Origin of the sequence: Maricaulis parjimensis (genome assembly GCF_016817355.1) — a bacterium.
GTDB classification, from domain to species: domain Bacteria; phylum Pseudomonadota; class Alphaproteobacteria; order Caulobacterales; family Maricaulaceae; genus Maricaulis; species Maricaulis parjimensis.
Genome location: NZ_JADOTT010000001.1, coordinates 57672 through 115342 on the forward strand (window position 1 = coordinate 57672; position 57671 = coordinate 115342).

General features: G+C 63.3%; 26 protein-coding genes (2 of these 26 cut by a window edge). 12 read left to right on the plus strand and 14 right to left on the minus strand.

The features are described 5' to 3' along the window. Positions 1-725 carry the 5' portion of an aminotransferase class V-fold PLP-dependent enzyme gene (locus I0K07_RS00240; protein WP_203290661.1) on the minus strand. 541 nt of this gene lie to the left of the window's left edge, so only the first 725 of its 1266 coding nucleotides appear in the window; the start codon lies at positions 723-725; its stop codon lies off the left edge, out of view. A gap of 320 nt (positions 726-1045) precedes the next feature. Here I0K07_RS00240 and I0K07_RS00245 point away from each other — a divergent pair, with 320 nt between their 5' ends. From I0K07_RS00245 to I0K07_RS00255, 3 genes are all read left to right on the plus strand, one after another. Continuing rightward, complete coding sequence (locus I0K07_RS00245; RefSeq protein ID WP_203290662.1) at positions 1046-2854, plus strand: M61 metallopeptidase family protein; 1809 nt, start codon at positions 1046-1048, stop codon at positions 2852-2854. Between the two features lie 268 nt (positions 2855-3122). Continuing rightward, the gene (locus tag I0K07_RS00250) at positions 3123-6119 is read left to right on the plus strand and encodes a TonB-dependent receptor domain-containing protein (protein ID WP_203290663.1); all 2997 of its coding nucleotides are present in this window, start codon (positions 3123-3125) and stop codon (positions 6117-6119) included. 127 nt (positions 6120-6246) lie between these two features. After that, positions 6247-7392, plus strand: a complete 1146-nt coding sequence (locus tag I0K07_RS00255) for a pyridoxal phosphate-dependent aminotransferase (RefSeq protein WP_203290664.1) — start codon at positions 6247-6249, stop codon at positions 7390-7392. Positions 7393-7404: 12 nt separating this feature from the next. Here I0K07_RS00255 and I0K07_RS00260 read toward each other — a convergent pair whose 3' ends face one another. The 4 genes from I0K07_RS00260 to I0K07_RS00275 all read right to left on the minus strand — a co-directional run bounded on the left by I0K07_RS00260 (position 7405) and on the right by I0K07_RS00275 (position 12148). Beyond that, positions 7405-9138, minus strand: a complete 1734-nt coding sequence (locus tag I0K07_RS00260) for a M61 metallopeptidase family protein (RefSeq protein ID WP_203290665.1) — start codon at positions 9136-9138, stop codon at positions 7405-7407. 110 nt (positions 9139-9248) lie between these two features. Beyond that, complete coding sequence (locus I0K07_RS00265) at positions 9249-9833, minus strand: thymidine kinase (protein ID WP_203290666.1); 585 nt, start codon at positions 9831-9833, stop codon at positions 9249-9251. A gap of 83 nt (positions 9834-9916) precedes the next feature. Next, positions 9917-11821 carry a sodium:solute symporter family protein gene (locus I0K07_RS00270; protein ID WP_203290667.1) on the minus strand — a complete coding sequence of 635 codons (1905 nt, stop codon included), beginning with the start codon at positions 11819-11821 and terminating at the stop codon, positions 9917-9919. Between the two features lie 12 nt (positions 11822-11833). Then, positions 11834-12148 carry a DUF4212 domain-containing protein gene (locus I0K07_RS00275; RefSeq protein WP_203290668.1) on the minus strand — a complete coding sequence of 105 codons (315 nt, stop codon included), beginning with the start codon at positions 12146-12148 and terminating at the stop codon, positions 11834-11836. A 693-nt stretch (positions 12149-12841) separates the two neighbouring features. On the opposite strand from I0K07_RS00275, the gene pepN reads away from it, so the two are divergent. Together pepN and I0K07_RS00285 are read left to right on the plus strand one after the other, a co-directional pair. After that, positions 12842-15436, plus strand: a complete 2595-nt coding sequence (gene pepN, locus I0K07_RS00280; RefSeq protein ID WP_203290669.1) for an aminopeptidase N — start codon at positions 12842-12844, stop codon at positions 15434-15436. 102 nt (positions 15437-15538) lie between these two features. Continuing rightward, entirely contained in the window at positions 15539-17548 is a 2010-nt protein-coding gene (locus tag I0K07_RS00285) for an alkyl/aryl-sulfatase (RefSeq protein WP_203290670.1), read from the plus strand. 64 nt (positions 17549-17612) lie between these two features. On the opposite strand, the gene I0K07_RS00290 is transcribed toward I0K07_RS00285, so the two are convergent. Next, positions 17613-24074 (minus strand): Ig-like domain-containing protein, encoded by a 6462-nt coding sequence (locus I0K07_RS00290; protein WP_203290671.1) that lies wholly within the window; start codon positions 24072-24074, stop codon positions 17613-17615. A 182-nt stretch (positions 24075-24256) separates the two neighbouring features. Here I0K07_RS00290 and I0K07_RS00295 point away from each other — a divergent pair, with 182 nt between their 5' ends. After that, complete coding sequence (locus tag I0K07_RS00295; RefSeq protein WP_203290672.1) at positions 24257-25642, plus strand: MFS transporter; 1386 nt, start codon at positions 24257-24259, stop codon at positions 25640-25642. Next, on the plus strand, positions 25639-27429 hold the full coding sequence (locus I0K07_RS00300; RefSeq protein ID WP_203290673.1) for a hybrid sensor histidine kinase/response regulator: 1791 nt from the start codon (positions 25639-25641) through the stop codon (positions 27427-27429). The genes I0K07_RS00295 and I0K07_RS00300 overlap by 4 nt, the downstream gene beginning before the upstream one ends. On the opposite strand, the gene I0K07_RS00305 is transcribed toward I0K07_RS00300, so the two are convergent. The 4 genes from I0K07_RS00305 to I0K07_RS00320 form a co-directional block, all read right to left on the minus strand. Continuing rightward, on the minus strand, positions 27412-28062 hold the full coding sequence (locus tag I0K07_RS00305) for a response regulator transcription factor (RefSeq protein WP_203290674.1): 651 nt from the start codon (positions 28060-28062) through the stop codon (positions 27412-27414). The two genes, I0K07_RS00300 and I0K07_RS00305, sit on opposite strands and share 18 nt — an antisense overlap. Positions 28063-28080: 18 nt before the next feature. Continuing rightward, positions 28081-30315 carry a PPC domain-containing protein gene (locus I0K07_RS00310; RefSeq protein WP_203290675.1) on the minus strand — a complete coding sequence of 745 codons (2235 nt, stop codon included), beginning with the start codon at positions 30313-30315 and terminating at the stop codon, positions 28081-28083. A gap of 112 nt (positions 30316-30427) precedes the next feature. Then, positions 30428-30727, minus strand: coding sequence for an antibiotic biosynthesis monooxygenase family protein (locus I0K07_RS00315; protein ID WP_203290676.1), 300 nt, complete (start codon positions 30725-30727; stop codon positions 30428-30430). A gap of 104 nt (positions 30728-30831) precedes the next feature. Then, positions 30832-43086 carry an autotransporter outer membrane beta-barrel domain-containing protein gene (locus I0K07_RS00320; protein WP_203290677.1) on the minus strand — a complete coding sequence of 4085 codons (12255 nt, stop codon included), beginning with the start codon at positions 43084-43086 and terminating at the stop codon, positions 30832-30834. 262 nt (positions 43087-43348) lie between these two features. Here I0K07_RS00320 and I0K07_RS00325 point away from each other — a divergent pair, with 262 nt between their 5' ends. Next, a complete protein-coding gene (locus I0K07_RS00325; RefSeq protein ID WP_203290678.1) occupies positions 43349-44305 on the plus strand; it encodes an aldo/keto reductase in 957 nt (318 codons plus the stop codon). A gap of 2 nt (positions 44306-44307) precedes the next feature. Here I0K07_RS00325 and I0K07_RS00330 read toward each other — a convergent pair whose 3' ends face one another. Together I0K07_RS00330 and I0K07_RS00335 are read right to left on the minus strand one after the other, a co-directional pair. Continuing rightward, positions 44308-45333, minus strand: a complete 1026-nt coding sequence (locus I0K07_RS00330; protein ID WP_203290679.1) for a cupin-like domain-containing protein — start codon at positions 45331-45333, stop codon at positions 44308-44310. 25 nt (positions 45334-45358) lie between these two features. Then, positions 45359-47377, minus strand: coding sequence for a glycoside hydrolase family 97 protein (locus I0K07_RS00335; protein ID WP_420828474.1), 2019 nt, complete (start codon positions 47375-47377; stop codon positions 45359-45361). Positions 47378-47569: 192 nt separating this feature from the next. Between I0K07_RS00335 and I0K07_RS00340 the strand changes: the two genes are divergently transcribed. Beyond that, entirely contained in the window at positions 47570-49429 is a 1860-nt protein-coding gene (locus tag I0K07_RS00340; protein ID WP_203290681.1) for an alpha-amylase family glycosyl hydrolase, read from the plus strand. A gap of 74 nt (positions 49430-49503) precedes the next feature. Here I0K07_RS00340 and I0K07_RS00345 read toward each other — a convergent pair whose 3' ends face one another. Further along, positions 49504-51027, minus strand: a complete 1524-nt coding sequence (locus I0K07_RS00345) for an MFS transporter (protein ID WP_203290682.1) — start codon at positions 51025-51027, stop codon at positions 49504-49506. Positions 51028-51336: 309 nt separating this feature from the next. On the opposite strand from I0K07_RS00345, the gene I0K07_RS00350 reads away from it, so the two are divergent. Continuing rightward, positions 51337-52350, plus strand: a complete 1014-nt coding sequence (locus I0K07_RS00350) for a substrate-binding domain-containing protein (RefSeq protein WP_203290683.1) — start codon at positions 51337-51339, stop codon at positions 52348-52350. Here the strand turns inward: I0K07_RS00350 and I0K07_RS00355 are convergent. Continuing rightward, on the minus strand, positions 52347-53978 hold the full coding sequence (locus tag I0K07_RS00355; protein ID WP_203290684.1) for an alpha-amylase family glycosyl hydrolase: 1632 nt from the start codon (positions 53976-53978) through the stop codon (positions 52347-52349). The genes I0K07_RS00350 and I0K07_RS00355 overlap by 4 nt on opposite strands. Positions 53979-54279: 301 nt before the next feature. Here I0K07_RS00355 and I0K07_RS00360 point away from each other — a divergent pair, with 301 nt between their 5' ends. Continuing rightward, entirely contained in the window at positions 54280-57084 is a 2805-nt protein-coding gene (locus tag I0K07_RS00360) for a TonB-dependent receptor (protein WP_203290685.1), read from the plus strand. A gap of 134 nt (positions 57085-57218) precedes the next feature. Beyond that, positions 57219-57671 carry the 5' end (the start) of a tryptophan halogenase family protein gene (locus I0K07_RS00365; RefSeq protein ID WP_203290686.1) on the plus strand. It continues 1062 nt past the right edge of the window, so 453 of the gene's 1515 nt are visible here — the first part of the coding sequence; it begins with the start codon at positions 57219-57221; its stop codon lies off the right edge, out of view.

Here is a 57671-nt window from a genome sequence, read left to right on the forward strand (position 1 = left end):
AAATCGATGCCGGACGCCTTCACATCGACGGGCACGGACCCGACCGCGTGGACCGCGTCGACATAGACATGGGCCCCATGGGCGTGCGCCATTTCGGCGACGGCCGCCAGATCGTGCTGGAAACCGTTGATGGTGGAAATCGCGGAGATCGAGACCAGGCGCGTATCCGGCGTCATCGCCGCGGCCATGTCTTCCAGATAGATCCGGTTGTCGCGCATCGGGATGATGACGACCTCCATCCCGGCCGCTTCCAGCTCGTTGTACAGATGGAAGGAGCCGAAGAAGTGGAGCACATCGGTGACGATCCGCCCGCCCCGGCGCGGCAGGCCGAGACAATTCACGGCCATCTGCTCGCCCGCCGAAGTGGAGGTGATATAGGCCACCTCTGACGCTTCGGCATTGATGAGATCGGCATAGCGCTGCAGGACCGAACCGCGCAGCCGGCCGATGGAATAATCCCCGCCTTCGCCATTCATGCCGCGCGAGGCCAGATAGGTCTCGACCGCACGCCGCGCGCCCTGGCTGACCGGGTGGACAGAGCCGGAATTGAGATAGCTGCCCTCAATTCCGGGAAACTCGGTGAGGTCGGGAAAGGCCGACGGCAGGCCTGGTGCCGGGTCGGACGGCTGGGCAGAGGCCCGGGCGGCACCGCTGGCGAGCGGCAATGCGGCGGCTCCCGCGAGATAGGCCCGGCGCGTCAGTCCGTCTTTCGCTCTCTGCGTCATCACTGTCTCCTGCAAACGCCTGCTAGCCGGTCTACAGAATAAAAGCCCGGCCAGCCCGGTTTCATTCCTTATCACGCCCGCAAACCGGCCATGGCGCATTCGTTATGCGCCAGGCCACCCCCTGGAGAACTGTCTTGCCGCCAAATCGGCCTTGCACGACGTTACGTATCGGTAATATCGCGCCAGACAGCTAAGTGATGCGACAAGACCGGAACCAGAGCCGATCCGCGAATAAACTTGCCGCGCCCCTGCGGAGAATTGGCAAAACCTTTCCGGCCCGGCTCGGCTAATCTGACACCCAGGCTTCAGGGAGAGTGTCCATGCTGATCGGTCAAAACAAGCCAGCACGACAGGGCGGGCTGCAACTGGGCGCGATGATCGCCAGCCTGGTCCTGGCGACCGCCTGCACGCCGGAAACGGCCAGCACCGAGACAGCGGCTCCGGCCGCCCCGGCGGCACCGGGTCTGCCGCAATTGCACGTCACCCTGGCCCCGGGCGGGCTGGATACGGCCGGCGAGACCGATCAGGCCTGGATCGATGTCACCCTGCAAATCTCCGGTCTGGACATCACGGCCCATACGCCCTTCCTGACCTCACCGGCCATTTTCGCCGGGGTCGAGGCTGTCGCCTATGGCGAGGACGGGATCGGCGATGTCATTGTGACCGACGAGGCGGGGCCGGTCGGACTGGTCCGCGCCGATGATGATCCCGACCCGACCAATTTCCTCTACTGGCGCCACTGGCAGGCCGAGCGTGACCTGGAAGGTCTTGTCACCGTCACCTATCGTGCGCCCATTGACCTGGTCATCCCGCAATTGGGCGCCGGCCCGCCCTTCGATCTGCGTCTGAATGGCGAGATTGTCTCCGGTGCGGGCAATACCTTCCTCGTCGTGCCCGCCACACCCCGCCCCTTCATGGTCAATCTGGACTGGGATTTGTCCGCCATGCCGGACGGATCGATCGGCGCCTCCAGCTTTGGCGAGGGTCAGGTCCTGACGCCGGGACCGGCCAGCCGCCTGGTGACGGCCTATTACATGGCCGGGCCGATGGGGCATTATCCGGCCGAGGCTGGCGACCACGCCTATCGCGCCTATTGGACCGACAATCCGCCTTTCGACCCGGACACGGTCATGCCCTGGGCAGAAGAGGTCTATGACGCCCAGCTCGACTTCTTCGGGATCGAAAACCCCGAGCCCTACACCTTCTTTGCCCGTGCCAATCCCTATCCGGGCGGTGGCGGGGCCGGCCTGATCAATTCCTTCATGCTGTCCTATCGGCACGACACCGAAGAGCTGGACGGGATCAACATCACCATCATCCACGAGATGAGCCATAAATGGGTGGGCGGCGTGTCCGGCCAGCCGGGGGGCAATGCCTGGTTCACCGAAGGCGCGAATGTCTTTTTCACCCGCCGCGTGCCGCTGTCAGCCGGTTTGATGACCGAAGAACAATATTTGGCCGATGTGAACCAACACGCCGCCCGCTACTACACCAATGCCGTCAATGATCTGCCGAATGACCAGATCCCCGGCCTGTTCTGGTCCGATACGCGGGTCCGCACCCTGCCCTATGACCGCGGCTCGCTCTACTTCGCGACCGTTGATGCGCAGGTGCGTGCCGCCAGTGCCGGCGAGCGCAGCATGAATGACCTGTTCTTCCAGCTCGACGCCCTGCGCCAGGCCGGCGAAACCGTCACGGCTGAGACCTGGGCGGATATCGTGGCCGGCGAACTGGGCGAACCGGCGCGGGCGGATTTCTGGGCGATGATGGACGGCGCGCTGCAAATCCCGCCCGCTGACGCCTACGGCCCCTGTTTCGACCGCGTCTCGACCGACAGCCGTGTCTTTGAACTCGGCTTCGATGCGGCATCCCTGGTGTCGGAACCTCGCCTGGTTTCCGGCCTGATCGCGGGGTCCAATGCCGAACAGGCCGGCCTGCGAGACGGCGATGAAATCCTGCAATCCGTGGCGCTGGAAGGCGTCCAGTCCGACGACACCCGCACGCTGTCCCTCCGCGTGCGCCGGGACGGTCGCGACTTCACCGTGGACTATCTGCCGCGGGGCGAAGCCGTGACCGTCTACACCTGGGAGCTTGTCCCGGGCCCGGATGACCGCAGCTGCGCCCTGTAGCGCGCAGGATTGCCCACCCGATCTGACAGGAAAGCCCCGGGCCGACGCCCGGGGCTTTTCTAATTCACGCTTCTTCGGGTAGCGAGAATAATTATGCGCGCCATCGTCGCAATTGTGGACAATGGCAGGCATGACAATCCCCCATTACCCGCCAAAACGCCTAAATTTTCCCCACAGCCTGCCTAAAATCTGGAATGCGGGCGGGACAGGCATACCCGACAGAGGACAACAGCCAGCGCGCCTTACTTGCTTGGAAGGGATTAGTAGTATGCAAAACTTCAAATCAAAGCGGCTGTACACGACGACGGCGATTGCCTCCCTCGTGCTGTTTGCCGCCACCCCGGCCGTGATGGCCCAGACCGACGATGCCAGCGCTCAGGGCAGCGATGACGCCGAAACCATTGTGGTGACCGGCTCGCGCATCCGCCGCTCGGCCTCCTCCACGGCCGCCCCCGTCGCCTATGTCGGCGAAGAGGTCATCGAGGATCGTGGCTTCATTTCCGCCGCGGACATCATCAACAATACGCCGTCCATGGCGCCGCAGCTCAACCAGGCTGATGGCAGCGGCAATTCCAGTGGCGACGGCCAGCAATATCCGGCCCTGTTCGGCCTTGGCGCCGGCCGCACGCTGACCCTGGTCAATGGCCGCCGCTATGTCACGACATCGTCGGGCATGGGCGAAGCCCGGGTCGACAGCAATATCATTCCGACCGGCCTGATCGAACGCGTCGAAATCGTCCAGGGCGGCGGTGCCTCCGTCTATGGTTCCGATGCGATTGCCGGCGTCGTGAACTACATCCTGAAGGATGATTTCGAGGGCATGGAACTGGACGTCCAGTTCGGCGACTCCTGGGAATACAATGATTATGACCAGCCGTCCGTGCGCCTGACCGGCGGCCATAATTTCGATAGCGGTCGCGGCAATATCGCGTTCAATGCCGAGTATTCCTCCTCGCCGATGCTGCAATTCTCGGATCGCCCGCGTTCCAACCTGTCCCGCATCACGCAGGGCAATGCGCTGGATACCGGCCCGAATGACGGCATCCCGGCCGTCGCCGAGGTGATCCCGGCCTATTTCTGGAATTTCAACACGTCCGGCATCGTCTATTCGATCCCGGCACCACTGCCGATGTTCCTCACCTCCGTCAATGGTGCCCCGGCGCAATTTGCCGAAGACGGCTCCGTCATCGCCTATGATCCGGGCAATATTCTCGGCATCCCGTTTGCCGAAGGCGGCCAGGGCTTCCGCTATAGCGAGCTGGCCGGTCTGCGCACCGGTGTGGAACGCCAATCCTTCAACCTGATCGGCCATTATGATCTCACGCCTGAGGTCCGCCTGAATGCCGAGCTTCTCTACGCCGCCACCGATTCAGAAGAGCGGGCCCAGGGCCATTCCCGCACGGTGCTGAACGGCAATGGCGCCCCCTTTGGGGCGATCATGTTCAACGCCTTCAACCCGTTCCTGACGCCGGAAGCGATTGCCTCGCTCAGCTCGGCCAATCCGGGTTTTGCGTTTGGCGCGCCGATGTGGCTGTCCAAGCATTTCGACGGCCAGCTGGCCCCGACGGACACGACCACGCACGAGACCGACACGCTGCGGGCCATGGTGGGCCTGGAAGGTGAATTCTCCGCCGGCGACAGCGATTTCTACTGGACGGTATCCGGCAGTTTCGGCCGCGTGGAAGGCGAGAGCTTCTCTTGGGGCGTGCTGCTGAACGAGTTCGAAAATGCGCTTGCCGCCGTCAGCGATGGCGCCGGCGGGGCGGTCTGCTCGATCAATGTCGATGCCGACCCGACCAATGACGATCCGAATTGTGCACCGCTCAACCCGTTCGGCTTCGGCAATATCTCCGACGCGGCCCGCGCCTATGTGACGACGCCGAGCGGCGAGTATTTCGTCAATGAACAGGTCGACTTCCTGGCCACGCTAGGCAGCTCGCTGTTCGATCTTCCGGCGGGCCCGGTCGACTATGTCCTGGCCTATGAGCACCGCTCCGAAACGGCTGACTTCACGCCGTTCCAAGCCAACCAGCTGGGTCTGGTGGGCACGGGTGCGACCACGCTCGCCACGTCCGGCGACTACAATACGAATGAAGTCTCGGCCGAAGTTCTCGTCCCGATCGTGGGCGGTGATTTCACCCTGCCCTTCATGCAGGAACTGGAATTCTCCGGCTCCTATCGTCTGGTCGATAATTCGATCGCCGGCGAGGAAAGCGTCTGGGGTGCCGGTCTGCGCTGGCGTGTCACGGACAGCCTGATGCTCCGCGCCTCCCAAAGCCGGAACTTCCGCGCACCGACCCTGACGCAGCTGTTCGCGCCGACCAATACGGCCATCTCGAATGCCGGCATCGACCCGTGTGACGCCGACCGCATCGATACGGGCCCGAACCCGGCTGTCCGCCGTGCCAATTGTGAAGCGGAATGGGCGGCCAACCCGGCCTATGGCGATCTCGCCACCTTCCAGGACCCGGCCGAGAACTTCTCCGTCACCACGGTGACCACGGGCGGCAATCGCGATCTGGAAAACGAGATCTCCGACACGACGACTTTCGGCTTCGTCTTCGAACCGAGCTTCGTGCCGGGCCTGACCCTGTCGGTCGACCGGATGGAGATTGAACTGACCGATGGCCTGGTCGCCTTCACGACGGCCGATTTCATGGCAGCCTGCTATGACAATGTCGTCCAGCCGGTCGACATGTGCTCCGCCTTCACCCGCCTGGCAGCCTCCGACGGCACGAGCCCGGCTGGCACGGTGGTCCAAGGCCGCACGACGACGGTCAATGCCGGTCTCATCACCTTCAAGGGTGAAGTGATCTCGGCGCAATATGCCGTGCCGCTGGATGCCGTCTTCTCCAGCTTCGACCCGGGTCAGCTGACCCTGGGCCTGGAAGCCACGCACACCGCGTCCCTGACGACCGCAGTGGTCGGTTCCACCGAAGACCGCACGGACAATACAGCCGCCAATCCGGACTGGACTGCCCGTTTCGACGCGATCTGGACCCGTGGCCCGGTCCGCCTGACCTACCAGCTCTCCTATCTGGATGAGGTTCTGGCTTCGGCGAATGCCACGATCGAAAGCACGCCGAACCCGGTGCTCGATGCCAACTACACGCACTCGATCTCCGGCTCCTACGAGATCACTGACGATCTCACCCTGCGGGCGGGCATCACCAACCTGACCAATGAAGAGCCGTCCTACCCGTCGCTGAGCTATGGCGACATCTTGGGCCGCCGTTACTTCGTCGGCGCGAATTTCAGGTTCTAGGGGACCTGAATTGGGGGCGGGCCGTTCCCAGGCCCGGACCGGTCCGCCCCCGCTTTTCCGCGTCGCCCGATAGCGTGACGCCGCACCCTCCCCTTCGCCCCCGGCACCAGGAAAGACTGCCCGCCTCATGAGCTATGCGCACTGGATCCGCCAAATCATCGGCCGGCTTCGCGACGAACCCCGCGAAGCCTGGTCGCTGTTCGACAGCTCGGTTCCCGAACCGGAAGCCCTGCTGCGCGAACTGATTGCCGATGCTTTCGCCGAACCCGTGACAAGCCGCTATACGAGCGCCTTTGTGAGCGGCAATCCGTACACAGTCTCCGCCCTGGCACGACGCTATGGCATGCCGCGCGCCGCGTTCATCTGCACGACGGGCGCGACGGAGGGGCTGCACACCATCTACCGGGCCCTGCTGGAACCGGGCGATCACATCCTGATCGAAACACCGAATTTCGAGCTGTTCGACAGTCTCGCCCGTTCGCACCGCTGCGAGATCGGCCATGTTGCCCGGCGCGCCCCGCGTTTCGAGCTCGACATGGACGCGCTCAAGGCCGCCCTGCGACCGACAACGCGCATGGTCGTCGTGTCCAATCTGCACAATCCGTCCAGCGAACCCCTGCCGCGCGAACAACTGGACGAGTTGGTGGCGCTGGCCGAGACCCATGATTTCTGGCTGGTCGTGGACGAGGTCTATAGCGATTACGTCCCCGAAGCACAGCGTGCGCCCGTCGCGGCGGCCCTGTCGGACAAGGCGATCACCGTCTCCAGCCTGACCAAGATCTACGGACTGAGCACGGTGCGCTGCGGCTGGATCATCGCGTCAGGCGACACGTTGGAAACGCTGCGCGACTTCAATGACCGGCATGCCTTCGGTGTCTCCAAGCTGGGCCATGCCGTCGCCGCCCTCGTGCTGGAAAACCCGGCACCCTTCGACGCCTATGTGACCAATCTGGTCAGCGTGTCCCGGCCCGTCTTCGCGCGTTTCCACAAAACCTGGGAAGAGGAAGGCCTGATCGAGGGTCATGTGCCAGACCATGGCTGTATCGCCTTTCCGCGCCTGGTCGGGATCGCGGACACGCGCGCCTTCTCGGACTGGCTGATGACGCACTACGGCGTGATCGTTGCCCCGGGCGAACTCTTCTCCCTGCCGGGTCATGTCCGCATCGGCTATGCCTTGCCGGCTGACCAGCTGGAACAGGGGCTCTCACTTTTCACTGAGGGACTGCGGGCCTATCACGGCGAGCAGGCCCGCAAGGTGATCGGGGCGGGATAGGCCGATCATGGCCTAGAGGGCACAATCCCTGTCCGGTGTGCCCTCAACCCGTTCCCACTGATACGCTGCCACAGTTTCTCCGCGCGGCAGATAGGTAATCTCGAACACATCATCGCCGCGGCCAATGGACAGGGTCAGCATCATGTCCTGCGTACCCTGGAGATGATCCTGCGGCACCGGATCGATGATCAGATCCCCATTGCGCAGACCGGCCTGATCAGCAGCCGACCCCGGCACCAGACCGCGGACAATCCGCACCGGCTCCGCCAGCACTTCGGTATCAAAACCCAGCTCATAGCGGCGCAGATCCCGCCGGGTGCGGGCGAAGCACGGGCCGAACGCCTCGGATTCGGGAACGGGCATGTCTCCATCCAGGAAGGCCCGGAATTCGGTGACGGCCTGCTCGCCCAACTCCGTCTCCAGCAGAGCCTCCCAATCGGCATTCGACGCACCGCCAGCCTCACCGGACATCTCCAGCATGGCCAGCATGAGGTCATCCAGCGAGCGTGCGCCGCCGGACCGTGTCCGCACGGCATGATCAATCGTGGCGAAGTACAGCATGCCCCGGTCATAGGGCAGGGTTCGCACTCGTGTGTCGGCCCAGAAACGCTGCGGGACCAGACTGTTCGGCGCCTGTGCCATGAGGCTGGAATAATAGCGGCCTGCGTGGAAATTGATGTTCGCCAGCGCCTGGTCCGGCGTGATCATCCCGTAACGAAGCGGCAGGCGTGACTGGTAGAAAGTCGCCAGCCCCTCGCTGAACCAGGAGGATTCCAGCCCGGCCGGCTCCGACAGGACCGGCTGGAATGTGTGGAACATCTCGTGCGCCAGGGTCAGCTTGATCGCGTCGGGATCACTGCCGCGTTCCTGGCCGAATGTCGTGACGAAAGAGCGGTGCAGCCCGACCCCGCCACCAGCATTGACGGGATTCTCCCGCAGAAAAACGCCATAGGGCGGCGCCCCGTCCTGGTCGAAAAAGCCCTCATAATGCCCGTAGAGTTCGCCCGTCCAGGCCAGCAGCGCCTGGCCGTCAAAGGGTGGGTTTCCCTGCAGCGCCCCGAAGAAACCGCCTTCCGGCAAAGGATCCGGCCAGGTCTGGATCGCGCCGGCCATGAAGAAGCCGCGCCGCAACTCATCGCGGCTCAGCGGCTCGGTGGACAGGACCTCACCGCCGCCCAGTGAGCTCACACCGACCGCGCCCACTGGGGCATCCGACAAGTGCCAGACAAGGCGGGTGTCATAGCGGGTCTCGCCCGGCGGCAGCAGCAGGAAGACATGCCCGGCAGCCGACATGCCCAGCCCGTCATTGGAAAACTCATAGGGCGGGGCCGGTCCGCGCGGCGGCAGGCTGGCATCGGCCGGCACGGTGTAGCGCACCGTGACCGGGCCCCTGACAGCCCGCTCGGCGCGCCATTCCCGGACCGTGCCCGCCTCGACATCGGCCACGCTGAGCGGAACCGGGCCGGACGCATCATTCATCACCAGGTCCGACAGCACCGTCGCGACCGTATCGACATTGTTGGTCACCAGGGGGATGCGCAGGACGGGTTCGCCGGCCTCGGCCGCAAAATCATGGAAGGCCAGTCGCACATCCAAGCGCGTAAAGGCATTCGCCCGGGCGTCGAAATGCGGGTATAGATCCAGGTCGAGCTGTGTCACATCCCCCGTGCCGGCAGGCGCGGGCCTGTCCGCCTGCGAACAGGCAACCAGCATCAGGCCCGCACTCATCAGGACGTGTTTCAGCATGGTCCCGCTCCCCGCTTCCAGTGTGGCGGAAATTCTGGGGCAAGGACCAGAGATAATCCTTGTCTTTGTCGCTCCGCCTGTCGCCGGGCGTGCATAAATTTTCTGCGGAACTAGCGCCCCACGGCCTCGCGCCAATGCTGGCGGCACAGCGAGATATAGTCCGTCTTCTCCACGCCCACCTGGTCCCCTTCCGTGACCGCCTGGCCATCAGCGGTGCGGCGCAGGACCATCGTCGCCTTGCGGCCGCAATGGCAGATCGTGCGGGCTTCGCGCAGATCATCGGCGATGGCGAGGAGTTCCGCCGCGCCCTCGAACAACACGCCCTGGAAGTCCGTCCGCAGCCCGTAGCACAGGACCGGAATGTTCAGCTCATCGACCACGCGGGCCAGCTGCCAGACCTGGTCCCGTGTCAGGAATTGCGCCTCATCCAGGAAGACCGCGTCCAGACGGGCCGAGCCCTTCTGCTGCATCATGGCGGCGTAAAGATCCGTCCCGTCCCGGAAGACATGGGCCGGTGCCCGAAGGCCGATCCGGGATTCAATCTCCGCCATGTCGGCCTCGGGACCAGAGGCGTGATGGCCCGACGTCCACAACATCACCTCCATGCCCCGCTCACGGTAATTGTGCGCCGCCTGGAGAAGGATGGCCGACTTGCCCGCATTCATCGCGGCATAGGTGAAGTAGAGTTTCGACATGCCCTCTGGCTATCGCGATTCCGCGGCGCGCCGAACGGATTCACCAGCCTCTCCACCATGCGATGCAGTCGGCCGGGACCGGCCTAGTCAGCGCCTCCGCCATCATGAACCGGATGGGCCCGGACCGAGGGGATACGGATCTCCTCGACCATGTCCTGCACAGCCTGCGGCGGCGCCGGGGTGGCCAGGGACACGCCGATGGAGACGGCAAAGGCCAGCAGCATGCCCACCGTGCCGAAGCCTTCCGGCGATATGCCCAGGAACCAGTCACTGGCTGCACCCGGCGCCAGGCCCGGCAGAAGGCCGGTGACACCGAGCAGCCCGACCAAGCCCAGCACGCCGGAGCCGATCAGTACGGGCAGGCTGCCCTTGCCGCCCTCCCGCGTCCCGATAAAGAGCACCAGACCGGCCAGCGCCAGGACCAGCGCCACAACACCGGTCACGATCGGGCTGAAGCCGATCTTGAAATGGATGATGTAGGCACCGGTGGTCAGCAGGCCGATACTCATCCCGGCGACAGCCCCCTGCTTGTTCATCCGTTTCCAGAAAATGCCCAGGAAGATGGCCGGGAAGAAGCTGGCGGCCGCGAGCCCGAAGGCAAAGGCCACCACGGCGGCGACAAAGCCCGGCGGGTAGATACCGGCCAGGATGGCAATCAGCACCGCGACCACGGCCGCGGTCCGGGCGACCATCAATTCCTGCGTCTCGCTCATATTGGGCAAAAGGACTTTCTTGCAGAGATCATGGGAGACCGCCGAGGATATCACCATCAACAGGCCCGCCGCCGTCGACAGGGCGGCCGCCAGCCCACCGGCCACGACCAGGCCGATTACCCAGGCCGGCAGATTGCCGATCTCCGGATTGGCGAGGACGAAAATATCCCGGTCCAGCGTGGTCACCTCATTCTGCGCCGGATCGGCGCGATACTGGATGCGGCCATCCCCGTTGAGATCGGTGAAGCCCAGCAGGCCCGTCTCTTCCCAATTATAGAACCAGTCCGGCGTCGCATCGTCCGGACGCTCTTCCGGTGCCAGATCGGCGGCATAGGTCGACTCATTCACGGTATCGATGAAGTTGGACCGGGCGAACACGGCCACGGCCGGGGCCGTCGTGTAGAGAATGGCGATGAAGATCAGCGCCCAGCCGGCCGAGCGGCGGGCGTCCGAGGCCTTGGGCACCGTGAAAAAGCGGATGATGACATGCGGCAGGCCTGCCGTGCCCACCATCAGGGCCAGCGTGATGGCGAACACGTCCAGCATGGATTTCGACCCGTCCGTATAGGGCTGGAAGCCCAGATCCACGAGCGTGGTGTCGAGCCCCTGCAAAAGCGGCGTGCCGTCCTGGGCATTGCCGATGAAGCCCAGTTGCGGGATCGGCGTACCGGTGATCTGCAGCGAGAGGAAAATCGCCGGCACCATGAAGGCGAAGATCAGCACGCAATACTGCGCCACCTGCGTATAGGTGATGCCACGCATGCCGCCGAGCACGGCATAGAAGAGCACGATGATCGCACCAACGATCACGCCGATCTCGATCGGCACATGCAGGAAATTGGAGAAGGCAATGCCCACGCCGCGCATCTGGCCGGCGATATAGGTGAAGGAGACAAAGAGCGCGCAGATCACGGCGACAATCCGCGCCGCCTGGCTGTAATAGCGATCCCCGACAAAGTCCGGCACGGTGAATTTGCCGAACTTGCGCAGATAGGGCGCCAGCAAGAGGGCCAGCAGGACATAGCCACCGGTCCAGCCCATCAGGAAGACCGAGCCGTCATAGCCGGCAAAGGCGATCAGGCCCGCCATGGACAGGAAGGAGGCGGCGCTCATCCAGTCCGCCGCCGTCGCCATGCCGTTGAACACAGGGTGGACGTCATGGCCCGCGACATAGAATTCATCGGTGGAACCGGCCCGCGCCCAGATGGCGATGCCGATATAGAGGCCGAAGGTCGAGATGACGAAAATGGCCGTCCAGATCAAAGTCGAATCCATGATCAGCCCGCCCTAGTCGTTGTCATCGGACATGTTGTACTTGCGCTCCAGTCGGCCCATCAGGGCCGAATAGACGAAGATCAACACGACAAAGACATAGATCGCCCCCTGCTGGGCAAACCAGAACCCCAGCGGCGCGCCGCCGATCGCGAACTGGTCCAGCCAGTCCCGGAACAGGATGCCGGCACCGAAAGAGACGGTGAACCAGATCGCCAGGAGAATGCCCATCAGGGTCAGATTCTCGCGCCAATAGGCGTGGGCCGCATTCTCCGGCACATCATGATCCGGCGTATGGAGTTCCCCATCGCCCGGTTTCAGCTCGCTCATTCTGTCCTCCCCGTCCTGCCGGTGAACCGGCTTGCCCGGAATCCTGTCAGCTATTCGCGCCGCTGGCGAGACCGAGTTTGGCTTGGTCCGGAAAAAGGTGGCGATGTTCCAGCTACAGTCTCGCGGAAGCCCCCCTTCTCCCAGGGGAGAAGGTGCCGCGAAGCGGCGGATGAGGGGGATCGTCGAGGTCTTCGCGATTACCTGCAATACCGGGATTTCCCCCTCTCCCGGCGCATACGCGCCACCCTCTCCCCAGGGAGAGGGAATACCCCGCATCGCCAACTTATCCCCACCCCCAGCCATCTCGCACATACTCCCCCAGCCTCTTCACCACTCGAGGCCCGGCCCGGTCAGGCCGGGGGTGGGGCGGTCGCGGAGCGTTCCGGATGTCTGGGCTGACCGCCAGAGGGAAGGAACGGCTATCAGGGGGTCCAAGAGTGCCGAGGTTTGGCTCCAGTATCCCCTGGTCTTGAATACCCGTCGCGAGGCGGGAGGAAATCTCCGTGTGCGGGACGCCTTGCGGTGTCACTCACTCAGTTTCCTAGACGATGCCGAAAGGCGTCCCGCACTCCTCATATCGCCAGCGGGGCAGCGCGTGGCGTTATTGGCGTGCCCCCACTGACAGGAGTGTAGAGCGCGAGCCGCACTTCGGGTTAGCCTGCCTGCTCAACCCGCCAGCCGTCCGAGGCCCTCATGACGATCCAGCTCATCGACTACACCGCGCCCGCCTATGACATTCCCGAAACCCATCTGGATTTCAGCCTGTCGCCGGATGCGACCCGCGTCACCTCGCGCCTGAAACTGGAGCGCCGGGATTTGTCGGCGGACCGGATCACGCTGGACGGGGAAAAACTGCAACTGGAAAGCGTCGCCATTGATGGCGAAATCGTCGGCCCTGACCGGTATGAGCTGACCGACACCTCGCTCACCCTTCTGGGCCTGGGCGAAACAGCCGAGGTGGAGATCACGGTCACCATCGCACCGCAGGGCAATACCGAGCTGATGGGGCTCTACATGTCCGGCGGGCGGTATTGCACCCAGTGCGAGGCGGAGGGTTTCCGCCGCATCACCTATTTCCTCGATCGTCCCGACTGTTTGAGCCGCTTCACCGTGCGGGTCGAGGCGGAGAAAGACGGCTTCCCCACCCTGCTCTCCAATGGCGACACGGTAGAGACGGGCGATGCGGGCGAAGGCCGCCACTACGCCGTCTTCGTCGACCCCCATCCCAAGCCGACCTATCTCTTCGCCCTCGTCGCCGGCGCCTTCGACAGCATTTTCGACGACTTCACCACGGCTTCCGGCCAGGCGGTGAAACTGGGCGTCCATGTCGATCCGGGCCAGGCCGGCCGGGCCTATTTCGCAATGGATGCCCTCAAACGCTCGATGAAGTGGGATGAAGATGTATTCCAGCGCGAATACGACCTGTCCGAATTCCATATCGTGGCCGTTCGCGATTTCAATTTCGGCGCCATGGAGAATAAGGGGCTGAACATCTTCAACTCCTCCCTCCTGCTCGCCGATGCCGAGACCGCGACCGATGCCGACTTCATGAATGTGGAACGCGTCGTCGCCCACGAATACTTCCACAACTGGTCGGGCAACCGGATCACGCTGCGCGACTGGTTCCAGCTCTGCCTGAAAGAAGGCCTGACCGTCTATCGTGACCAGGAATTCTCCTCGGACATGCGCTCGCGACCGCTGCAGCGCATCCATGATGTGCAAGGTTTGCGGGCCATCCAATTCCCGGAGGATGATGGCCCCCTCGCCCATCCGCCCCGGCCGACCGAGTATGAAACCATCGACAATTTCTACACGTCGACGGTCTACAACAAGGGTGCCGAAGTCGTGCGTGTCCTGCGCGAATTGCTCGGCGCAGACGGGTTCGCTGCGGGCATGCAGCGCTATTTCACCGACAATGACGGCACCGCCGCCACGCTGGAAGACTTCATGGCGGCTTTCGATTTCGGCAGCGCCGAGGCGCGCGAAGCCGCCTTCCGCTGGTATCAGCAAGCCGGCACGCCGACCGTCACGATGAGACGCGAGCACAATGCTGAAACCGGCGACGTGACCCTCGTCCTGACCCAATCGCAAAAACCGACGCCCGGCCAGACCGACAAGGCGCCCCTGCCGGTTCCGCTGCGCATCGGCTTCCTGGATGCGGAGGGCCGGACCCTGCCCCTCTCCCATAACGGCGCGGCATCGGACGAGCACCACCTCACTTTTGACACGGCCGAGGCCCGGCTGAGTTTCAGTGGCGCCGCCGGCATGCCGATCCCGGCCATCCTGCGCGGCTTCAATGCGCCGGTGAAAGTGGACACCGATCTGAACCAGGAAGAAAAGCTGGTCCAGATGGCGCATGATCCCGACCCGTTCACGCGCTGGGATACCGGCCAGCTGATGATGGCCGAAGCCATGATCGCCCGCGCCGAAGGCCAGGCGCAGGCCGGTCCGCCTCTGGACCGGATTGCCCAGGCTTTGGCCGGCGAGTTTGACCGGGATGATTTCGAGCCGGGCTTTGTCGCGCGCGCCATCCGCCCGGCCTCGGTCTCCGAACTCCTGCAGCAGACCGACACGCCCGACCCGGCCGCCCTGTTCGCCGCGCAGCTGGAAACCCGTCGTACCCTGTCCGCAGCCCTGGCCGGTCAGCGCAAGACCGAGTTTGCCCGCCCCGCTCCGGATGCCGACTCTCTGGAGAATGAGGCCATCGGCCGCCGCGCCCTGCGCTCCACCTTCCTCTTCCTCGCCGCCGCCGAAGGCGAAAGCGCCGCCGAGCTCGCACTCGACGCCTTCCACCAGGCCGGAAACATGACCGACAGCATGGCCGCCTTGCGGGCCCTGTCCGAGATCGGAGGCTCGGCCTTCGAAACCGCGCTGGCAGAGTTCGAGGCGCGCTGGAAAGACGACGCCCTGGTGATGGACAAGTGGTTCTCGATGCAGGCCATGGCCCCGCATGACGGGGCGGAGCGCGTGCGCAAACTCGTGCAGCACCCGCTCTTCTCGCTGAAGAACCCGAACCGCGCCCGTGCCGTTTATGGCGCCTTCGCCAATGCCAACCCGGTCTGTTTCCACGCAGAAGACGGCAGCGGCTATAATCTCGTCGCCGATGCCCTGATCGAGCTGGACGCTATCAATCCGGGCACCTCGGCGCGGATCGTGCGCAGTTTCGAGACCTGGAAACGCTTCGACACCACGCGCCAGGCCCACGCCAAGGCCGCACTGGAACGGGTCCTGGCTGCAGCCAAGAGCACCAATCTGAAGGAAGTGATCACCAAGACGCTGGGCGGCTAGAACGGCGCCTACTCCACACAGGGCAATCCTGTGGCACACTCCCCCGGTGAATCGTCGGCCAGCCAATCAAAGAGCCGACCGCACCGGCCGGGGAGGGCCCAGATGATTTTGAAGCGACATGCAAGTGCCCTTGTCCTGGCGCTTGCCGCAGCGGCCTGTTCGGCCCCCGACAGTACAGTGCCTGTCCAGCAGGAAGGCGCAGACGCCCAGGGCTTCCTGCCGGCTGACGACACCACGCTCGCCGCCCAGGCAGAGGCCGCCCGTCAGATCGACACAGACCGTCAGCTGGCCGACCTGGAACTCGCAGAGCGCGGTCTGATCGCCCGGGAAGCGGACCTCACCATCACCGCCGGCGACGGACGCATCATCTGGCAACCGGGCCGCTATGCCTTCCTCGATGAAGCCGCCCCGCCCACCGCCCATCCCGATCTCTGGCACCAGGCCAATTTGGCCAATCTTCATGGCTTGTATGAAGTCCGGCCTGGCATCTATCAGGTGCGGGGATACGACTTGTCCAACATGTCGATCATTGCCGGGGAGACCGGCTGGATCATCATCGACCCGCTGACCGCCGCCGAAACGGCCCGCGCGGCATTGGACCTGGTGCAGCGGGAACTGGGCGAGCGTCCGATCGAGGCGATCATCTTCACCCATTCCCATATCGACCATTTCGGCGGTGTGGAGGGCATCCTGCCCCCGGAAGCGCTGGCCAGCGGCGAGGTCCGCATCATCGCGCCGGAAGGCTTCACCCTGGAATCGATCAGCGAGAATGTGCTGGCCGGGTCCGTCATGTCGCGGCGCGCCGACTACATGTTCGGCCGCCCGCTGCCTGCCAGCGAACGCGGCCATATTTCCACCGGACTGGGTCCGCAGCCCGCCTATGGCTCCGTCTCCATCGCGCCGGTCACCGACACGATTTCCCGGACCGGACAGACCCTGACCATTGATGGGGTCGAGATGGTGTTCCAGCACGCGCCAGACAGTGAGGCCAAGGCGGAGCTGACTGTTTTCTTCCCGCAGATGAATGCCTGGTGCGGGGCCGAGATCGTGTCGCGGACCCTGCACAATCTTTACACATTGCGCGGTGCCCAGGTGCGCGATGCCCTGGCCTGGTCCGACGCCATCGAAGAAGCCCGCCTGCGTTTTGCGCCGCAGACCGATGTCATTTTCAACTCACACCATTGGCCGGTCTGGGGCCGAGAGGAGGCGGACCGCTATCTCTCCGCCCAACGGGACATCTACAAATACATCCATGACCAGACACTGCGCCTGGCCTCACGCGGCCTGACACCGGACGAGATTGCCGAGACCATCACCCTGCCGGACAGCCTCGCGGAAGAGGCTTCCGTCCACGGCTATTACGGAACGCTGCGGCACAATTCGCGCGCCGTCTATCAGCGTTATTTCGGCTGGTATGATGCCGTGCCCGCCCATCTCGACCCGATCCCGCGGACCGACGCAGCCCGCCGCTATGTCGCCGCGATGGGCGGATTGGAGCCGGTCCTCGCCGAGGTCGAAACAGCCCTGGCGGATGGAGAGACACGCTGGGCCGCAGAACTGGCCCAGCACGCCGTTTTTGCAGACCCGGACTCCGCTGCAGCCCGCGATGCGCTGGCCCGGACCTATGAGCAATTGGGCTATCGGGCCCGCAGCGGTCCCTGGCGCGATGTCTACCTGACCGGCGCTTTCGAACTGCGTCATGGGGTCGATGAGCGCCCGGTGGAAGCCGGCACGGCGGGACTGGTCCGTGCCATTCCGCTGGATCTCTATTTCGATGCGCTGTCTGTACGGCTGGATGGTCCGCGCGCTGCCGAGCGGGATCTGCACTTCGTGTTCGATTTCACCGATGCCGGTGAGACCTTCCAGATCTTCATTGAAAACGGCGTCATGCACCATGCCGCCATTGCCGATCCGGAGGCTGCGACCGGAGATCAGGATGCGGTCATCACCCTGACCCGGGCCTTCTGGCTGCGCCTCCTCTCCCAGCAAGCCGGCCTGGCCGACATGCTGGCCAGCGAGGAGTTTTCAGTGCGTGGAGACCGGCTCGCCCTGATGCGTTTCTTCAGCCTGCTGGAAGCGCCGGAAGCAGGCTTCCCGATCGTCACGCCCTGATGCGAACTGGCCTGGCACCTTTCGGGGCCAGGCCAGTCACAGTTTCAGTCAAGAAGGCGCCGGACTATTGCAGGCCGATCCGGATTTCCATCCGGGCCGAGCGGGCTTCGAAATCCCCGTCGCCCAGGCCACCGACATCGGTGGTGAAGCGGAAAATGGCTCCGCCCCAGAACTCGCCCTGCAGGCCCAGCCGGGCATCGGCGCGCAGATCGCCTGTCCCCACAAGCCCGCCATTCTCGTCCAGAAGGGTCGCCGGATTGTAGTCCCATACCCCGGTCAGACCGATCACCGGTTCCCACCAGCCATCCGCACCTGTCTCAAACCGGTAGGAGACTTCCGGACCCGCCTCGAAACGGCCGATCGTGATGGTCTGTTCAGGGATGAAGATGCCGAGACTGTCGGTATAGGCCGCTTGGGTTTCCTCGAAATGCGCCAGGCTGGCCACTGGCCGGATACGCCAGCCGCCCTGGCTCCACTCACCGGTCAGATTGACCCGCAGCATGTAACGCTCGGTATCAAACGCGTCCTCATAGAGCCCCAGCGGATCCACCGTATTGCTGGACGTGCCATACATGGCCAACACATCCAGCCAGGCCGCATCGCCGATTTGCTGGACATAATAGGGACCGGCCATCCAGCCCGTACCGCCGACCCGGGCACCGCGGACAGCGCCTGCGCGCTCCGCGATATCGCCGGAGACATCATCCATCCAGTCACGCTGGACGAGCACACCGATCAGACGGCCTTCACCGATCTGCCAGTCCGCCCCCAGTTGGACCACACCGAATTCCGTCTCCGAGAGATCACCCGCCCGGTCATCGCTGACGGAGGCGTAGTCGGCCGCCAGCCAGACATCCCAGACCGATTCCGTCCCGGTCTCGCTGGCACCCGGCATTTGCGGCACCGACTGCTTGGCGTGATTGCGCAGGCCCGACAGGCTGGTGCGCAGGCTGGCCATGCTGGTGTAGCGGCTCACATCCGCCGAAACGGAACCCGGCGAGGTGGTCTGGCGATCCGACATGCGCCGGGCCAGATCCGGACCGGCATCCAGGATGCGATCAGCCCGGCGGACCATGAAATTGCGGATGGCACGCTGGGTGGCCAGACGGATCTCCGCCTCATCCCGCGTATTCACAAAGGTGCAGACAATGTCTTCCTGCGGATCCAGATCGATATCGACACGGCCAGCCGAAAGATCGATGACACTGCCGCCATCCAGGTCACCGGAACAGGACAGGCTGTCCAGACGCCAGCCCTGCGGCAGGGACTGGGTCAGGTCATAGGTCCCGAACAGTTTGCGCACCGGCGAACTGACGGCATAGCCCGACGACGTGGTCAGGCTGGTCCCGTCCAGATCGGCATCGGACGACGCATAGACAAAGGTCTCGTCCCGCTGCAGACCGCCCGGTGTGGTGGCGATGAACTGGATGGTTCCGCGGCGTTCCTCGATCGTGATGGTGAGCGGGATGGAGACGACAATCGCCTCGGACTCCGCGCCCAGGACACCGGAGCGCTGATCGCCCGTGGCACCCAGATTCACGATGGTCACCCGGCCCGTATAGGTACCGGCCGCCAGCGCCTCGGCCGCGTCATTCACGCTGATCGTCAGCTCCAGCGTACCCAGGCCGGAAATGGTTCCGGTGCGCGGGGTGACATCCAGCCAGTCCACATCCACATCCACGCGGAAATTGATAGCCTCGGACCCCGGATTGGAGATCGTTGCACTGGCCGTCACTTCGGTGACGTCCACGACATCCTCACCCACCGTGACAGAGACCTCGATCGGCGGGGAAACCGCCTCGACCTCGCCACTCGCTGCCTCGGACGGATTACCCGCCTCATCCTCGGCCGCGCCCTCGGCAACACTCACGGACACCGTACCCAGTGTGGACGGAGTGATGGTTGCGGAGAACCGGGTGGTGGACACGGTCTGGAACTCGCTCGCAGCACCATTGGTGACGGCAATATCCTCGACCGTGAAACCCGTGACCGCTTCGGAGAAGTCGAAGACCGCCTCGAAGGCGCCTTCCACATCCGTATCCGGAAGATCGATTGTCAGGCTCGGAGGTGTGGAATCCGTCTCGACCTCGAACGGCGTCGCCGCCGTGCTCTCATTGCCAGCCGCGTCGGACGCCGCACCGGCCTCGAGGGCCACGGTGAGCGGGTTTCCGCCGGTCGGCGTGATGGTGACCGTGTAGACCGCATCACCGCCCGCAAGGTCAGAGGCGACACCATTGGTCACCACAAGATCCTCGAGCGCAAAACCGCTCACATCTTCCGTGAAGGTCACGCTGAGCGTGAAAGGAGCCGTCGCCGCACCCTCGAGATCAGAACTCAACACCACATCCGGAGCCGTCAGGTCTGCAATGACCTCGAGCGTGGACGCGGCCACATTGAGATTGCCAGCCGCGTCCTCGGCACCGCCCGCGACCATGTCGATCAGCACGCTGCCATCCGTCGTGGGCGTCACATCGAACGTGTAGGCATCACCCGAACCGGACAAATTGCTGGCTGTGCCATTGGTGATCTGGAGATCATCCAGGGCAAAACCGGTCACCTCATCCCCGAATGTCACGCTGACTTCGAACATCCCCCCGACCGGATCGGTCGCGCTGGTCGCGAAGAGGACCGTGGGCGCTGTCACATCAGCCTCGACTTCCAGCGTGCTGGCCGCCGTGTTGCCATTGCCAGCATCATCTGCAGCACTGCCGGCGGGCAGGTCGATGGAGACCGTGCCATCAGCCGCGGGCGTCACGTCAAACGTGTAAGCCGCACCGGAGCCGGACAGATTGGTGGCTGTGCCATTGCTGACCTGAAGATCGGCCAGGGCCAGACCCGTTACATCCTCGGAGAAGGTCGCACTGACTTCAAACGTTCCGGCAACCGGTTCGCCGGCCGTTTTGGCCAGCGTCACGGTCGGCGCGGTGAGATCGGCTTCCAGAACCAGATCGCTCGCCGCCGTGTTCGTATTGCCAGCGGAATCCGCTGCCACGCCGGCACCGAGACTGATCGTGACATCTCCATCGCCCGCGGGAGTGACGGTAACGCTGTACTCAGCTCCGGATCCGGACAGATCGGAGAGAACGCCATTGGTCGCAGCCAGATCGGCAAGGGTGAACCCGGTCACGGCTTCGTCGAACGTGATGCTGACAGAGACACTGCCGGACACCGGATCAGATTGCGTCGTGGAAAGCGCCACGCTCGGCGCAGTAATATCCGCCGACCGAGTCAGAGAAGAGGACGCAGAATTTCCGTTACCCGCATCATCCTCGGCTGCGTCAGCAGCAACGGAAACCGTCACATCCCCGTCGGCTGCTGGCGTGATCGTCACGGAATAATCCGTACCCGAACCCGTCAGGCCGGACGCCGTACCATTGGTCACGTCGAAGCCCGAAACCGTCAGGCCGGTCACACTTTCACTGAACTCAACCGAGACTTCGAAAGCCCCGGCAACCGGATCAGCGGCGGTCGAAGACAGGGTCGCTGTCGGGGCCGTAACATCGGACTCCACGGTCAGCGTCGTCGCTGCCGACCCGTCATTGCCCGCCTCATCCGTGTATGACGCCGCAGCGATATCCAGGCTGACAGAACCATCCGCCGACGGGGTGACATCCGCCGTGTAGCTGCTGCCCGATCCTTGCAGGTTGGAGACACTGGCATTCGTCGCTTCCAGATCATCGATCGAGAAACCCGACACGTCTTCGCTGAAGGTGATGTCCACACTGAACACGCCGGTAACCGGTTCACTGCCGGTATAGGCCAGCGTCGCGGACGGAGCCGTATTGTCCATCTGGAACGTGTTGTCATTTGCGCCGTCCGGCGTGGTGCTCACCAGCGTATTGCCATATTCGTCTGCCACGGTGGCATTCGACACGGTGAGTTCGATCTCACCGTCCAGCGAGGCCAGGTCGCCGCCGGACGCCGTCACGTTGAAGCCGATGGAGAAGCGCTCAACGGCAAGGCTGGCCGTTGTGCCGGACAGGCTGAAATCTTCCGGTGCCATGGTGAAGGTGGGGGAGATCCGCGAGAAGGTCACAGCCCAGCTCACGCTGTCCGCATTGGTGGTTTCATCCGTCGGAGCCAGCCGTGTGATGGAGGCGATCTGCGGTCCGGCATTCGAAACGGAATAGGATTCCGCCGGATTTGTCGGCGAGGTCGAGGCGAGCCTATTGCCCGCCCGGTCTGTGATGGCATGTGCCGGATTCAGGGAGAGAGAGACCCGGGCGGGAAAATCGCTGCCCAGCGCCGCCAGATCGCCGCCTGAAATGTCGACATAATAGCCTTCCAGACCAATCGGTACGGGGCGTCCGGCATGAAGAGGCCTCTCATCTCCCTTTCCGCCTGGACTATAGGTGACGCTGGTCACGGTGGCCGTCGAACCGATCACAATGAAATCTTCCGCTCGAAGGTCTGCCACGTCGGAATCGAATGTCACACGCCAGATCAGCGAATCTGAATTCGTCGTCTCGCTGGCCGGGTTGTACCGGACGATGTTCTCAAGAACAGGCGCGGCATTGTCGACGACGAAGATGTCATTGATCGCGCCCTGCACGACCGTGCTGGACATCGTATTCCCGAAACTGTCTTCGATCGTATTGAAGCTCTGCAGGTTGATACGCACGGCTTGCGACGACAACGACGCCAGGTCGCCACCGGACGCCGTGACGGTCACTTCATTATCGTCCACGGACACCTGGAGCGTGGCGGTAGACCCGGTCAGAGCGAAGTCGGATGCCAGAACATTCTCGACGGTTTCATTGAAAACGAAGAGCCATGAAAGCGTGTCGGCATTGGTGTAGAAGTCGGTTGGCGATGCCCGGTCAATGCGGGTGACAAGCGGTCCGGCGTTGTCGATGTCGACATTCCGCTCATCCAGCCCCGTCGGCGACAGGTCGGGCAAGTCATTATAAGCGGCATCCGTGATGTTTGACGTCGCGGACAGGCTGAGCATGACAAGGCCATCAAAGCCACTCAGACGACCGGACTGGGTGGTCAGTTCATAAACAGTCGAACTCACGGCGTTGACAGTGCCGATATCCACGGTCGGTCCGGTAATCTGAAAATCATTGGCCGTGACATTGATCACCGGCTCCGAAAACGTCACCGTCCAGCTGATCGTGTCGGCCTGTGCCGGGGTGCTGGCCGGTGCGGTCCGAGCCACAGATGTGACCGTTGGCGGCGTACCGTCGATTTCGAGGCTGAATTGGCTGGCCGCCGAATTGCCATTGCCAGCAGCGTCCACCGCGGAATCGGCGGGAATGTCGACCGTCAGCGTTCCGTCCTGATAGCTGATCAGTGTCAGGGTGGCACCGGTTGAAGTCGGCGTAAGGGTTTGCAGCACGCCACCCGTGACATCCACATCATCGCTATCGAAGCCCGTGACCGGTTCGGAAAATGTTACGGTCACCGAAAAGGGTGTATTGGCCTGATGGGGCGCAATCACGCCGCTGGACAGGTTCACCGTCGGCGCTGTGCTGTCATAGGTCATCTCGAACGCGTCGGGAGCCGGATTGCCATAGCCGTCTGCATCGGTGGCGGCATTCGCTGCGACACCGACCGAGTGCGTGCCGTTTCCGGCCGGCGTGATCAGGACGGTATAGACGCTCGCGGACACGGCGGAGAAGTCGGACACATAGGCCCCCGCCGCACCGATACTGCCGACGGAAAAGCCGGTGACGTCCTCGCTGAAGGTGATGGTCAGCGTGTAGGGCGCATTCACCGGCGAAGAGGCGGTCGTGCTGAAACTGATTTCCGGGACCTCAATCGCCGCCTCGATCGAGAATTCCGTGGACGCCGTGTTGGGATTGGACGCCTCGTCATAGAGGCTGTCGGCCGGCAGATTGACCGTGATCGTGCCGGCACCGGCCGGGCGAAGCGTGACCGATCCGGGCGAGGCATTCGCGGCGGCGGTAAACGACTCGATGGTCGCATTGGTCACGACAAGATCGCTTTCGGTGAAGGACCAGACCGCAATGCCGTCGGCAAATCCGTCCTGCGGCAGGCAGGTGATATCGACAACAAAGTTACCGGTCACCGGCGCCGGCTCTGTCGTCGAGAACGCGCAATTGGGCGGGGTGTTGTTCACAACCGTTGCGTCGGCCACTGACGGATCAAACGCGCCGAGCGGCGTTCCGAGCAAATTCTGGATATCATTGCCGCTGGCGATTCCGAGCCGGACTTCCCCGTTCAGATTGGCTAGATCACCTCCCGATACGGTGACCGCGAAGCCCTGCGGGCCGGAAGGCAAGACAGCGGTGACACCGGCTGTCGTGCCCGAAACCTCAAAGTCCGTTGCATCGACGTTCACCACAAACTGGTCAAAGTATACCGTGAACTGGAGGCTATCGGCATTGGTGTAGGTCGACCCGTTAATGAAACTGACGAGGGGCGCCGGAGTGTCCGCTTGCACGGGCATGGACAGACTGGCCCCGCCCAGAGCAGCCATCGCAACGACCGCCAACCATCGGTTCACCTCCCGAACAGCAGACGCAAGACCAGATGCCAGTCGCTCTACCCAAACACGCATACTCTTATCCCCCTCGCCCCAATCACGCGCAAAAGCGCTCGCCCGCACGCTCTGCGCGCACGGTAAAAAGGCGTTACAATTCAAATTGATTGGGCCGCGTTTTAACGTCAGTATCAATCACCCGAACGGGTGGGTGAGACGGATATTTCGCACCAAGCCCAAATATCAGCTTGGGGGAAGAAATGGGCCGCCAGTCGATGCCGGACGGATCAGAAAATACGGCCGGCAAGCCGCGACCGGTCAGCCTCTCCTCGCGCCTGGGCTACGGGATCGGCGATTTCGGATTCGTCATGCTTTGGCAGGGCGGTGCGCTCTTCCTGCTGTATTTCTACACCGAGATCCTGGGACTACCTGCAGCCATTGCGGGGGCGATCTATCTGGCGGGAATGATCTGGGACGCCGTGTCCGACCCCTTCGTCGCCACCTGGACGGAACGCAAGGCGCGCCAGATCGGTCGGTATCGCGGTCTGATCGGCTCGGCGGCCCTTCCCCTGGCACTGGCCTACCCCCTGCTCTTCACCACACCGTTTGAAACAGTGCCGCTGGCAGCGGCCTGGGCCCTGGCAACCCATATCGCCTTTCGCACGGCCTACACATTTGCCAGCATGCCCTACAATACGATGCCCGCCCGGCTCACGCGGGAAGCCGGACCCCGAAATGCGCTGGCGGCTCTGCGCGTCATGGGAGCTGCGACCGGTGCACTTCTCGTTGCCCTGGCCTCACCCGTCCTCATCGAAGCCCTGACCGCCCAGATGGGCGCGGCTTCGGCCTATCTGGTCACAGCCCTGGTCATCGGTGCGGCGGCCGGGTTCAGCCTTTGGGCTTGCGCGGGACTAATGTCGGAGCCACGGCAGGACATGCCGGACACGCGCTCCAATGGCTCACCCAGCTCCTATCGTCGGGACTTCTTGCGCGCCGTCCGGGGAGCCCTGTCAGACGGGCGTTTCGCGCGGCTGATGGTCGTCATGGCCCTCGCGACGATCAGCTTTGGCCTCTATACGCAGACGGTGCTTTATCTCGTCGATTATCATTTCGACCGGCCAGATCTGGCCCCGCTGGCATTGGGCATGCCAGCCCTGGTGATGATCTTCCTGGCTCCGGCCTGGGCGTTTCTCGCCAATCATCTGAGCAAACCCGCCACGATGATGGCTGGACTCGCAACCGCCGCTCTGGGCTATGCCGGCCTGGGACTGGGCGGAGCGGACCAGCCTGCCGTGGGTCTGGCTTTCATGGCCCTGGCCGCTGCCGGCAATGCCTGTCTTCCCGTCATGTTCTGGTCGCTCTTGCCGGATGCCATCGATACATTCGAAGCGCGTACCGGTGAACGGATCGAGGCCCGCATGTTCGGACTGGCAACATTCATCCAGAAAAGTGCGGCCGGACTGGCCGGACTGGTGATCGGTGTGACCCTGGCGCTGGCGGGGCACACGCCGGACACACCGCCGGATGATACTGTCCGCCTTGCGGTCATCCTTCTGTGCTCGGCCGGCCCGGCCGTCTGCCTGGTCACCCTGCTCTGGATCGTCCGGGACTATGCCCGGCTGAAAGACGCGACGGCGCCGGCATGACAACCGACACAGCCCAGGACCAGGGTTCGCTGAACCGCAGGGGCTTTGCATCGGCTGACCTTGCGCTGGTCCGCCTGAGCCAGGCACAGCTCCTGCGCCAACGGACGACGCAGTCCTGCGTCATCATTCAAGTCGTCATCATCTATCTGACGGCCCTCATGGCCCTGTCCGGTGATCTGGGCTTTGCCCTGCTCTGGTTCGGCGCGACCAGTATCATGGTGGCAGTCGTTTTCATCTATCCACGCCTGACAGTCCCCGACGGGGTCAATGCGGACAATCTCAACGCCTATCTCACGGGCCACATCGTCATCTCGGGCCTCACAGGCCTGGTCTGGTCCCTGCTCGCCATTGCCTATCTGGACACGAGCTCCGTCCTGAACCTCTTCATCACGATCAACATGGTGTTCTCGATCTCTGTCGGGGGCATGATGCCGAGTTCGGAATACCGGCCCAGCTTCATCAGCCTGGCAACGGCAACCCTGGTGCCCTTCAGCGCCTACTGGCTGCTGGAAGTGGAAGGCGGCTTGCGCCTGATCGGGCTGGGCCTGCTGATCTATTACGGGTTTGGCCTTCTGGTCAGTGCCCGGGCCGAGGTCCAAACGCAGGAGAGCCTCGCTGCCGAACGCAATCGCCGCCTGTCGGACCAGTTGCGCGAACAGGCCGACAAGCTGGCGCAGGTCAGCGCCGAGAAGACCCGCTTCCTGGCTGCCGCCAGTCACGACATGTCCCAACCCCTGCAAGCCCAGGGGTTTCTGATCGGCGCCTTGCGGAGCCAGCTGGATCAACCGGAACAGGTCGACTTGCTCGACCGGATCGAGGCCTGCTGGCGCTCCCAGCAAAGCCTGTTGCAGGGGCTGGTGGAGACCGCCCGGATCGACAGCGGCGGGATCGTTGTCAAACCCGCCGTGTTCGATATTGGGGAAACCCTCAAACGTCTGGCCGCCGAAGCGTCCAAGACCGCGTCCAGCGCCGGTATCACCGTCACTATCGATGCAAGCCCGACCGCTGTCCGCAGCGATCCGCTTCTGGTCGGCAGGATATTGCGCAACCTGCTATCCAATGCCCTGAAGTTCACACCGCGTGGCGGGGCGATCCGGCTGACCGTCAAGCCGCATGCAGACAATGCCGTGAAGGTGGAGATCACCGATACCGGGCCGGGTATCCCACTCGCCGCACAGGAACAGATATTCGACGAATATGTTCAGCTGGACGAACATGCCGGTGACACACGCGGACTGGGTTTGGGTCTGTCGATCGTGCGTCAGCTGGCAGACCGTCTGGGCCTGGAAATCCTGTTCAACAGCGCCCCGGGCGAAGGCACGTCCGCCGGGATCATCCTGCCGACCGAAACCTCCGAGCATCTCCCCAACCTCGCCGAAAGCGGGACCGAGGCCTTCGCCGGATCCCCCTTCATCGTACTGGTCGAAGACGACAAGGCCGTACGCGAAAGCCTGTCCATCCTGCTGACAGGCTGGTCCTGCCGCGTCATCGCTGCAGAGTCGGGAAGCGAAGCGCTGGAAGCCCTGTCCTGGGCACCGGACACGCCCGACATCCTGCTGATCGACAAAAGCCTGAAACATGGCGAGGACGGCCTGACGGTGATCGAGACCCTGCGCGGCGAAGTGGCTGAAACCGTGCCGGCCATTCTCGTTTCGGGCGATATCGACCGCTTCCAGGGACTGCCCGAAATGGAATCCGTCGCCCTGCTGGCAAAGCCGGCCGACCCTTTCCAGCTGCACAGCATCATGCAGGACCTGATGGCCGCAGCCTCAGCCGATCAGGCCTAGCGTCCGGGCGGTCCGCACACAGCCGGTCCGCGTATGCTCGCCAAGCGCCTCGAAAATCGCCTTGAGGTGCGACTTCACCGTATTCTCGGAAATATTCATCCGGGCCGCGATCGCCTTGTTGGTCTCACCACCTGCAATCAGATTGAGCACTTCCAGCTGACGCGGGGCCAGGTTCGGAAAAGCCCGGTCATCCGGCCCCGACGCTGAAAAGTCGTCCTCCAGCGCGGCGGCCTCTCCCTCAAGAGACGGAAAGCAGAGTTCGCCATCAAGTATCCGGTCGATCGCGGCCAGCAATATGTCGGCATCTTCCGACTTGTGCACAAAGCCCTGCGCCCCCAGCCGTCGCATGTCGGCCACGGGCGGTTCGGTTCCGACGCCGGACAGCATGAGCACCCGGCATCGCGGCGCCCGCTGTTTCAGCGTGGCCAGCAAGCTGAGCCCATTCATCTTCTGCATCACCAGATCGAGGATGAACAAATCATACCCGGCCAGATCACCGGCCGTCTTCAGGAACGCGACCGGGTCATCATGCGCCTCGACCCGATAATCCGACCGCAATTGCCCCATCAACGTACTGAACGCCGCCGTGAACAGCGAATGGTCGTCGATCAGGGCAATCCGGCGCTGCGCCATCAGAACCTCTTACGGCGCTTATTCAGGGCGCTCAAAATGGGCCGCACTGAAGCTGTAGGCCGGTGCCGGCATGCGGCCGGCTGCCGGACTGATCTCCAGCCCGTAGCCGCCACTCGTGCAGTCACCCGGTGCAGCCGGCAGATTGGCGTTGAACACCATCAGGGCGGACGTATCGAAACCGGTCGTATCGATTGACCCGCCCGAACCCAGAGGAATGACCTGGACCTGGTCACCCGCATGGCCCAGCAGGATGAGCTGGACACCATCAGCGGCATCCAGCGAGACGTCGTACTGGCCGGACATGTCCAGCATGATGTAGTTGGCGCCGGTCTCTTCCAGCCCGCCCTTGGAACTCCAGCTGCCCGGTTCGCTCATCGTGTGGGCGACAGCGACTGTCGCGTCGAAGAGCGGGGCCAGCTCATAGTCGCGGGCGAAATTCTGGGCCCGCCAGCGCAGGACCGCGTCCGGCAGGGTCGTGCCGGCGCGCTCGAGCGACGAAGCCATCGTCTCGAACCCGTCCATGTCGACACTGTTTTCCCAGAACTCGACAATCATGCCCTCGCCATACTGGTCGGCGATGGACTGCAGCAGCGTCCACTGGGCGTAGTCGAAACCGCCTTCCGAGGTCGTCCAGCAGATCTGCGGAGCTTCATAGTCGGTGGACACGTAATCCGTCGCATCCTGATCGGCGCCGACCGTGGTCGTCTCGGTCCAGGACGCCGTGGATTCATAGAGCCAGTCGAGCGCTTCCTCAGCATCATAGCCGAACTGGACGACATGGTTGAATTCATGCGTCGCCGTCGCACGCATCAGCGCATGGACCGGTGCTTCCTTGCCCAGCCCCCGGAAATCATTCTCGATCAGGAAGACCGTACGGGCTGCCGTGTTCTCGCGCTTGTCACGCGTATTCGGATTGTCGAACACGATCTGGACCGGATAGGTCACGCCCATCGAGCCATCCGCGTCGGAAATGAAGGCCCGATAAAGGCCCTCTTCATCACGGATGGGCTCGGCCCAGCCAATGCGGTTCACCTGTGCGTCATAGACTTCCTGCAGGGCCTCACCGACCGATAGAGCATATTCCTCGGTCGAGGCGTCGCGGCCTTCCAGCGTATAGAAGACGCGGAAGTCCTCGGTATCAAAAGACAGGACATCGCCGGACAGGCGGACAATATTGTCCCGCATTTCCTGCAGCAGAGAGACGGTTTCGGCATCCACCAGACGCAGGATCAGCGCGTACTGACCCGACGAGGTCGCGGCCCGGTAGCGCTCGACATTGACGGTATAGGCACCGCTTTCCGTCGCCGTGAAGGCCAGGGCAGAATTCAGCGAGCCATCACCGCGGTCATCATTGAGCGCAACAGCATGCCCGTCAGGTCCGCGCAGGCGGAGCACGGGGTCAAGATCCCCGCCAATGGTATCCAGCACGGCATAGATCGTCTGACCGGCACGCAGTTCCACCGGGTAGTCATCGCTCGGATTCGCATCGTCGATCGTACCGGAATGCTCGCCAATCGTTTCGCCTTCCACACCCGCGAAATCGAACGGGACTTCGGCGTCCGGGTCGATGGCCAGGGACAGGACGAGATCGCCCGTATCGCTGCCGCTGTAGGACCCGACTTCCACACTGTAGCGACCCGCCGCTTCCGCCAGGAAAACCAGCTGGGAATTCAGGCTGCCATCACCCCGGTCATCATTCTCGGCAAGAATGGTTCCATCAGCGCCTGACAGGGAGAGCACAGTGTCCATCTCTTCAGTGAGCGCAAAGGTGGAGGCGACGAAAATGTCGCCTTCAGACAGATCGACCGAACGGGTCAGCGTCGTCGCGGACCGGTCGAGCATGACGATATCCTCACTCAGGATCTGGGCAGAGTTGGAAAGACCAACCTCGACGCCTTCGCGAACGGTCAGCTCAAACTCACCGGTACCGCCGCCATAACCGGTCACGGCAACAACATATCGCCCCGAGGTTTCGACACGCTGGACGATGAGGGATTGCAGATTGCCCGGAGCCCGGTCGTCATTTTCGGCCAGTGGTTTTCCGTCCGGACCGATCAGGGTGAGGATCGTGTCGAAATTCTCGATGGAATCGGTGGACAGGGTGATCACACTGCCGGCAGTCAGCTCGACGGGAAATTCGGCGCTCGGCGCGCCGTCAGTGACGCTGCCCTCGAATACACCGAACCCGCCATCCTGTGCGTAGGCATTGCCTGCCAAGCAGAGCCCGGCCATGACCGAAATCGCGAAACGCATATATGTCCCCCTGGGATTTTGGGCCGGCTGGACAACCGGCTTTGACTTGCCACCGGATGTACCGGCTTCCGCGCCGCTTATCCAGACCCTGCCCGTGTGAGGGGAAGCCGTTTCAGAAAAAGTCGCCCACGCGGTTCCAGTGTTCCACCCGCGGCGCTTCCACAAAGAAGGGACCGGCCAGCGCCCGCCATTGCTGGAAAGCATCGGATTCGCGGAAGGTGACCATGTGATGGTCCACGCTCTGCCAGTCCACACTCAGCCGGTAGAGCGCCCCGTCCTCCTCGACCCGCTCAAGGCGCATGCCATGGCACCCTTCAGCAGACTGGAAACAGGGTACAGCTTGAGCAACCGCTGCTTCGAAATCAGCGGCACGGGCGGGATCGATTTTCAGATAGGCGATTTCTGTAACCATGCCGCCGTAATGGCGTGAAGCCGGCCAAGAGGCAAGGGAGAAGGCGGTCCTGCCGATGTCTGGGCAGGACCGGATATTCTCGCCGCAAGCCGGGGCTGCCTTTCCTAGAAGCGGACCCGGAAATCGAAGCCGGCACGGTGACGTTCAACGGTGTCGCCAAACTCACCCGTATAGCCCAGTCGGAAGCCCATCCGGTCAGACCCGACCAGGTTGAGTTCGGTTTCCACCCGCAGCAGGTCTCCGCCGAGCGTTGTGCCGAGAACAGCCGGATCGGCATCCGGATTGGCGCCCAGAAAGCGGACCGGCAGAACCATCTCGTCTTCGGACTGGAAGACACCACCGATCGTCATCGACAGGCTGGTGACACTGTCCGGCGTCTCGCGCAGGACCGTGCCAAAGGCCAGTTCCGGATTGGCCGCGACGATGTACTGCTGATCACTCAGCACTTCCACGCCCAGACCAGCCAGCCCTTCTTCCTCATAACCCGGTGTTTGCATCAGCGTGCCGGTCAGATTGAGTGCCGGACGGGCAAACCAGGAACCCTGATCGAAGACATGGGCCAGATGCGCCCCGGTCTGCACATAGGCGCTTTCCGGATTGGAGCGGCCAATCCCCGGTTCGAACACATTGACCGCGCGTTCCATCTCCATCCATTGCCAGCCGCCGGCGACAACAGCGCCGAATTGGGTTCCGCCCGGTAGGGAGCGTTCCAGGCCGAAGCCAACATGCATGGACTGGCCTTCGGCCCGCGCCCGCAGATCGTCCACGAACAGGTCTTCCATCTCGTCGAAACCGACAGCCCCGGCCACGGTCCAGCCATTGCCGCGCGACTGTTCGAAACCGCCGCGGAAGCTCACGCCCGTCCCCTCGCCCGAGAACTGGTCGAATGTCGTATTGCGGTCGGACTGGTACATCTCGCTACGCACCCAGACACATTGGTCATCGGTGCGCCGAACAGCATCGCCACAGCCGAAGATTTCGTGCGTGAATTCCCGCGCCGCCGCGTATTGCTGCTGCATGGGTTCCAGATGCGGTTCCGGATTCAGTTCGTTGAAGATCGCCGAATAAAGCTCTTCCTCACCCGCCCGCAGATTGCCGAGTGCAGCAGCCAGACGGCCGATACCGGCAGAATCGCCCGCCAAAATGGCACTATCCATGTGTTCGCCGAGCGCCCGTCCGTTCCGGTTCAGGAAGTCCTGTCCGAAATCAGTGGCCAGGGTCAACTGGATGCCTTCGCCATTGGCCGCAATGCCGAAGTCGACCGCAATCGTGTCGGCGATGTCGAGACCATTGTCCGTGGCCGTACCGGCCGTCGCAAACAGGGTGACATTCTCGGCATTCTCCAGCCAGGTCAGAATGACCTCGCCGGTCCCGTCGACCGTCGTGTCGCCGGTAACAATCACCTGGTCCGAAGCATACGGTCCGAAGGCGACATCAAAGGCCAGATGACCGGTCGCCGTCTGGACATAATGCCCGTCCAGCGTGACCAGATTGATCACCCGGGCACCGTAGAGAAGATTGTTCGCCGGATCGCCCTCAAGGTCGAGATTGTAGAAATTATCGCCATTGAGCAGATCGATCGGCCAGCGCGTCGCCGACAGGCCCATCAGGAAGTCACCGGCATTGGTGAAGGTCGCCGCAGCGGGCGTCAGGGCCGAAAGCGGCACATCTGCCGTGGCACTGGCAAAGGTGATCACGTCCGAGACAGGAAGCTTGTCCGCTTGGCCAGCCTCTTCCAGCGACCAAAGGGCACCCGGACCCTCCTCGAAGGAGCCGTAATCCACCACAAGGCCTTCCGGATTGAGGACGGGATCAACCGTTTCGACCTGGCTCGCCAAAGAGGCAGGCGCTTCCATAACCGGACGCTTCACATGCGTGCTGTTGTCCTCAGCCAACGGCGTCTGCGGAGCCGGTGCCGGATCACGCAGGTCAATCGTGTCGAAGGCGATGAATGTCGCGCCCTCTTCATTGTTGAATGCATTATCGCCGGAGCCCAAATCCACATTGCCGACCACGAGACCGGAATTGGACACGATGTCGTCGCCATAGCTGGCCAGGATCGCCTGACCGGACACGGCAGAGATGGAGCCGCTGGACGTGATGAAGTTGGACGCACCGCCATCCAGGCTGAGCCCCGCACCCAGACCATCGCCGCCACGGACCAGGCCTGTCAGGTCAACGGTGATATCCCCGCCGCCGGAGCCACCGGTCGACTGGGCAAACACGCCGATGGCGTCGTCACCGACCGCATAGACTGTGCCGTCGATCGACAAATCGATGGCCCCGCCCTGGCCCGCGCCACCGGCCGTGCCGGCAAACACGCCATCAATCCAGCCACCGCCGCCGCCCAGCGACTGGGCGATCACGCCATAGGCGCCGTCACCACCCGTGACGATATCACCGCTCTGGACGAAGCTGATGGCACCGCCATCGCCCGTATTGGCTGCATAGAGTTCGAATTCTATCTCGCCAGCATCGGTCTGGACGAAGCCGCCACCGCCGCCGACAGACTGGAGCACGACGCCATGGGCCAGCAGGCCCTGGGTATAGATCCCGCCGCTGGCCTGCAGCGTGATGGCGCCGCCATCCCCGCTGGCATCGGACTGACCGCCCAGGCCGACGCCGACCCGGTCCGACCCGGCACTTTGCAGCATGCCGCCGCCCGCACCGATAGACTGGGCCACGAGACCGATGGAGAAATCACCCTCGGTCACCACGCCGCCGGAGAAGTCGCCATTGACCGCGCCGCCGCCGAGGCCGGTGCCGCCATTGGCACCGAGAACCGAGCGGACGCTGACAAAGTCCTGATGTTCGGCCTGCAGGCGAACAGCCGCGAAACCTCCGCCTCCACCGATCGATTGCAGGATGGCCGCCGGCGAGAAATCGCCGCTGCTCATCACCGCACCAGACTGGGTGCGCGTGATCATGCCACCCGCTTCATTCGTGCCGTTCTGGCCGCCCAGCCGGATATCCACCGGGCCCAGATAGCTGCCGCTTCCGGCCGTAATATCGATGACACCCCGGCCACCGCCGCCGCCAATGGTCTGGATCAACAGGCCCGGCGCGTGGACACCGGTCGTCAGAAGGCTGCCGGAATGTTCGGATTCCAGATCGCCGCCTGAATTGTCGACGCCATCGATCCCGCCCAGGTCCAAACCGAAATTCACCGGGACCGGTCGGTCATCGTCGGCGCGCAGATAATAGCCGTTCAGCTTGTCCGCCGGCGAGGTCGCCGTCACTGGCGTGATGCCGAGATTGGCAATCAGGCTGGCCGTGCCGCCGCCGCCACCGATCGACTGGATCATGGTCGCCGTGGAATGGTTGCCGCCCGCACCAAAAGTGCCAGTGGTGATCACCGTCACCTTGTTGGCATTCATGCTGGATGCGCCGTCAGCGCCGGCGCGTGCAGAGACCAGCGGATCGGCAGCCGTCCCGGCGCCCGACGGCAGGAGATTGCCGATGAAGGGAATGGTATCGGCACCCGGCAGCTGGGTGATGCCGTCCAGGCTCAGCTCCAGCGTGCCACCGCCGCCATTGATGCTCTCCGCCTTGATGGCCTGCGAGCCGGTGCCCAGCACCGTGATATCTCCGGAATGATTGACCGTGACATTGCCGCCTGTTCCGCCATCGCCGCCACCGGTTGCACCGAGAATGGCTGACAGGGCATTGGATGCGAACAGGGTTGCGACATTGCCGGAGGCGGAGAAGCCCATTGAGGCATTGCCGCCTCCACCGCCGATCGACTGGGCAAGAATGCCGTGGGCATTGGCCCCGCGCGTGACGATCTGGCCGGAATTATTGACCGTGACCGAACCGCCATCGCCGCCATCACCACCAAAACCACCAATCGAGATGAGCGGCGTATTGGTCGCCGAGCCGATGGACAGGGCCGCAGCGATCGACATGCCGCCATTACCGCCACCGCCACCCAGGGACTGGGCGAAAATGCCGTGCGCATCATCACCGCTGGTATCGATCAGACCGGAATTGTCGACACTGACCGATCCACCGACACCGCCGGTTTCACCCTGACCGCCGATGGAAAAGCCCATGACGGAGGAGGAGCTGTTCGTGCTCTGCCCGGTGATCGATATGACGGAGGAACCATTGCCACCGCCGCCGCCCAGGGACTGGGCGAAAATGCCGTAGGCGCCGGAGCCTTCGGTGATGATCGTGCCGGAATTGTCGACACCATCCACCGGCCGGTTGATCACCGAGACCGTCCCGCCATCACCGCCTTCACCACCATTGCCACCGATATTGAGGACATAGCGATGGGAATTGCTGGTCGAACCGCGAATGCCCAGGGACATGTCCACAAGCAAGCCGCCATTACCGCCACCGGACCCGATGGAGTTGGCGCTGATACCTGCGGAATCCGTGCCCGTCGTGTAAATCAGGCCCTCATTGATGACATTCACCGTCCCGCCGATACCGCCCTTACCGCCGGCCCCGCCGATATTGAGATCGAAGGATTGGTCGTTGGACTGTGTCTCGGCGCGGATGTTCGCGACAATGCCGCCGGCACCACCACCGCCACCAATGGACTGAGCCCGGATGCCGTAGGATTCCCGCCCGCCAGTCACGATCGTGCCAGTATTGGTGACAGACACCGTCCCGCCGATCGAGCCTTCGCCCCCGGTTCCGCCGACATTGACATTGGCGGCGTAGGAATTCTGGTTGGTGATGTTCGGCACGCCACCGATCGGTACGCCGATCGTGGCGGCATAACCGCCGGTCCCACCACCGCCGCCGATCGATTGGGCCAGGATACCGTCCGCGGTATCGCCTTCGGTGTTGAGCAGGATGTCGGAATTGACGGTTACGGCGCCGCCATAACCACCGATACCGCCTTCACCGCCCACGCCGATATTGAGCTGGTAGTTGGACTGGGTCTGGAAATTCAGCGAGCCGCCGCCGGCACCGCCGCCGCCGCCCACGGACTGGGCGAAGATGGCGTGGGCGTTTTCGCCACGCGTCGTGATCGAGCTGGTGTCGTCTGTCGCGGTGACGTTGACCGCACCGGCATGAGACCCGGCCCCGCCGATATGGCCGACCGTGACTGTTGCCCCGCCGGATGTCTGGTCGTCCCCAACACCGGACGTCCGCGTGAAGCCGACAGAAGTCGCGCTGGACGCGCCGCCGCCGCCGCCGATGGACTGGGCCCAGATGCCGACCGAGTCCTTGCCGGTCGTGTCGATCAGGCCGTCAAAATTGACCGTGACATCGCCGCCCGTGCCTCCGGTACCGCCGTCGCGGCCAATCACAATGTCCAGCGAGTTCGAGGCCAGGAAGCCCACGGCCAGATCCAGCGACGCACTACCGCCGCCGCCGCCCACGGACTGGGCAAAGATGGCGCGGGAGTTTTCACCCAGCGTGATGATCGTGCCGGAATGCGTGACATCGACCCGGCCGCCTGCGCCGCCATCCCCGACCGCACCACCGACTGCCAGATCGAGGGCGGTGGCCTCCTTCAGGAGACCAATGCCGATATTGTAGTTGGCATTGCCGCCACCGCCGCCCGTGGACATCGCGATGAGGCCGTCACTGTCCTTGCCGTCCGTGATGATATTGCCGTTATGGTCGACCGTGACACTGCCGGCATCGGCAGCCGTGCCGCCATCGCCGCCGACCGAGATCAGGGCAGCGAGTGTGTTCTGGTTGGTCCCCAAAGTTCCGGCAAACGTCGCATTCACCCCGGCGCGGCCACCGCCACCACCGACAGATTGCGCCAAGATTCCCGCGCTTTCATCGCCGAAAGTACGCACCAGAGCGGCCGCGTCGGTGCGCGAGGCACCAGTCCCGTCCCAACCCCGGATCAGGGATACATCACCACCCGCACCACCGGATCCACCGGATCCGCCGACACCGATGGCAGCCGGATTGCCCGACGGGGCAACAACGGCGGCCACATTGACATTGCCGACACCGCCGCCGCCCCCAATGGACTGCACCACGATCGCGTCCGCGCCGCCGGTGAACTCCACCGATTCCAGCGTGTCATCCCCGGGCTGCGGATTGGCGACGGCCTGGCCGTTGACGATGATATTGCCGGTACTGGTCAGGCTGACATCACCGGCATCGGCGCCATCACCGCCCGATCCGCCAATGCCAATCCCGATCGCATAACCCTTGAAGATATTCCCGTTCCCGGCATTGCCGCCGAGGTTCAGATTGCCGGAAATATTGACGCCGCCCATGCCGCCGCCACCGGCGACAGACTGGGCCACCAGCGCATTGGCATTGACGCCTTCGACCATGATCTGGCCGTTCTGCGTCGCCGTGACATCGCCACTGGCATTGCCGGCACCGCCATAACCACCCACGCCCACGACAAGCGAGCTTTCATTGGTCGACGGATCGCCGGAAATCCCGGCCGAAACATTGACGCCGCCAATGCCGCCGCCACCACCGACAGACTGGAAGATCACGCCGCGCGCGCTATTGCCCGAGGCAAAGACATCCGCATCGACCGAACCGGTCACTGTCGACCCGGTGCCGCCATCGCCACCAAACCCGCCGACACCCACCGTCAGCGTGCCATCCATGGCAATCGAACCGGACACATTGACCGCGCCCGCGCCGCCACCGCCGCCCAAGGACTGGACGGTCACCGCATTGCGGTCATCGCCATTGGAGACGATTTGGACACGATCCGTCGCACCGCTGGCCGCGGCAAGGTCCAGATGCGCCGTACCGGCATTGCCACCATCCCCGCCAAAACCGCCAATCCCGATCGAGGCACTGCGGGAGGCCGATGCCGAATTCGTCGTGACCGAGATGTCGCCGGTGACATTCAGACCGCCATTGCCGCCGGCCCCGCCGACAGACTGGACCATCACACCGTGCGAGCCATTTTCGCGGGTCCGACCTTCCGCGTCGCTCGTATCGCTGCCCACGCCGAGGGCCCAGACATTGCCGGTCACCGTGGCCGAAACATTGCCGGCATTACCGCCGCCGCCACCGAAACCGCCCAGGCCGAAGCCGAGGCTGGCGGCCGAACCGCCCGTGGTCGCGGAGATTCCGCCTGTGACGTTGAGACCGCCTGTACCGCCGCCGCCAGCAACGGATTGCACGATGATGCCATCGGAGTCCGCGCCATCCGTCGATGTGTCACCCGTGCGCGTGAAATTGACATCGGCGCTGTTGCCACCACCGCCGCCGAAACCGCCAATGCCGACACCGCCGGTCCCGGCCGTGCCGGTGCCCAGCGCGATACCGCCCGTGACATTGAGGCCGCCATTGCCGCCACCGCCGCCCAGGGACTGGGCGACCACACCATCGGAATCGTCGCCGCTGGTCGTGTAGGTGCCCGTGATGTCGGCCGAAACACTGCCGCCATCACCGCCACCGCCGGCAAAGCCGCCAATGCCGATACCTGCAGAAATCGAGGCCGAATTTGAGGTGGTGAAGGAAATCCCGCCGGTGACATTCAGGCCGCCATTGCCGCCCGATCCGCCCACCGATTGGACCATGGCACCATAGCTGTCATCGCCGAGTGTGGTGACATCGCCGTTGAAGACGCCCGTGGCCGTCCCGGCATCGCCGCCGTCACTGCCGAAACCACCCAGACCGAAGCCGAGCGAAGCCGTGGCACCACCACCCGAGGCCGAGAAACCACCCGTGATGTTGAGGCCGCCCGTGCCGCCACCGCCAGCGGCGGATTGGACCAGAATGCCGTGGGCGTCATCCTTGGTGGTCAGAATATCGCCGGTCACATAACCGGTAGCACTCGAAGAATCGCCGCCCGAGCCGCCGAAGCCACCCACGCCGACGCCGAGATTTCCGGCCGCGCCACCACTGCTGAAACCGATGGCCAGGCCGCCGGTGATGTTGAACCCGCCGGCACCGCCACCGCCGCCCAGGCTCTGGATCGTGACCGCGTCACCCCCCTTGCCGCCGGTCGATACATCCGATGTGATCTCGGCATAGACGCTGGCGCCATTGCCGCCATCGCCACCGACCCCACCAACACCGACGCCGATATTCCCGGACAGGCTTTTCGACAGGGCGACACCGCCGGTGATGTTGAAACCACCCGTACCGCCGCCGCCGCCGGCAGACTGGACGAGAATGCCCGTGCTGTCGGTGCCCAGCGTGATGACATCGCCATTGATAGAGGCCGTTGCGCTGCCGGCATTGCCGCCGCCACCGCCGGCTCCGCCGACACCGACACCAATATTGCCGGTCCCCGAAGAGGACAGGGAAACACCGCCGACAATGGAGAATCCGCCATTGCCGCCACCGCCACCATTGGACTGGACCACGATACCGCGCGCGGTTTCGCCTTCAGTCTGGACCGCCAGCAGTGTGTCATCCGTATCGGTGACACCCGAATTGAGCGTCAGTTGCGCCGCACCGGCATCACCGCCATCACCGCCGACACCGCCAACGGACACGCCGATCGTGCCGGCGGCATTATTGGACGTGGTAACGGCCAGCTGCCCGGTAATGTTGATGCCACCATTACCGCCGCCGCCGCCGACAGACTGGACGATGATGCCATCGGCTTCATCATTGCCGGTCATTACGGTCGAGGTTGATACCAGCGTGGCCGAAGACGCATTGCCGCCGCCGCCACCTGCGCCGCCGACACCGACACCAATGGCACCGGCAAACCCGTTGGACAGGGTGACATTGCCGGTGACATTCACGCCACCACTACCACCGCCGCCGCCGGCAGACTGGACCAGAATACCGTCGGAATTAACGCCCGACGTGACGATGTCACCGCTCTGGGTGGCCGAGACGCTGCCGCCATCACCACCGCCACCACCGGCGCCGCCGACCCCTACGGCAATCCCCACCGAGGCCGATCCGCTGGACGTCGATACCGTCAAAGTGCCGGATACATTGACGCCACCCGTGCCGCCACCGCCACCGGTGGACTGGGCGATAAAGCCGGACGACTCGTCATCAATCGTGGTGACCTGGCCGGCCGAAGCGACCACGCTGCCGCCATCACCGCCATCGCCGCCGGAACCGCCGACGCCTACAGCCACGGCACCGCCGAAGACCGAACCACCGCCGATACTGCCGGAGACATTGAAACCGCCAGCCCCGCCGCCGCCGCCGACAGACTGGATCAGCACACCATCCGAGCGCACGCCTTCGGTATAGACATCACCCGTCACGGCCCCCGTGACGGAGCCGCCATCACCGCCGCCACCACCGGAACCGCCGACACCAACCGTGCCGGCCCCGGCACCGGCCTTGGCAATCGCCACGGCACCGGAAACATTGAAACCGCCTTGGCCGCCGCCACCGCCCGCCGACTGGATCAGCGCGCCCCGTGCATCATCGCCATAGGTCCAGATATCGCCGCTATACGTGGCATCGACCGTACTGCCATTACCGCCATCACCGCCGGATCCGCCGACCCCGATCGCCAGGGATCCGGACACACCCGCACTGCCGGTTGCCGCAATGGAGACGTTGAACCCGCCGGTCCCGCCACCGCCGCCGGTCGATTGTGCGACCAGGCCGGTGGAAAACTCGCCTTCCGTGACAATGGCACCGCCAGCATCCATGAAGACCGTGCCGCCATCGCCGCCACTACCGCCGGATCCACCGACGCCAATCGCGAGCGCCGCGCTGCCGCCGGCCGCACCGGAACCGGCGAAAGCAACAGAGAAGCCGCCTGCACCGCCACCGCCGCCAACGGCCTGGGCGAAAATGCCCTCGGAACTGTCGCCTTCCGTCCGCACGGTGACATCGCCGGTGACATCGACATGGCCACCCTGGCCGCCATCACCGCCAGAGCCACCGACTGCGATCGAGACACCAACGCCATAACCGCCAGTCACCTGGACTGCGAAACCGCCATTGCCGCCACCGCCGCCAACCGACTGGGCGAACACACCGCACGAGCGATCGCCGACGGTCTGGATGACCGGCGCAATGCTTTCCCTCACGCCATTGATGACGACCGAACGGTCGGAGAAACTGACCTGGGTGGTACCGCCATCGCCGCCATTGCCGCCTGAGCCGCCGATGGCAACGCCCGCGAAGGCACTCACGGACACGGTCGACCCGCCGCTGCCTCCACCACCACCGACGGACTGGGCGAAGATGCCGTGGGAATCGTCACCGCCCGTGTAGAGATTGTGCGAATTGGTGATGGTGACATTGCCACTATCACCGCCCGCCGTACCCGAGCCGCCGATGGTCAGGAAGACGCCGCCGCTGGAGCCGCCATCACCGCCGCCGCCACCGATCGACTGGACCTGGATGGCCGTCGACTGATTGCCGGACGTGGAGATCTCTCCGGAATTGATGACTTGTGCCGTATTGCCGGTCGAGGAACCGCCACCGGTTCCGCCAATCGTGACCAGGCCGCCGCTATCGCCGCCACTGCCGCCGCCGCCGCCAATCGACTGGGCGAAAATACCGCGCCCATAATTGTCGCCCGTCGTGATGCTGCCGGCATTATCGACATAGACCGTACCGGCATCGCCGCCGGAGCCCCCGCTGCCCCCCAGCGCCACGACACCGCCGCTGGCCGAGCCGGAGCCGCCGCCACCGCCGACCGACTGGGCATAGATGCCAACGCCGCCAACGTCCTCAGTGGTGATAGAGCTGCCGCTGAAGGTCGTGACCGAAACAGAACCCGCATCGCCGCCGCCCGAGCCCGAGCCGCCGAGCGAAACCACCCCGCCAGAGCCGAGCGCATTACCCCCGCCACCGCCCACGGACTGCGCGAAAATCCCGCGACTGTCTTCGCCTGTCGTGAGGATGATGGATTCCGATTCAACGACGACAGTTCCACCTGTACCGCCGCTGGACCCTGATGCCCCGACAGCCACCACGCCAGCCGTGACGCCGCCATTACCGCCGCCCCCGCCCAGGGATTGGGCAAAAATGCCGTGCGCCGACACGCCTTCTGTCGTGACCGATGTCCCCGATTCCGCGTAAACATAGGCCGAACCGGCATCGCCGCCGGTGCCGCCGCGCGCGCCGATTGAGGCGAGGCCGACATTCACACCGCCGGAACCCCCGCCGCCGCCAACCGATTGGGCGAACAGACCGTGTGAGGCATCGCCCTGCGTGGTGACCGTTGCACCGGTCTCATGGCGCACAATGGCCGTTCCGCCATCGCCACCAGCAGAACCACTATCGGCAAAGGCGACCAGGCCGACAGCCGTGCCGGCATCGCCGCCAATCCCGCCGATACTCTGGGCTGACACGCCGTAGGACGCCTCGCCCAGCGTGGTCACATTGCCGTAATTGATCGCGGTCGCCGTGCCGCCATTGCCCCCATTATTGGAGCCGCCACCATCACCGAAAATACCGTAGCTGGACCCGCCATTGCCGGCGCCGCCGCCCAGGGACTGGGCGAAGACACCATGGGCCCCGATGCCGCGTGTCGTGATGTCGGAATGACTGGTGACCGTGGCCGTTCCGCCATCATTGCCCGAACCGCCGGACCCGCCGCTGGAGAAGATAAAGCCGGAACCCCCGGACCCGCCCTTGCCGGACCGGCTCTGGGCGACCACGCCATGGGCTTCATCGCCGGACGTGGAAATTTCCTCGACATAGGAGGTCAGCGTCACCGTGCCGCCGGCACCGCCGGATCCTCCGCGACCACCGCTGGCGCCAGCATAACCGTCGCCGCCCGTGCCGCCATCACCCCCGATACTGGCCGCAATGATGCCGGGCAGGCTGTCCGAGATGGTTTCGATATTGCCGTTGGATGCGTAGACGGTCTCCGAAATCGTCGGACCCGTTCCGCCGGTTCCGCCATTTCCGGAGGACACCCAGAGCGCGCCATCGCGACCATTGCCGCCACGGCTGCCGGTCTCGATGAAATCCTGGTTGTTGGTGTTCCCGGCCGGCGCTGACAGGGTGATCGTGCCACCCGGCGTCGAGCTCGTACCGGCACTAGCCGACATGTCGATCACGACATCCTGGGTGCGGCCATCAGTGAATTCGACCTGGGTGACCAGTCCCGTCGTGGCATCCGTGGTGACGGCCGCGATCTCGACCGTCGCCGACGGATCATCCGGATCCGCCAGCGTGTCGCCGACGGTTGTGACAGTCAGAATGAAGATATCGCCTGTCGTCAGCACGCCTTCCGGGAAGACCTCTGCAATCGTCAGCGTGGCGCCCGACGTCGGGTCGGTAATGGTTCCCCCGACTGTGTAATGGGCAAGCGTGCTTCCCGATTTGGAACGTGAAGCCGGTTTGATCCGGAAGACGGTGTCATGGCTCAGATCGAGACGAATTCCGGTTTGAAAGGCAGGTGTTTCGGCGTGGACGGGGGTCGCTAGCGCCAAGGCAAGACCGGCCGAGCTGCCCAGCAGCGCAGCCTTGAAGCCGGCACTGCGCACGGCAGCACCCGGTTGAAACACGTTTTTCATCACCATCCCCCGGTCGGGTCACGTCTCATATTCCGAGACCCTGACCCGCAATATGCAGGCCATGTTCACGCATGGGGAGTTGTCTCCCTTCTCGCGCGAACCGCCTTACCACGCCATGCAGGAACTCCCCCGCCAGGCGCACCCTCACCTTACCTCTGGAAAAGGTTAACACGGCCGCCTGTCTTGCGCACCTTAAACCAAGGCCTGCCGACCGGTTTTACCGATGGATTGGCTTGCCTCGCCCAGCCCGCGCTGGCCATAAATGACAAAGACTTCCACCCGCCCTGACTTCGCTTGCATCGAGATCATCCCCGTGCCGATATCCACACTCAGCCCTGACAAGACCCTGGCGATCTGGGGCGCCATGCGCGCCCGCAAGAGTGCGGAAACCGCGTCTGCCGACGGTTTTGCCCGCATGCTTGCCACTTGTCTCGATAACGGCGTCGACTGGATCGATCACGCCGACATCTATGATGATGGTCAGGTCGAAGCCCTGCATGGCGAAGCCCTGTCCAGGCTCTCCCCAGATCAGCGGCAAGGCTTGCGCTTGATCACCAAGTGCGGTGTGCGCTTCAAAAGCCCAGGCCAAGCCGGCGTGCGGCTGCACCATTACCGGTCCGATGCCGCCTTCATCCGGCGCCAGGCCGAGGCATCCCTGCAGGCGCTCAAATGTGATCAGATCGACCTCTACCTGTTGCACCGGCCCGACTATCTGATGAAAGCCGAAGAGACCGCACGCGCTCTGGAAGACCTCGTCCGGGAGGGCAAGATCGCCGCCTTTGGCGTGTCCAACTTCTCCGCCACGCAAACCGACACCCTGGCTGCCGCATCGACAGCACACATCGCCGCAAACCAGATCGAGCTGTCACCCCTGCACGCCGCCGCCCTGGATGATGGAAGCCTGGACCATATCCGCCGCTCCGGCATGGCGCTTCTGGCCTGGTCGCCGCTGGGTGGCAGCCGCCTGTTTGATCCGCAAAGCCCCGGCGACAAGCGTGTTTCGGTGGTTTTGAACCGGTTGGCCGAAACGGCCGGACTGGATGATCCGGCCATTCCGGCCCTTGCCTGGGTCCGCCGCCTGGGCGCCCTTCCGATCCTTGGCACTTGCCGCAGCGACCGGTTGCTTGCACAGGTCGAGGGACTTCGCCGTTTTGGCGAGATGGATGTCCAGGATTGGTATGAGGTCCTGGAAGCCGCTCGCGGCCACCGCGTGCCCTGAGCCTAGCGGTTCAGCGCCCGTCCGACCGTCATCTTGATCCGCGCCAGCCGTTCAGCATCCGCCTTCCCGAACATCCCGCGGGCGTCGTCCGGCAAATGCGCCATCGGGTCTTCCTCATCCTGGAACAGATAGCGCTCGAACAGCACTTTCCAGGATTGTCGCTCGGCAGCTGGCAAACCCCGCAGGGTCAGCAAACCATGCAAGAGCGTCAGGAAGGGCGTCACCAAATGCTCCGGCCCGTCCCGCCACCAGAAATTCATCATGACGCCAAACGGATCGAGCGACTCCACATAATGGACATGCAGACTGGGCAGATAGAGTGCATCGCCAGGCTCCAGCACCACGGTCTGTGCATGCTTCAGCGCTTCCGCATAACGCGGAAAGCACGCCAGGTCCGGTGCCTGCGGGTCGACCAGGCTGATCGGCTGTCCCGCCAGGGTGAAATCGAGCGGACCGATATAGAGGTTCTCCACCTGCTCGATCGGGAAAAGCAAAAAGCGTCGCCGGCCAGAGATCACGCAGGCGATATTCTGCGGTAAATCCCAATGCGGCGCTGTCCGCGTCCGATTGCCGATCCACAGCGATGTCAGCCGCTCCACACCCGAATCCAGCAAGGGCATGACGTGCGTGTCGGCAATTCCGGCAAGCGCATCCCTGACCGGGACGGCCCCGGCATAGAGGGCATCGGCGCCCTCCCTGTCGATACGATCCAGCAGAGCATCGAGCATCTCGCCGAGGGTCATCTCGCACGTCTCGAAATTGAAGCTCTGCAGATCCGGTCCGTAGAAGAAGCGATTTCCCTTCTCGTGTTCGAGCTGGAAAGGCCTCACGGGCAAGTCTGCCGCACTGGATTTGAGCTGCCCGCAAAGCGCTGAAGGCTCACCCGACTGGACCAGCGGCCAGTCGGCGACCAAGCCGCGCATCACGGCCGGCGCACCCAGCGGCTGGATGTCCGCCTCGAAACGGGCACGATCGACGCCGGTCCATTCGCGAACCGGTGCCAGGCCTTCAAAGCTTGCGTCTGCCATGGGCGACCCCGGATTGTCCGTCGTGCTACCCGTCCAGGGCAGCAAACCGGATCGCCGTACCACCACCAGCCGCCAGATCCAGTTCCAGCACATCCTGCGCATTCACTTCGCGATGCTCAATGCTCACCGGATAGGGATCATCATGCCAGTGAGCCCCTTCGCCATCGCTGTAGATGTCCGCGCGATAGCGGCGCCCCGACTCCAGGAAATCCAGCGGCACGCTCAGGGTGCGCGCTTCTTCATCCGTCACCGCGCCGAGGAACCAGTCCGTGCCGCCCCGCTCCTGGCGAGCGGTCACCACGAAGTCACCCACTTCACCCTGGAGCGCGACGGAGTTTTCCCAATCGGTCGGCACATCCCGGATGAACTGGAAGGCATCCGGATTGATCGCATAGTTTTCCGGCAGGTCAGCCGCCATCTGGATCGGGCTGTAGATCACGACATAGAGCGCCAATTGCTTGGCCAGCGTCGTCTGGACCCGGTTCGGGCTGTCCGGACCGCTGAAGGTCAGGTTGAAAATCCCCGGCGTGAAATCCATCGGCCCCGCCAGCATACGCGTAAAGGCGAGCATGGAGATGTGCTCCGGCGGGTTGGGCGGCACGCCCCAGGCATTGAATTCCTGCCCCCGCGCGCCCTCGCGGGAGATCCAGTTCGGATAGGTCCTGCGCAGGCCGGTATCCTTCACCGGTTCATGGGCATTGATGGAGATGTGGTGACGCGCCGCTGTCTCCAGCACGCGGATATGATGGTTCACGGCGTACTGGCCGTAATGCCATTCGCGCCGTTCTTCGCCCTGCTCATCCAGCCGGATCAGATCCCCGGCATCGGCGACATAGCCGGTCTTCACCTGGGTTACACCGAGCCGCTCATAAAGCGCGAAGGCATCCTCCATCTGGTTCTCGTAATTGGTCAGATGGCCCGAGGTCTCGTGATGGCCGATCAGCCGGACGCCGCGCTCGCGGGCATGGTCGGTGACGGCCTCGATGTCGAAGTCCGGATAGGGCTGGGTGAAGGAGAACAACGCGCCATTGGAGAACCAGTCCCCGTCCCAGCCGATATTCCAGCCTTCGACCAGAACACCGGAAAATCCGTTATCCGCAGCAAAATCGAGATACTCGATGGCATTCTCGGTGGTCGCGCCGTGGATCGGCCCGGAGCCCCAGCTCATCGTTCCGATATGCATGCCCCACCAGATGCCGACATATTTGCCCGGTTCAACCCAGGAGACATCGCCCAGCACATTGGGTTCATTGAGGTTGAGGATGAGATCGGAATTGATCAGGCCGACGGCATCCTCGGCCACCTGGATGGTCCGCCAGGGCGTGATGAAATCACCATCCTTGTGCACGGCGACACCGTCCGGGCCCGGCGCCAGCTCCGCGGTCAGCACACCTTCGCGCTGCTGGTCCAGACGCATGCCGGAATAGTCCACCAGGGCCGCTTCGTGGATCGCGACGTGGACACCCCCATCCGGCAGGCGCGCCGTGAAGGGTGTATGCGCCGTCTCGACGTCGATCAGCGGCGTCGTGCGGGTGATGTATTCATAACGGTTGTAATCGGCCGCCTGCGTCCACCAGGTCGTGGCCTGCTGCGGCATGGCAAAGCTGGTGACCTCATCCACGATTGCGCGGTGCTCGCCACCAGGCACAGGGACTTCATAGCGAAAACCCAGCCCCTCATCAAAGACCCGGACCCGGATGTCGAAACCCCGTTCCGCTTCCTCCTCGTGGCGGTAGGAGACCAGCAGCTCATTGTGATGGTCACGCACGACACGGCGCTCGCCCCAGGGCAGCTCCCAGGTCAGGTCCTGCGACGCCCGGCTTTCGCCGACAATTTCCAGATCCCGGTCGAGACTTCCGGCCACGACGAAACGAAGGCCGAGGGAGGATGCAGAGATCACATCCTCGCCGTCATAAAGGACGCGATAGCGCGGCAGACCGTTCTCGCTCCAGAATTCCGCTGACAGGCGTCCATCCGGTGAGGCAATGACAGAACGATCATCCTGGGCCAGGACCGGCGCGTTGAGGGACGCGCAAAGCACCACGGCCGGCAAAACGGCGCTCCAGGCGCCAGCGGCAAATTTCTGCAAGAGGACCTCCCAATCCTTGTTTTCCGCATCATGCTCACACTCTGCAAATTTTCGCAAACATGAATGAGTGACCTGTGCTTGCAAGCCGCACAATGCCCGTTGTATCGTCGCTACAACAAACAAAATTGCGCAGGGAGGCGCATTGTCATGAAGTCGCAAATTTCGCGTTTCTCTCGCGCACTTCTTGCCGGCACCAGCCTGCTCGCCGCCAGCTGCGCCGCTGCGCAGGACGAAGCCGAACCGGTCTCCATCGCCGGCCTGACGGATCGCGATGCCCGCGACGAAATCATCTATTTCGTCATGCCGGACCGGTTCGAGAATGGCGATCCGTCCAATGATACCGGCGGCATTGCGGGCGACCGGCTCGACCATGGCTTCGACCCGACCCATCGCGGCTTCTATCATGGCGGAGACCTCGCCGGGCTGACCCAGCGCCTGGACTACATCCAGGGCCTGGGAGCCACGGCAATCTGGCTCACGCCGATCTTCCAGAACCAGGCTGTGCAAGGCGGACCCGGTCAGGAGAGCGCCGCCTATCACGGCTATTGGATTACCGATTTCACTCGCCCGGACGCCCATATCGGCGAGCGTGAGGACTTCCGTGCCTTTGTCGATGCCGCCCATGCCCGCGGCATGCGCGTCTACATGGACATCATCACCAATCACACGGCGGATGTGATCGCCTATCGCGAATGCCACGACCCAAGCTCAGATCTCTATATCGACCCGCAGGGCCAGTGCCCCTATCGCGACAAAGGCAACTACCCCTGGACCACACGGGGCGATGCGTCGGGAGAACCGATCAATGAGGGCTTCCGGGGTGACGACCCACAAAACCAGACGGCAGAGAACTACGCCAATCTGACTGACCCGCGCTGGGCCTACACGCCCTACGTTCCGGAAACCGCACCAACGCTCCACCCGGAATGGCTGAACGATCCGACCCTCTATCACAATCGGGGGGAGAGCTTCTGGTATGGTGAGAGCGCGCTTTATGGCGATTTCTCCGGCCTCGACGACCTCAATACCGAGCACCCACGTGTGCTCGAGGGCATGATTGATATCTACAAGGACTGGATCACGGAATTCCGGGTCGACGGCTTCCGGATCGATACGGCGCGCCATGTCCAGCCGGAGTTCTGGCAGCGTTTTTCCGCAGAAATGATGGACCATGCCCACGGCCTGGGCATTGAGCATTTCCACATGTTCGGCGAAGTCTACATGTTCGACCCGGCCCAGCTGGCCCGCTATACCAATGAAGCCGGCCTGCCGGCTGTTCTCGACTTTGCCTTCCAGAGCGCTGCCCGCGGCTTCATCGTCGACGGCTATCCGGGCGAAAGCCTGGAGACGCTGTTCACGGCCGATAGCGCTTATTCGACCGGCGCCCATGTCCTGCCGACCTTCCTCGGCAATCACGATATGGGCCGGCTCTCCGGCTTCCTGCGTCAAGCCCATCCGGAGATGAGTGATGCGGACATGTTTGCGCGACTGCGACTGGCCAATGCGCTGATGTTCTTCTCACGCGGCACGCCGACCATTTACTACGGCGACGAACAGGGCTTCGTGTCTGACGGACATGACCAGCAGGCCCGCGAAAACATGTTCCCCAGCCAGGTCGACGAATACAATGACAACGACCTCGTCGGCACCGTTGCCAGCACGGCCGACGACAATTTCGATACCGAGCATCCGCTCTATCAGGCGATCGCTGAAATGGCGGAAATCCGCCAATCCCATGCCGCCCTGCGCCGCGGAGAACAGCGCGTCCGCCTCGCCGGCCATGAAGAGAGCACACTCGTTCTCAGCCGCACCGATCCGGAGACCGGCAAGGAAATCATCATTGCCCTCAATGGGGAAAGCGAAGCCGCGACGCTGAGCTTTGCCGTGGACGGGGCAGCGATGGATTGGAACAGCCTGTCCGGAGACTGCCCGGCTGCAAGCCGCGCCCGCGGCGCCCTGACCGTCACTGTGCCGGCGCTGGATTTCGTCGTCTGTGAGGCGCGTTAGGCGGCCACCCCGAGAAGAAAGGGACGCCGGCAGGTCCCTGCCGGCGCCCAGCGCTTGCCTGAGTTTCAGTCAGCTCATTCGACCTCGGCCGGAATGATCTGCCCGCGCCCGGGCACCAGGAACAAGCTCAACACGGCCAGCGCCCAGGAGGCTGCGGCGATGAAGAAGGTGTAGATCGGCACCCCGCCCAGGAAATTGGTGAGAATGGGCCCCATGACACCGGCCACCACCATTTGCGGAAGCACGATGAAGAAATTGAAGATACCCATATAGATGCCCATCTTCTTCGATGGCAGCGCGTCGGACAGGATCGCATAGGGCATGGTGAGGATCGAGCCCCAGGCCATGCCAATACCGACCATCGAGACCAGCAGGTATTGCGGGTCGGCGATGAAGAAGAAGGACGCGAAACCCAGCGCGCCCGCGGTCAGGCTGATGCCATGCGCCACGCGGCGATTGATCCGCGCCGAGATGACAACGAGGGCAATCGCCCAGATCGCCGACACGCCATTATAGGTCGCGAAGAGCCAGCCAACCCAGTTGGCCCCCTCATTGTAGGCGAGCGAGGTCGGATCCGCGCTTCCGAAATGGTGCGAGGTGATGGCCGGGGTCGCATAGACCCACATGATAAAGAGCGCGAACCAGGAGAAAAACTGCACCACGGCGAGGCGACGCATCACCTTGGGCATGGCCACAAGGTCGCCAATGATGTGAGAGACCAGATTGTTCGTCATATCCCGCGATTTCGCGAGCGCGTGGACGAGGAAGAACACGCCCAGCCCACCCGCTGTCGCAGTCAGCACATAGAGCTCAGGCGCCATGGAAAAGCGGAAGATCGCGAAACTGCCCAGCAGCGCCACCATGAGCAGGCTGGCACCATTGGCGAGGAAATAGGTCGCCGAACGCGGCGTGATCACTTCCTGCTCAGCCCCTTCCCGGAACACGCCCGGCGGCTCGCGGAACTGCACCATCTCCGAGGGGGAATATTCCTTGGACGAGAGGATCGTCCAGCCCACGGCGAGGAAGAGCGAGACACCGCCGATATAGAAGGAAAACTTCACGGCATCCGGGATCACGCCCGGCTCAGCCGTCGTCGCCACACCGAACACATCTGTCAGGATCGCCGGCATCGCCGAGGCCAGAAGCGCGCCCGCGCCGATGAAGATCGTCTGCATGGCAAAGCCCTGCGTGCGCTGACGGCTGGGCAGCATGTCACCCACAAAGGCCCGGAAAGGCTCCATGGAAATATTCACGGACGCATCCAACACCCAGAGCATGACCACGCCGGCCCACAGATAGGGCGAGTTGGGCATGAAGAAGAGCGCGACCGTCGACAGGACAGCCCCAGCCAGGAAGTAAGGGCGACGCCGCCCGAGAGGGCCCCAGGTCCGGTCAGAAAAATGTCCGATCAAGGGCTGCACCAGAAGACCCGTCACGGGTCCCGCCAGCCAGTAGATCGCCAGATTGGAGACATCAGCTCCCAGCGTCTGGAAAATGCGGCTGACATTGGCGCCCTGCAGGGCGAACGCCATCTGGATGCCGAAAAAGCCGAAGGAAATATTCCAGATCTGCCAGAATCCCAGCGCGGGCTTTTGCATGCCCCTCTCCCCGTTTTCATATTTTTTCAGATTTTGCGCCAACCAGGCCCCGGTGTCGAGCCTTCTTCTCCACCTTATGGCAAGCATAAGCGTTCGTCGAAATTATTGTTTCACGGGAGAATTGGGTCCGGTCGTCGCCCTGGCACCTAAGGGCGGGTAGCGCGCGATCAGACTTTCAAATTAATGCAAATCTTGCAATGATCATGAGACTGGCAGCCGGAGTTCACAATCACTCCGGCGGGCTCTCTTGCCAAGCCGAAACAGGGCGGGCAATCCTAAGCTCGTAATATCAGGGGGAAATTCGCAGCGGTGGCCAAAAAAACGACCCGACTGGAAGATCTGGCGAAACAGGCTGGTGTGTCTGTCTCGACAGCGTCGCGCGCCCTCAATGACAGCCCATCTGTCAACATGCGGACCAAGCAGGCGATTTGGAAACTCGCGCGGGAGATGGATTATCCCTTCCGCCGGCACATGCCCGCCGGACCGATCGGCGCGAAGGCCACGATTTCCGTCGTCGTCCCACGCCCTCAGGGCCGCGGCTCTCGCCTGTCCGACCCCTTCTTCTTCGAACTCCTCGCCGGCGTCGGCGACGCCGCCCGCGAACGCGATTGCGATGTGCACATCTCCCACGTTGCTCCAGCCTCCTTTGAGGACCTGCAAATGGCAGTGACGGCACACCGGTCCGAAGGCGTCATCTTTGTCGGCCAGAGCACGCTGCACGGCGACTTCAACCGGCTTGCCGAAACCGAAAAGCGTTTCGTGGTCTGGGGCGCAGAACTGCCCGAGCAACGCTATTGCTCGATCGGATCGGACAACCAGCGCGGCGGCGAGCGGGCCACCCGTCACCTGGCCCGCCTCGGCCGCAAGAAGATCGCCTTCCTAGGCCAGTCCGAAGCCCCCGAAGTCATGCAGCGCTATCGCGGCTACCGCGATGCCCTGGAGGCAGAAGGCCTGGAATTCGATGAGGACCTCGTCATCCCGACCCATTTCGACATCGAATCTGCGGAAGCCGCGACCGATGCCCTGATCAAGAATGGCGTTGAGTTCGACGGCCTGTTCGCGGCCAGTGATGTCCTGGCCCTCGGTGCCATCCGCGCCCTGCAACATGATGGACTGAGCGTGCCGGAAGATGTCGCCGTTGTCGGCTATGACAACATCTCCTTCTCGCGCTACTCCAACCCGTCCCTGACCACGATTGATCAGGACATGGTCGCCGCGGGACGACTTATGCTGTCAAAGCTGCTGGATTTCAGGGGGCCGCAGGCACGCCGCTCGGAGCGCCTGTCGACCGACCTCATCGTCCGGGAAAGCTGCGGCGGTTAGGCCCGGCGAGCCATGAGTCCTGCATAGGCCGGCAAGACACCCTCCGCCACGGGACCGTTCACGCTTTCGATCACGATCCAGCCCTCTGGCAAGACCCAGTTCCGCACTCTGTCCGTCAGATTGAAAACGCACAGCAGAGCCTCCGCCCCCTCGCCGCGCTCAAAGGCCAGGACAGCGTCGGACCCGTTGTCGATCACCCGCATGTCGCCAGACCGCAATACCGGCCATGCCTCACGCAGACGAACAAGACGCCGGGCGTGATGCAGCGTTGAATCCGCACGCGCCTCCTGCGCGTCCACGGCAAGCGCCTGATGGCGCTCATCCACGGGAAGCCAGGGCTCCGCACTCGAGAAACCGGCATGTTCGGACGCCTCGACCCAGGGAAGCGGCGTACGGGCACCATCCCGACCCAGGGTCTGCGGCCAGTTGGCGATCGCCTCAGGGTCCTGCAGGCGGTCAAAAGGCACCTGCGCCTGTGGCAAGCCGAGCTCCTCACCCTGGTAAAGGATCACATTGCCGCGCATCGCGACGAGCAGAAGCAAGGCAAGATCGGAAAAGGGTTTGCGCATCGCCTCTTCGGCCCAGCGCGAAACCGCGCGCGGTGCGTCATGATTGGAGAAGGTCCAGGACGGCCAGCCCGTGACCGCATCATCCGGCCACATGGCGACGGCCTCACGGACCAGGTCCTCGCTCATCGCATCCGCATAAAGATAGAGAAAGCCGTAGGCCGAATGCAGGTGCGAGGGCGGCTGTGTGTACAGCTTCATTTCGTCCTGCGCGCGCTCACCCCCGACCTCGGCGACAAGAAACCGCCCCTCATACTCATTCGTGAGCGAGCGGATCCGGGCCAGGAAGTCCGGGATCGCGGCATGGGACTGGTTGTAATAATGGTGCTGGAAATCGAAGGGCCGCGTGCGCTTTCCCTGCCCCGCCGGCACAGGCGGATTATCGGTCAGCGCCGGGTCGTGCATCATGAAATTCACGGCATCCAGGCGCATCCCGTCGACACCCCGGTCGAACCAGAAGCGGACGGTGTCGAGAATGGCTTCCTGCACATCCGGATTGTGGACATTCAGCTGCGGCTGCTCGGGCAGGAAATTGTGCATGTAATACTGGCCGCGCCGTGCATCCCACGTCCAGGCCGGCCCCGAAAAAACCGATTGCCAGTTATTCGGCGGCGACCCGTCCGGCTTGGCATCGGCCCAGACATACCAGTCCGCCATTTCGCCATTACGGCTTTCCCGGCCCGCCTTGAACCAGGCGTGCTCGTCAGATGTGTGGGCATAGACCTGATCAATCAGCACCTTCAGCCCCAGTGCATGGGCCCGCGCCATCAGCTCGTCGAAATCCGCCAGCGTGCCGAAGATCGGATCGACATCCCGGTAATCGGACACGTCATACCCGAAATCGCGCATGGGCGAGGTGAAGAAGGGCGACAGCCAGATCGCATCAACGCCCAGCGAAGCGACATAGTCCAGCTTGGCCGTAATGCCCGGCAGGTCGCCAATACCATCACCATTGGAGTCAAAGAAGCTGCGCGGATAAATCTGGTAGATCACCGCGCCGCGCCACCATTCAGCTTGGTCCGCTGCGGTTGATGCGTTTTCCGTCTGCGCCGTCAAAGCCACAGCGTCCTCCCTGAACCCCTTAGATTATAGGGCATTTCGCAATTGGTTGCGGTTTTCATTTTGCTCATTGTTTGCAAAAATTTGCAGGAAAGGAAATCACCTGTCAATTCGGAATGCTTTCGCATAATTCACGCATTACAGAGCCATTTGAGCGCCCTATCGACATGATGCATTCCCGCATCAGATTTTCTTCCACATGACATTTTCGCAAACTTGCTGGTTGCCTGAATAGTAAATTCTCACTAATTTGCATTCCGGAAGGGCAAAGGCGGAAGACCGTTTGCCCGGAGGGAGGAAGTCAATGAAACACCACACGAACTCGCGTCGTGGCTGGCTGCTGTCATCTGCCGCATCCACCATGACCCTCGCCTTGGCCCTGTCGGGACAGGCGATTGCCCAGGATGATGACGACACCGAAGTCATCACCGTCCGCGGTTTCCGCTCGGCCATTGAATCGGCCATCGAAGTGAAGCGGGAATCGACATCGATCGTCGAAGCGATCTCCGCTGAAGACATCGGCAAGCTGCCGGACAACTCGATTGCGGAATCGCTGGCCCGCCTGCCGGGCCTGGCCGCCCAGCGCCTGCGCGGCCGCGCCCAGGTCATTTCCGTCCGCGGCCTCGGACCGGACTTCACGACCGCCCTCCTGAATGGACGCGAACAGGTCACCGCCGGCGACAATCGCGGCGTTGAATTCGACCAGTACCCGTCCGAACTCCTGAGCTCCGTCCTTGTCTACAAGACGCCGGACGCCCAGCTCGTTGGCCAGGGCCTGGCCGGCACGGCCGACCTGCGCACCATTCGCCCGCTTGAGCAGAATGAGCGCACGATCGCCCTGTCCGCCCGTTATGAGTGGAATGAATACGGTGCCCTAAATGCCGGCTCCGAAGACAGCGGCCACCGCCTGACCGGCTTCTATGTCGACCAGTTTGCCAATGACACGGTCGGCCTGGCTCTGGGCTTCGCACTCCAATCTTCCCCGACCCAGGGCGAGCGCTGGGACGCCTGGGGCTATCCGACTGTTGGCTCCGGCGAACTCGTCATCGGTGGCGCCAAGCCTTATGTGGAAAGCCGCGAGCTCGAGCGCACCGCCTTCGTCGGCACGCTGGAATTCGAACCCAGCGCGCAATGGCATACCACGATTGACGCCTTCTATTCCCGTTTCGAGGATGTCGGCATCCTGCGTGGCATCGAATTGCCGCTGCAATGGTCGGGCGCGTCGCTGCAGCCGGGCTATACAATTGAGAACGGCCTTGTGACCCAGGGTCAGTTCAATGGCGTCCAAGGCGTGGTCCGCAATGACACGCGCTTCCGTGAAGCCGACATCTTCTCCTTCGGCATCAACCAGCAATTCCGCCCGAACGAGAATTGGCTGCTGGAAGCCGACATCTCCTTCTCCTCCGTCGATCGCGACGATACGGATCTGGAGACCTATACGGGCACCGGCGCCGGTTTCGGCAATGGCGCCTCGGATAATCTCGGCTTCTCGCTGGGTGATGGCGGTTTCGTCTTCAACTCATCGCTGAACTATGCCGATCCCAGCCTGTTCCTGCTCACCGACCCGCAGGGTTGGGGTCAGGCCGGCTTCATCAAGCGCCCGTCCACACGAGACGAGCTCTCTGCCTTGCGCCTGTCGGCGGAGCGGGAATTCTCCCAGGGCTGGATCTCGTCCATCGAGGGCGGCATCTATCTGACCGATCGCGAGAAAAACAAGACCTCCGTCGAGGACTTCATCGATCTGGCCAATCCGGGCGCAACCAACACCACACCCATCCCGAGCAATCTCCTGCTCTCCCCGACTTCGCTGGATTTCCTGGGCATTAGCGGAATGGTCTCCTATGACCCGATCGCCGTGCTCAATTCCGGCGTCTACAGCCTGCGTCCGAACACCAATCCTGACGTCGTGACGAAGGCCTGGGGTGTCGAGGAACAGGTCTCCACAGCTTACCTGATGGCCAATGTCGACACCCAGCTCGGCTCCGTGCCGGTTCGCGGTAATTTCGGCGTCCAGATCGTCCAGACGGAACAGTCCTCCACCGGCGCCCGCATCGGACGGGACCCACAGGGCAATCTCGTCCTGGATACCGTGACGCTGGGTGACGAGTTCACCGAAGTCCTGCCCAGCGCGAACTTCTCCTTCGAGCTTCGGGAAAACACCTTCCTGCGTCTGGGTGCTGCCCGCACGCTGGCCCGGGCCCGCATGGACCAGATCCGCGCCAGCCAGGAAATCTCAACCGACAGCAGCGTCCTGCTGACACCGGATGCGTTTGCCCTCGATCCGACCCTGACGACCGGGATCGACATCGCGAACAATCGCAGCTTCTTCCGCCTGAGCGGCGGCAACCCGGCCCTGCGCCCCTACATCGCGGACAGTTTCGACATCTCGCTCGAACACTATTTCGCCGATGGCGGCGGTTATCTCTCCGCAGCGCTGTTCTACAAGGACCTGCAGGACTTCGTGTATGATAATTCCTCCTCGTCGGTGGATGTCAGCGCGATCATCGACCAGGTCTCCTTCCAGGAAGCCAATGGCGACCCGATCACGGCCGCGGAAATGCGCGCGCTGAACCCGGGCATCGACACCGGCCTAGTCAGCCAGCCGTCCAATGGCGAAGGCGGGCACATCCAGGGCATCGAACTGGCCGCCACCATTCCGGGTGACATTTTCGGCCAGACCTTCCTGGAAGACTTCGGCGTCATGGCCTCCTGGTCCTATACGGACAGCGAGATCACCCCGACCGGCTTCTCTTCGCCGATCCAGATCCCGGGCCTGTCCGAGCGTGTCGGCAACATCACCGTCTTCTATGAAAACGAAGCCGGCTTCTCGGCCCGTATCTCGAACCGCTGGCGCTCCGAATTCCTCGGTGAAGTCACCGGCTTCGGTGCCGGCCGCGAATTCCGTGACGTGGAAGCGGAAAGCGTTGTCGACGCCCAGATCGGGTATGAATTCTCCGGCGGTCGTTTCGACGGTCTCAATGTCTACCTTCAGGGCAACAACCTGACGGACGAGGCTTTTGTGACCTATCTCAACGACGATCCGCGTCAGGTGAAGGACTACCAGACCTACGGCGCAACCTATCTCCTCGGCATCAGCTGGCGACGCTAGTCCCGCTGGGTCTTTTCCGAGCCTCCTGCCCCTGCCGATCTTTCCCCCGGCAGGGGCTTTTCTTTTTCTGACCCGTCGCATTGACGCCCCACTGATCCGCGGCAAGCTGGTCCGACGAAGCGAGCGAGCGCACCATGAACCCCAACCGCATCAGATCCGTGGTCATTGCCGGTGGCGGAACAGCCGGCTGGATGGCCGCAGCCGCCCTGTCGAAATTCCTGGGCCCCCAACTCGACATTCGCCTCGTTGAATCCGAGCAGATCGGCACGGTCGGTGTTGGCGAAGCCACCATCCCGCAGATCAAGCACCTCAATCGCGCTCTGGAAATCGACGAGCGGGATTTCGTCTCGCAGACCAATGGCTCGTTCAAGCTGGGCATCGAATTCATCAATTGGCGTCAGAAGGGCGATGCTTATCTGCACAATTTCGGGAATATCGGTCTCAACATCCAGCAGATCCATTTCCACCATTACTGGATGCGCGCCCGGCTCAACGGCGCCCCGGAAACGCTCTGGGATCATTGCCTCAACACGGCCGCCGCGCGGGAGATGCGTTTCGCCCCGCTGGAAAAGGTTGGCTCCTCACCC

Excerpts from the sequence above, each read along its gene's own strand:
- I0K07_RS00285 (WP_203290670.1), top strand. The coding sequence starts at position 15,539 with ATGATTTTGAAGCGACATGCAAGTGCCCTTGTCCTGGCGCTTGCCGCA.
- I0K07_RS00265 (WP_203290666.1), bottom strand. The coding sequence starts at position 9,833 with ATGTCGAAACTCTACTTCACCTATGCCGCGATGAATGCGGGCAAGTCG.
- pepN (WP_203290669.1), top strand. The coding sequence starts at position 12,842 with ATGACGATCCAGCTCATCGACTACACCGCGCCCGCCTATGACATTCCC.
- I0K07_RS00345 (WP_203290682.1), bottom strand. The coding sequence starts at position 51,027 with ATGCAAAAGCCCGCGCTGGGATTCTGGCAGATCTGGAATATTTCCTTC.
- I0K07_RS00330 (WP_203290679.1), bottom strand. The coding sequence starts at position 45,333 with ATGGCAGACGCAAGCTTTGAAGGCCTGGCACCGGTTCGCGAATGGACC.
- I0K07_RS00275 (WP_203290668.1), bottom strand. The coding sequence starts at position 12,148 with ATGAGCGAGCTGAAACCGGGCGATGGGGAACTCCATACGCCGGATCAT.
- I0K07_RS00305 (WP_203290674.1), bottom strand. The coding sequence starts at position 28,062 with ATGGCGCAGCGCCGGATTGCCCTGATCGACGACCATTCGCTGTTCACG.
- I0K07_RS00320 (WP_203290677.1), bottom strand. The coding sequence starts at position 43,086 with ATGAAAAACGTGTTTCAACCGGGTGCTGCCGTGCGCAGTGCCGGCTTC.
- I0K07_RS00290 (WP_203290671.1), bottom strand. The coding sequence starts at position 24,074 with ATGCGTGTTTGGGTAGAGCGACTGGCATCTGGTCTTGCGTCTGCTGTT.
- I0K07_RS00270 (WP_203290667.1), bottom strand. The coding sequence starts at position 11,821 with ATGGATTCGACTTTGATCTGGACGGCCATTTTCGTCATCTCGACCTTC.
- I0K07_RS00260 (WP_203290665.1), bottom strand. The coding sequence starts at position 9,138 with ATGCTGAAACACGTCCTGATGAGTGCGGGCCTGATGCTGGTTGCCTGT.
- I0K07_RS00255 (WP_203290664.1), top strand. The coding sequence starts at position 6,247 with ATGAGCTATGCGCACTGGATCCGCCAAATCATCGGCCGGCTTCGCGAC.
- I0K07_RS00315 (WP_203290676.1), bottom strand. The coding sequence starts at position 30,727 with ATGGTTACAGAAATCGCCTATCTGAAAATCGATCCCGCCCGTGCCGCT.
- I0K07_RS00295 (WP_203290672.1), top strand. The coding sequence starts at position 24,257 with ATGGGCCGCCAGTCGATGCCGGACGGATCAGAAAATACGGCCGGCAAG.
- I0K07_RS00300 (WP_203290673.1), top strand. The coding sequence starts at position 25,639 with ATGACAACCGACACAGCCCAGGACCAGGGTTCGCTGAACCGCAGGGGC.
- I0K07_RS00310 (WP_203290675.1), bottom strand. The coding sequence starts at position 30,315 with ATGCGTTTCGCGATTTCGGTCATGGCCGGGCTCTGCTTGGCAGGCAAT.
- I0K07_RS00325 (WP_203290678.1), top strand. The coding sequence starts at position 43,349 with ATGACAAAGACTTCCACCCGCCCTGACTTCGCTTGCATCGAGATCATC.
- I0K07_RS00250 (WP_203290663.1), top strand. The coding sequence starts at position 3,123 with ATGCAAAACTTCAAATCAAAGCGGCTGTACACGACGACGGCGATTGCC.
- I0K07_RS00245 (WP_203290662.1), top strand. The coding sequence starts at position 1,046 with ATGCTGATCGGTCAAAACAAGCCAGCACGACAGGGCGGGCTGCAACTG.
- I0K07_RS00360 (WP_203290685.1), top strand. The coding sequence starts at position 54,280 with ATGAAACACCACACGAACTCGCGTCGTGGCTGGCTGCTGTCATCTGCC.
- I0K07_RS00340 (WP_203290681.1), top strand. The coding sequence starts at position 47,570 with ATGAAGTCGCAAATTTCGCGTTTCTCTCGCGCACTTCTTGCCGGCACC.